Source organism: Nostoc sp. (genome assembly GCF_036916735.1).
Lineage (GTDB): Bacteria > Cyanobacteriota > Cyanobacteriia > Cyanobacteriales > Nostocaceae > Nostoc.
The window spans coordinates 1-57,671 of record NZ_JBALFV010000070.1 but is presented as its reverse complement, the minus strand read 5'-3'; the positions used below and the strand labels follow the sequence as shown (position 1 = coordinate 57,671).

Annotated in this window: 49 protein-coding genes and 3 pseudogenes (1 of these 52 running past the window's edge); 26 read left to right on the top strand and 26 right to left on the bottom strand. The window is 41.4% G+C overall.

The window, feature by feature from the left end:
• Positions 1-1,460, bottom strand: the 5' portion of a protein-coding gene (locus V7L20_RS17180) for a DUF6930 domain-containing protein (protein ID WP_334745246.1). It extends 181 nt beyond the left edge of the window; only the first 1,460 of its 1,641 coding nucleotides appear in the window; its start codon is at positions 1,458-1,460; its stop codon lies beyond the left edge, outside the window.
• Between the two features lie 328 nt (positions 1,461-1,788).
• Between V7L20_RS17180 and V7L20_RS17175 the strand changes: the two genes are divergently transcribed.
• The 4 genes from V7L20_RS17175 to V7L20_RS17160 all read left to right on the top strand — a co-directional run bounded on the left by V7L20_RS17175 (position 1,789) and on the right by V7L20_RS17160 (position 3,502).
• Positions 1,789-2,145 carry an iron-sulfur cluster assembly accessory protein gene (locus tag V7L20_RS17175; RefSeq protein WP_334745245.1) on the top strand — a complete coding sequence of 119 codons (357 nt, stop codon included), beginning with the start codon at positions 1,789-1,791 and terminating at the stop codon, positions 2,143-2,145.
• A 110-nt stretch (positions 2,146-2,255) separates the two neighbouring features.
• Positions 2,256-2,678 (top strand): tetratricopeptide repeat protein, encoded by a 423-nt coding sequence (locus tag V7L20_RS17170; RefSeq protein WP_334745244.1) that lies wholly within the window; start codon positions 2,256-2,258, stop codon positions 2,676-2,678.
• Positions 2,679-2,785: 107 nt separating this feature from the next.
• The gene (locus tag V7L20_RS17165) at positions 2,786-3,031 is read left to right on the top strand and encodes a hypothetical protein (RefSeq protein WP_334745243.1); all 246 of its coding nucleotides are present in this window, start codon (positions 2,786-2,788) and stop codon (positions 3,029-3,031) included.
• Between the two features lie 327 nt (positions 3,032-3,358).
• Positions 3,359-3,502: a hypothetical protein gene (locus V7L20_RS17160; protein ID WP_334745242.1), complete on the top strand. Its 144-nt coding sequence runs from the start codon at positions 3,359-3,361 to the stop codon at positions 3,500-3,502.
• Between the two features lie 239 nt (positions 3,503-3,741).
• Here the strand turns inward: V7L20_RS17160 and thyD are convergent, their stop codons facing one another.
• Positions 3,742-4,662, bottom strand: a complete 921-nt coding sequence (gene thyD / locus V7L20_RS17155; protein ID WP_334745241.1) for a thylakoid membrane protein ThyD — start codon at positions 4,660-4,662, stop codon at positions 3,742-3,744.
• A gap of 177 nt (positions 4,663-4,839) precedes the next feature.
• Here thyD and V7L20_RS17150 point away from each other — a divergent pair, with 177 nt between their 5' ends.
• Positions 4,840-5,187, top strand: a complete 348-nt coding sequence (locus V7L20_RS17150) for a hypothetical protein (protein ID WP_334745240.1) — start codon at positions 4,840-4,842, stop codon at positions 5,185-5,187.
• 72 nt (positions 5,188-5,259) lie between these two features.
• On the opposite strand, the gene V7L20_RS17145 is transcribed toward V7L20_RS17150, so the two are convergent.
• From V7L20_RS17145 to V7L20_RS17125, 5 genes are all read right to left on the bottom strand, one after another.
• Entirely contained in the window at positions 5,260-5,760 is a 501-nt protein-coding gene (locus V7L20_RS17145; RefSeq protein ID WP_334745239.1) for an FHA domain-containing protein, read from the bottom strand.
• Between the two features lie 186 nt (positions 5,761-5,946).
• Positions 5,947-8,523: a heavy metal translocating P-type ATPase gene (locus V7L20_RS17140; RefSeq protein ID WP_334745238.1), complete on the bottom strand. Its 2,577-nt coding sequence runs from the start codon at positions 8,521-8,523 to the stop codon at positions 5,947-5,949.
• A gap of 135 nt (positions 8,524-8,658) precedes the next feature.
• On the bottom strand, positions 8,659-8,838 hold the full coding sequence (locus V7L20_RS17135) for a hypothetical protein (protein WP_334745237.1): 180 nt from the start codon (positions 8,836-8,838) through the stop codon (positions 8,659-8,661).
• 795 nt (positions 8,839-9,633) lie between these two features.
• Positions 9,634-9,909: a TM2 domain-containing protein gene (locus V7L20_RS17130; protein WP_334745236.1), complete on the bottom strand. Its 276-nt coding sequence runs from the start codon at positions 9,907-9,909 to the stop codon at positions 9,634-9,636.
• Between the two features lie 581 nt (positions 9,910-10,490).
• On the bottom strand, positions 10,491-12,065 hold the full coding sequence (locus tag V7L20_RS17125) for a CPBP family intramembrane glutamic endopeptidase (RefSeq protein ID WP_334745235.1): 1,575 nt from the start codon (positions 12,063-12,065) through the stop codon (positions 10,491-10,493).
• Positions 12,066-12,207: 142 nt separating this feature from the next.
• Between V7L20_RS17125 and V7L20_RS17120 the strand changes: the two genes are divergently transcribed.
• A complete protein-coding gene (locus tag V7L20_RS17120; protein ID WP_334745300.1) occupies positions 12,208-12,906 on the top strand; it encodes a Uma2 family endonuclease in 699 nt (232 codons plus the stop codon).
• A gap of 154 nt (positions 12,907-13,060) precedes the next feature.
• On the top strand, positions 13,061-13,336 hold the full coding sequence (locus V7L20_RS17115; protein WP_334745234.1) for a hypothetical protein: 276 nt from the start codon (positions 13,061-13,063) through the stop codon (positions 13,334-13,336).
• Positions 13,337-13,520: 184 nt separating this feature from the next.
• Here V7L20_RS17115 and V7L20_RS17110 read toward each other — a convergent pair.
• From V7L20_RS17110 to sufB, 5 genes and pseudogenes are all read right to left on the bottom strand, one after another.
• Positions 13,521-14,153 (bottom strand): annotated as a pseudogene (locus tag V7L20_RS17110) (Uma2 family endonuclease).
• Between the two features lie 267 nt (positions 14,154-14,420).
• Positions 14,421-15,683, bottom strand: a complete 1,263-nt coding sequence (locus V7L20_RS17105) for a cysteine desulfurase (RefSeq protein WP_334745233.1) — start codon at positions 15,681-15,683, stop codon at positions 14,421-14,423.
• 57 nt (positions 15,684-15,740) lie between these two features.
• Positions 15,741-17,108 carry a Fe-S cluster assembly protein SufD gene (gene sufD / locus V7L20_RS17100; RefSeq protein WP_334745232.1) on the bottom strand — a complete coding sequence of 456 codons (1,368 nt, stop codon included), beginning with the start codon at positions 17,106-17,108 and terminating at the stop codon, positions 15,741-15,743.
• Positions 17,108-17,899 carry a Fe-S cluster assembly ATPase SufC gene (sufC, locus tag V7L20_RS17095; RefSeq protein ID WP_334745231.1) on the bottom strand — a complete coding sequence of 264 codons (792 nt, stop codon included), beginning with the start codon at positions 17,897-17,899 and terminating at the stop codon, positions 17,108-17,110. Before sufC ends, sufD begins: the two co-directional genes overlap by 1 nt.
• 135 nt (positions 17,900-18,034) lie before the next feature.
• Positions 18,035-19,474: a Fe-S cluster assembly protein SufB gene (gene sufB, locus V7L20_RS17090; RefSeq protein WP_334745230.1), complete on the bottom strand. Its 1,440-nt coding sequence runs from the start codon at positions 19,472-19,474 to the stop codon at positions 18,035-18,037.
• Between the two features lie 250 nt (positions 19,475-19,724).
• Between sufB and sufR the strand changes: the two genes are divergently transcribed.
• Together sufR and V7L20_RS17080 are read left to right on the top strand one after the other, a co-directional pair.
• Positions 19,725-20,411 (top strand): iron-sulfur cluster biosynthesis transcriptional regulator SufR, encoded by a 687-nt coding sequence (gene sufR / locus V7L20_RS17085; protein WP_334745229.1) that lies wholly within the window; start codon positions 19,725-19,727, stop codon positions 20,409-20,411.
• Positions 20,412-20,497: 86 nt separating this feature from the next.
• Complete coding sequence (locus V7L20_RS17080; protein WP_334745228.1) at positions 20,498-20,758, top strand: hypothetical protein; 261 nt, start codon at positions 20,498-20,500, stop codon at positions 20,756-20,758.
• Positions 20,759-21,052: 294 nt separating this feature from the next.
• On the opposite strand, the gene V7L20_RS17075 is transcribed toward V7L20_RS17080, so the two are convergent.
• Together V7L20_RS17075 and V7L20_RS17070 are read right to left on the bottom strand one after the other, a co-directional pair.
• Positions 21,053-21,685, bottom strand: coding sequence for a hypothetical protein (locus V7L20_RS17075; protein ID WP_334745227.1), 633 nt, complete (start codon positions 21,683-21,685; stop codon positions 21,053-21,055).
• 347 nt (positions 21,686-22,032) lie between these two features.
• The gene (locus tag V7L20_RS17070) at positions 22,033-22,359 is read right to left on the bottom strand and encodes a YbjQ family protein (protein WP_109009512.1); all 327 of its coding nucleotides are present in this window, start codon (positions 22,357-22,359) and stop codon (positions 22,033-22,035) included.
• Positions 22,360-22,964: 605 nt separating this feature from the next.
• Here V7L20_RS17070 and V7L20_RS17065 point away from each other — a divergent pair.
• On the top strand, positions 22,965-23,645 hold the full coding sequence (locus tag V7L20_RS17065; RefSeq protein ID WP_334745226.1) for a tetratricopeptide repeat protein: 681 nt from the start codon (positions 22,965-22,967) through the stop codon (positions 23,643-23,645).
• Positions 23,646-23,647: 2 nt separating this feature from the next.
• Here the strand turns inward: V7L20_RS17065 and V7L20_RS17060 are convergent, their stop codons facing one another.
• The 6 genes from V7L20_RS17060 to V7L20_RS17035 all read right to left on the bottom strand — a co-directional run bounded on the left by V7L20_RS17060 (position 23,648) and on the right by V7L20_RS17035 (position 31,929).
• Positions 23,648-24,547, bottom strand: coding sequence for an ABC transporter ATP-binding protein (locus V7L20_RS17060; RefSeq protein ID WP_334745225.1), 900 nt, complete (start codon positions 24,545-24,547; stop codon positions 23,648-23,650).
• Positions 24,548-24,650: 103 nt separating this feature from the next.
• Positions 24,651-27,698, bottom strand: coding sequence for an ATP-binding protein (locus tag V7L20_RS17055; RefSeq protein ID WP_334745224.1), 3,048 nt, complete (start codon positions 27,696-27,698; stop codon positions 24,651-24,653).
• Between the two features lie 517 nt (positions 27,699-28,215).
• Positions 28,216-28,467, bottom strand: coding sequence for a hypothetical protein (locus V7L20_RS17050; protein ID WP_334745299.1), 252 nt, complete (start codon positions 28,465-28,467; stop codon positions 28,216-28,218).
• Positions 28,468-28,469: 2 nt separating this feature from the next.
• Entirely contained in the window at positions 28,470-29,378 is a 909-nt protein-coding gene (locus V7L20_RS17045) for a hypothetical protein (RefSeq protein ID WP_334745223.1), read from the bottom strand.
• A 166-nt stretch (positions 29,379-29,544) separates the two neighbouring features.
• Positions 29,545-30,321 carry an RNA polymerase sigma factor SigF gene (locus V7L20_RS17040; RefSeq protein WP_334745222.1) on the bottom strand — a complete coding sequence of 259 codons (777 nt, stop codon included), beginning with the start codon at positions 30,319-30,321 and terminating at the stop codon, positions 29,545-29,547.
• A 771-nt stretch (positions 30,322-31,092) separates the two neighbouring features.
• Positions 31,093-31,929 carry a photosystem II manganese-stabilizing polypeptide gene (locus V7L20_RS17035; RefSeq protein ID WP_334745221.1) on the bottom strand — a complete coding sequence of 279 codons (837 nt, stop codon included), beginning with the start codon at positions 31,927-31,929 and terminating at the stop codon, positions 31,093-31,095.
• Between the two features lie 656 nt (positions 31,930-32,585).
• Here V7L20_RS17035 and V7L20_RS17030 point away from each other — a divergent pair.
• The gene (locus V7L20_RS17030; protein ID WP_334745220.1) at positions 32,586-32,933 is read left to right on the top strand and encodes a hypothetical protein; all 348 of its coding nucleotides are present in this window, start codon (positions 32,586-32,588) and stop codon (positions 32,931-32,933) included.
• Between the two features lie 315 nt (positions 32,934-33,248).
• Here the strand turns inward: V7L20_RS17030 and V7L20_RS17025 are convergent, their stop codons facing one another.
• Both V7L20_RS17025 and V7L20_RS17020 read right to left on the bottom strand, forming a co-directional pair.
• The gene (locus V7L20_RS17025) at positions 33,249-38,300 is read right to left on the bottom strand and encodes an nSTAND1 domain-containing NTPase (protein WP_334745219.1); all 5,052 of its coding nucleotides are present in this window, start codon (positions 38,298-38,300) and stop codon (positions 33,249-33,251) included.
• A 94-nt stretch (positions 38,301-38,394) separates the two neighbouring features.
• Positions 38,395-39,726 carry a P-loop NTPase fold protein gene (locus V7L20_RS17020; RefSeq protein WP_334745218.1) on the bottom strand — a complete coding sequence of 444 codons (1,332 nt, stop codon included), beginning with the start codon at positions 39,724-39,726 and terminating at the stop codon, positions 38,395-38,397.
• Between the two features lie 685 nt (positions 39,727-40,411).
• On the opposite strand from V7L20_RS17020, the gene V7L20_RS17015 reads away from it, so the two are divergent.
• The 4 genes from V7L20_RS17015 (at position 40,412) to ftsZ (ending at position 43,599) form a co-directional block, all read left to right on the top strand.
• Complete coding sequence (locus tag V7L20_RS17015) at positions 40,412-41,266, top strand: cell division protein FtsQ/DivIB (RefSeq protein WP_334745217.1); 855 nt, start codon at positions 40,412-40,414, stop codon at positions 41,264-41,266.
• 300 nt (positions 41,267-41,566) lie between these two features.
• On the top strand, positions 41,567-41,701 hold the full coding sequence (locus tag V7L20_RS17010) for a hypothetical protein (RefSeq protein ID WP_334745216.1): 135 nt from the start codon (positions 41,567-41,569) through the stop codon (positions 41,699-41,701).
• Between the two features lie 237 nt (positions 41,702-41,938).
• Positions 41,939-42,133: a hypothetical protein gene (locus V7L20_RS17005; RefSeq protein WP_334745215.1), complete on the top strand. Its 195-nt coding sequence runs from the start codon at positions 41,939-41,941 to the stop codon at positions 42,131-42,133.
• 149 nt (positions 42,134-42,282) lie between these two features.
• Positions 42,283-43,599 (top strand): cell division protein FtsZ, encoded by a 1,317-nt coding sequence (gene ftsZ, locus V7L20_RS17000; protein ID WP_334745214.1) that lies wholly within the window; start codon positions 42,283-42,285, stop codon positions 43,597-43,599.
• Between the two features lie 735 nt (positions 43,600-44,334).
• On the opposite strand, the gene gshB is transcribed toward ftsZ, so the two are convergent.
• The 3 genes from gshB to V7L20_RS16985 all read right to left on the bottom strand — a co-directional run bounded on the left by gshB (position 44,335) and on the right by V7L20_RS16985 (position 46,697).
• On the bottom strand, positions 44,335-45,309 hold the full coding sequence (gene gshB / locus V7L20_RS16995; protein ID WP_334745213.1) for a glutathione synthase: 975 nt from the start codon (positions 45,307-45,309) through the stop codon (positions 44,335-44,337).
• Positions 45,310-45,545: 236 nt separating this feature from the next.
• On the bottom strand, positions 45,546-45,818 hold the full coding sequence (gene grxC / locus V7L20_RS16990) for a glutaredoxin 3 (protein WP_334745212.1): 273 nt from the start codon (positions 45,816-45,818) through the stop codon (positions 45,546-45,548).
• A 384-nt stretch (positions 45,819-46,202) separates the two neighbouring features.
• A complete protein-coding gene (locus V7L20_RS16985; protein ID WP_334745211.1) occupies positions 46,203-46,697 on the bottom strand; it encodes a hypothetical protein in 495 nt (164 codons plus the stop codon).
• Positions 46,698-47,307: 610 nt separating this feature from the next.
• On the opposite strand from V7L20_RS16985, the gene V7L20_RS32695 reads away from it, so the two are divergent.
• Together V7L20_RS32695 and V7L20_RS16980 are read left to right on the top strand one after the other, a co-directional pair.
• Positions 47,308-47,547, top strand: coding sequence for a winged helix-turn-helix domain-containing protein (locus V7L20_RS32695; RefSeq protein WP_442943567.1), 240 nt, complete (start codon positions 47,308-47,310; stop codon positions 47,545-47,547).
• A 17-nt stretch (positions 47,548-47,564) separates the two neighbouring features.
• A complete protein-coding gene (locus V7L20_RS16980) occupies positions 47,565-48,107 on the top strand; it encodes an IS630 family transposase (protein WP_334745210.1) in 543 nt (180 codons plus the stop codon).
• A 235-nt stretch (positions 48,108-48,342) separates the two neighbouring features.
• On the opposite strand, the gene hflX is transcribed toward V7L20_RS16980, so the two are convergent.
• Positions 48,343-50,088 (bottom strand): GTPase HflX, encoded by a 1,746-nt coding sequence (gene hflX, locus V7L20_RS16975; protein WP_334745298.1) that lies wholly within the window; start codon positions 50,086-50,088, stop codon positions 48,343-48,345.
• A gap of 181 nt (positions 50,089-50,269) precedes the next feature.
• Here hflX and V7L20_RS16970 point away from each other — a divergent pair.
• From V7L20_RS16970 to V7L20_RS16930, 9 genes and pseudogenes are all read left to right on the top strand, one after another.
• Positions 50,270-50,515: pseudogene (locus V7L20_RS16970) on the top strand (polyketide synthase dehydratase domain-containing protein); the annotation flags it as partial.
• Between the two features lie 48 nt (positions 50,516-50,563).
• Positions 50,564-50,764, top strand: a pseudogene (locus V7L20_RS16965) (KR prefix domain-containing protein); the annotation flags it as partial.
• A gap of 283 nt (positions 50,765-51,047) precedes the next feature.
• Positions 51,048-51,542, top strand: coding sequence for a DUF2231 domain-containing protein (locus V7L20_RS16960; RefSeq protein WP_334745297.1), 495 nt, complete (start codon positions 51,048-51,050; stop codon positions 51,540-51,542).
• Positions 51,539-52,144, top strand: coding sequence for a DUF2231 domain-containing protein (locus V7L20_RS16955; protein ID WP_334745208.1), 606 nt, complete (start codon positions 51,539-51,541; stop codon positions 52,142-52,144). The genes V7L20_RS16960 and V7L20_RS16955 overlap by 4 nt, the downstream gene beginning before the upstream one ends.
• A gap of 32 nt (positions 52,145-52,176) precedes the next feature.
• A complete protein-coding gene (locus V7L20_RS16950; RefSeq protein ID WP_334745207.1) occupies positions 52,177-53,103 on the top strand; it encodes a cytochrome c oxidase subunit II in 927 nt (308 codons plus the stop codon).
• Entirely contained in the window at positions 53,093-54,757 is a 1,665-nt protein-coding gene (locus V7L20_RS16945; protein WP_334745206.1) for a cytochrome c oxidase subunit I, read from the top strand. Before V7L20_RS16950 ends, V7L20_RS16945 begins: the two co-directional genes overlap by 11 nt.
• Positions 54,758-54,859: 102 nt before the next feature.
• Positions 54,860-55,525: a cytochrome c oxidase subunit 3 gene (locus V7L20_RS16940; protein WP_334745296.1), complete on the top strand. Its 666-nt coding sequence runs from the start codon at positions 54,860-54,862 to the stop codon at positions 55,523-55,525.
• Between the two features lie 39 nt (positions 55,526-55,564).
• Complete coding sequence (locus V7L20_RS16935) at positions 55,565-55,810, top strand: hypothetical protein (protein WP_334745205.1); 246 nt, start codon at positions 55,565-55,567, stop codon at positions 55,808-55,810.
• A 321-nt stretch (positions 55,811-56,131) separates the two neighbouring features.
• The gene (locus V7L20_RS16930; RefSeq protein WP_334745204.1) at positions 56,132-57,499 is read left to right on the top strand and encodes an NAD(P)/FAD-dependent oxidoreductase; all 1,368 of its coding nucleotides are present in this window, start codon (positions 56,132-56,134) and stop codon (positions 57,497-57,499) included.
• The last annotated feature ends 172 nt before the right edge of the window (positions 57,500-57,671 follow it).

Genomic DNA, 57,671 nt, shown 5'->3' with positions numbered 1-57,671 from the left:
TTCCATTTTTTCCGGGCTTCTACATGAATAGGGTCTTCATCTAAGAATTCACCGAATAGGAACAATTCGCCATTTTGAGTTTGTAATAAACCCAGGTCGTAGCGATCGCGATCAAAGGGGTCGGCACCTGGATTAAAGCAAATTGCTCTTAGTCCCCCTGTTGCTTCAATTCTTTCAATTACAATCTTAGCCTTGGGTCGGGAAGTTTGAATTAAAATCACCGGCAAACCGTCACCCACTTGTTTGATTTCACCAGCTGGATGATAGCTAACTCCCTTTCGCAAGTACTCCAACATTTCCCAGGACACCACACCTAAGCTGAGGAAGGAATCTTCTGGTATCAAGTCATCTTGCAATGATTGGAAATTTGGGGAGTCAAGGTTTTTACTCTCCTGGTCATCGACATCAAAGCCTGCCATTTCCTCTAATTCTGCTGCTAACTGAGGCATAGTAGAGACTGTAACAGGCAGAGATTTAGTTGTTTCTTCCGACTGCGGCAGAGAAATGCGATAGCGACGGCTGAGGGGAGGGAAGATGTCCTCATGAAGGTGGCGACGGTGATCGCGAATAAAGCGGATCAGGCTTTCGATCGCAACGAAGATTACTAGTGCTTCTTCGTCATACAAAACAGAACGTAGTCCTTCTAAGGGGTGGATATTACCGAAAGTGGGATCAATTTGTGATAATGGCAGATCCGCCAAATCACTTTCTTCATCCTCATCTTCATCGGTTTCATCAGCACTTTCAAAGGTGAGAAATAAACAATCTTGCTTAAGGAACGCTTCTTCTAGATGCTCCGTTGATTCTTCATCTGTTAAAACTGCAGCACGAAACTGTTTTAAAGACTCTTCTGAGCGATAAAACAAAATCCCATACTCCATTCCCAGCATTCCCATAACTGAGGCGTAGAGTTTGCCAACATCCCACTTATTAATCTCGATTGACAAAATTTGCTGTTCTTCCAAAAATTCCCAAGGTGCTGCTTGCCAAATTGCAAATGCTTTCTCTCGCAAGATTTGTGCATACTGTGGGGGTAAGTCGGGGGTTTGACTATCGAGGATATCAGCGAACCCGCGAAACAGTTCGTCAATTAAAGGCAGTTCTGGTGCGTAGTCAATGGCAATATCCAAATCTTGCAGCACCCCCCGCAGGTAAAATTGGATCTCGCGGTCTTTGACTACAATTCTTTGAGGTCTGGCAGGTCTTGCCGGACTATGGGGATGCTCCATTGCTTGCATTAAAGTCCGAACTATTGCTTCTGGGCCGATATCTGAAGCTACCATGTCCATTCCTCGAACTACACCTTGGGAGTAATCTACCCAAAGGATGCATTCTCCCTTTTCTTCAGAGTCTGAATGCTGGTTTGGTGATGACAACGGACGGCGATCGCCCTCCCATACAGAAGGAATTTGAGTTAATTTCTTCAATCGACGACTGGTAGAGCGATTAAAACTTGTCATAGAGTAAGTTAATCAAAAGAAGCAATTTAGAAGTAGACTTTGGGGGATAGCTAGCCTCGGATTAAGTTTTTATGGCTGCACCTGAAAGATAGTTGCTTGTGGTGACTGCCGCCAGGCTTGAACTCCAAAAATACCGAATCTCTAAACACACTGAGTCTCTCAATTCTAGAATAAAAATGTTTGACCACTTTTGACGCAGTGTTTACAATTTGGCATCTAACGACATCTAAGCCGCTAGAATGAATACAAAAACACCAATAGCAACTCAGAGGCATTAACCAGCCGATATAGGGTAAAGCTTAAAATAATTAAGGAGTTTAAAAAGCAGATGACACAAGCAATTGAGCCTCAACAACGCGGAATTCTGTTGAGCGAAGCCGCATTGCACCAGGTAAAATCCCTCCGGGATAAGCAAGGCACAGACTTGTGCTTACGGGTAGGAGTCCGTCAGGGTGGCTGTTCAGGGATGTCTTACATGATGGACTTTGAAGACACTAGCAAGATCACCCCGCAGGATGAAGTTTTTGACTATGATGGCTTCAAAATTGTCAGCGATCGCAAGAGTCTATTATATCTCTACGGTTTAATGCTCGATTACAGCGATGCTATGATTGGCGGTGGTTTTCAATTCACTAACCCCAATGCCAACCAAACTTGTGGTTGCGGCAAGTCATTTGGGGTGTAATATTGTCATTTGTCATTTGTCCTTTGTCCAAAGTCCAATTGCAAACGACCAATACTTCGACTACGCTCAGTACAAGTGACTAATGACTAATGACTAATGACTAATGATCAATGACTAATACAGTTGAATCCCTATTTGATACAGGTTTGGAACGCTATAAAGCAGGAGAGGCAGTAGATTCTTTAATCCCTGTGTTTAAAGAAGTGTGTGATCGCGCTCCTAAAACTAGTGCTGCTTGGATTTGTTTAGCGTGGTTATATCTACTCGATAATAAACCTAACTTGGCTTACAAAGCTGCACAGAAGGCAGTCAAGTTAAACCCACAAGATCCACAGGCTAGGGTGAATCTCGCCTTAGCAATGCTGGAAACAGGTCAAAAAGGTTTACGAGAACATATTGATATAGCACAGCAGCTAATTTTTGTCAACGAAGAATGGCGCGATGAAATAAAAACCAGCATTGAAGATGGTTTGAGTAGAAAACCAGATTGGCAGAGTTTAACAAAAGTCAAAAAGTGGCTGTTGGAGGAGTGAAGGGTTAAAAGTGAGGAGTTAGCAGTTAAATTCCAGTAGGCAATCCTCACTTTTAACTTACTTAATTAGCAGTCGTAAAATTTTAGGCAATTTAGATCAAACGATAGATGAAAGATAAATTGTTAAATTGGCTAAATACAATTTTAGTCGCCGATGTTTTTTTGGTTTTGTTTGGCTTTGTCTGGTTAGCGATCGCTGCGATCGGTGATTCTGTAGGAGTAAACTTGGGTTTGGATTTGTGGCATAAACTGTGGCAACCCGTGTTTAACCCAGCGATCAGCATCCTTATGGGCGGTGCCATTCTCAGTGGTATTATCAGTTGGGTTTCCAAAAAATTTCTATCTAGTCAATAGCGCAGCAGAAGAGCAATAATTTGTACCGCTCTTTCTAGAGCAGAAAGTGATTGCTCATGTTGAGATTCTACACGTAACAAAGCATACACAAAAACCATCGTCAATCACCATCAAAGTCCTCCTTGTTCGTTCCATTCTTGCATTTGACTGCTCGGCTGAATGGTCAATATCTCCCAACGTTTAGGGATTCGAGCGATCTCTGCTTTTCTTGTTGACTCATTTAGCTTCTGGTTCAACTCACTTTTTGGGTAGTTTAACGATTATAATCAAGCAATTAATCTCTATCCAGATTATGCAAAGGCTTATAAATTCCGAGGGCTGATGTGTATGGAAACGGGAAACAAATTAGGTGCTATAGAAGATTTGCATAAAGCTGCTGGGCTTTTCTTCAATCAAGGGCAACTTGTAGAACATAAAGAAATACTAGCTTTAATTCAACAAAATCCTACTGAAATAAACAACCCCAGATAACGAAGTGATAAGCTAATCGGCATTTAAGTTACATAAAGGTAGGACTGAAGCCCTTACTACAAGCGAATCATTTTGGAAAAATAAATGACGATTAGCTTAGTGGTTTTAACAATGTGCTGTGGAGTTTTTCGATTTGTGGGGAGGCGGTGCGATCGCAGTTGCAGATAAAATTTAAAGAGAGTAACAAACTACTCTTGTTATTTTGTGCTGGAATCATTTCCCCCATTCCCCACTCCCTTTTAATTAAGAATTTGCGTTAAAGCTGATTGCAAATTAGAGTATTTGTACTCAAAACCTGTTTCCAGGGTGCGCTTCGGGATGACTTGTTGACCTTCTAAAACTACTATAGCCCCGTCTCCTAAAAGAGCTTCTATCGCAAAACCAGGAACAGGCAACCAAGAAGGGCGATTCATCACTTGTCCCAAAGTTTGGCTTAAATCTGCCATTCTGACTGGGTTAGGGGCCGTAGCATTATATACACCTTCTATTTCCGGTTTAGTTAAAGCTTCCAGAATTAGGCTAACTAAATCTTCTACGTGAATCCATGAGAACCACTGCCTACCACTGCCAATGGGGCCACCAGCGAACAGTTTGAAAGGCGGAATCATTTTACCTAAAGCACCACCATTACCTAGAACAATCCCAAAACGCAGAATTACCAGCCGCACACCAGCATCTTTTACCTTTGTCGCTTCTGCTTCCCAAGCTTGACAGACTTGGGCGAGAAAATCATTACCAGATAGGCTTGTTTCATCAAAGGTTGCCGTTTCACTGGTGCCGTAGTAGCCAATAGCCGAAGCATTAATTAACACTGTTGGTTTAGGGTTAGCATTGGTTATTGCTTCAACTATTTTTTGTGTACCTAGCTTCCGGCTATTGAGGATTGCTTGTTTGCGTTCTAGTGTCCAGCGTCCTTCACTAATGGGTTCTCCTGCTAAATTAACTACGCCATCACAATTAGCAATGACATTTTGCCAAGAACCGGATGTATTTGGTGTATAAGCAACAATTTCTACATTTGGGAAAGCCTCAGATGGAAAAACCTTTTGAGCAAAGGTGGTATTCCGAGTTAATACTACTATTTGATCGCCTTTTGCGTGGAGTCGTTGTACCAAAAGACTACCAACAAATCCTGTTGCTCCACTAATTGCTACTTTCATGTTCTACCTTAGCCAAACCTTTATTGTAAAGTTTTTGATCAAACTTTCAGCTTACGGCACTTTCGTTGTGGGTAATGCCCCATCTCAAAACTTAAAAACTTTGATTTTTTAATCACTGTTCGTTTAGATGCTTCGGTATTATAGGATGGACAGAGTGTTGCAAGGCGTGGGGCTATTATGGCTCGCTATACCTGTTCATTTACTGTTTCTGTTCCTATTGACCATCTGTTGCCGTTACTTGTAGAACTTCTACAGGACTGTCAGTTGGATATTCAATACTACACTGGCGATTATATTATCGCTCGTGAGGTTCCCGGACATGTTCCTTTTCCTAAATTAATTACGGCAGAAGTATTGATTGATAAATCAAAATCTACTGAAACAGAAACCCGGATGAGCATTGTGATTAAAAATGAAGAACTACCACTCCAACTAGATAATTACTGCCGACAAATGTTTGAAGTCATCAAGCAGGCTATTGAAAGTAGCCGCCATTGGCATTTAATTGAAAGTCTTGCAGGATAGCTTTGGTAATTGAATTGACATTCCCACGACTTGAAGACGTGGGATGATCAAGCTGTTATTGGTAGTTATAATCTACTCTCCTACATCCTCTAATTCCTCGGCCATACCGGGATTTATTAGTGTAATATCGTACTCACTCGAATCTGTTTGTCCCAAACGCTGAGTATTTCTTAAAAGGTAATAAATAGCACGTACTTGAGGGCCAAAAACAATCTCGTCTTCATTTCTGAGATCGTGAGCTGGTATCTTACGTCCATTAATCATCAAACCGTTGGAACTAGGCTTGCCTTTGGCATCGCCATCTACAATCCGGTAATAGTAGCTATGACTATTTTGATCTCGTGGCAATCTCACTAATGTAGCATGGCGGCGGGAGACAAACTGCGACATCAAACGGATATTACATTCACGATCTCTACCGATAGAGTAGACGGGGTGCTCCAGAGAAAATTCTTTGCGACCTTGATCGTCTTCAATAATCAGTAGATGGTTTTCATTGGTTTCTGCTGCCATTGACAAATTGGTGGAACTGTAATTATTAATCAAGATTTGTTTAGTATCGTATCTTGCCATTTTCGCGCATCATAAGTCTGTGGTGCCGATATAAATAAGCTTTAAAGTTGCATAATACCTTGAAAGAGTAGAACATATTCGTTCTACTCCAGTAGCTATGATATTTGGTAAGTGTCCCAAGAGGCTGTATCGGCTGCGTGCGTAGAAGCTCAAAGGGCGACTCAGTTTAACTTGAGAAGGGAAATTTTACGGATGATGAGCTAATCGCCGTAATAATATTGAGTTTGTGACGACGCTAACAGAGCTAAAAGCCATTAATGCAGCAGCACCAGATGGGTTAAGGACAAAACCCAGACTAGGGAACAAAACACCTGCTGCTAAAGGAATCCCAACTGTATTATATGCAAAAGCCCAGAATAAATTTTGACGGATTTTGTTGAAAGTGGCGCGACTAAGCTGAATAGATTCGACGACATCGTTTAAGCGATCGCGCATTAGGACAATTTCAGCAGTTTCCATCGCTACATCTGTCCCGGAGTGTAAAGCAATTCCTACATCTGCCTGAGATAAAGCTGGAGCATCGTTGATTCCATCTCCTACCATTGCCACAACGGATTGGGGATTGGGAAGAATTTTTCCTAGTCCCCAGCGATGTACTGAGCTGGTCGTTGTATCCCTAGTCCCCAGCGATGCACTGAGCCGGTCGTTGGCGCAGCCTCTCGTAGAGAAGTGTGCCTCGTTCTGGAGTGCTTGTATTGCAGCCGCTTTTTTGGCTGGGGGAACACCCGCTATGACATCAGCACTATCTAATCCTAGTTGTTTGGCTATGGCGCTAGCTGCTTCTTGGCGATCGCCACTGAGCAACATTACTCGTAAACCCATCTGACGTAACTTGTCTACGGTGGATTGAGCATCTGGTCTGAGGGTATCAGAAACAGCAATTAACCCGGCTAAAGTTCCCCCAACAGCTACGCAAACGACTGTTTTACCATCTGTTGCCAAATCCTCTGCTACCTGTTGTGCAGTTTTGTTAATGGCAATGCCGTGCCAACTCAACCAGTCCCAGTTACCCAATAGTACAATTTTGCCCTCTACCACAGCAGATACCCCTAATCCTGGTTCTGTGTGAAAGTCCACAGCCTCTGGAATAGATAACTGTTGCCCCTGTGCTTCTTGCTGAATCGCTTTTGCTAGGGGGTGGTGAGTACCGCTTTCTACAGCGGCTGCTAGTTGGATTAGGGAGTAGGGAGAGACGCGATTAATCGCCTCTGTACTAGGGAGTGAGGAGTGGCGTTCTTTACTCCTTACTCCCCATGCCCCTAATCCCCCACTTTCCATTTCCTCAATTAACAGACAATCTGTGACAACGGGATTAGCCGTGGTCAAAGTGCCGGTTTTATCAAAGACTACAGTGTTTAAATTGTGTACTTTTTCCAAAACATCACCGCCTTTGATTAACAGACCTCGTTCTGCGCCCATAGCAGTCCCGACAAGAATGGCTGTTGGTGTGGCAAGTCCCAAAGCACAGGGACAGGCAACTACCATAACTGCGATCGCTAGCTTTAAGCTGATTAATAAAGGGGAGTGGGGAACTTCATGTGTAGGGTGGCTCATCATTTCCATGCCACTAGACATGCTGATATCAGTCCAGATGTGAGTACCAAAAAAGTACCAAAAGACAAATGTTAATACAGATGCTGTCAGCACCCCGTAGGTAAAGTAACCGGCTACTGTATCTGCTAATTTCTGTACTGGGGCTTTCCGAGTTTGGGCGGCTTCTACTAGGGCGACAATTCGAGCTAAAGTTGTATCACTTCCAGTACGGGTTGTCTGAATAGCGATCGCTCCTGACTGGTTTAGCGTTCCTCCTGTCACCATATCGCCTGGTTGCTTGATTACTGGCACGGCTTCCCCAGTCAACATGGATTCATCCACCGTTGTTTTACCAACCACCACTTCACCATCGACAGGGATTTTATCACCTGGCAATACTTGTACCCATTCACCAACACGCACCTGTTCAGCAGGAATCTCTACGCTAGAAGATCCCATTCCTTCTTTCTCTGGGTTGGCAATCAATCGTGCTACCTGTGGCTGGAGTGCTAACAATTTCCTAAATGCGGCAGCAGCACGGCCTCTAGCTTGTTGCTCTAATGTCCTTCCCAAAAGAATAAAGCCCAGCATCATTACTGGTTCGTCAAAGAAGCACTCCCAACCCATTTTGGGAAAGAGCAGCGCTACTAAACTAGCAATGTAGGCTGTCAGCGTTCCTAAGCCCACCAGGGTATTCATGTTAGGCGCATTTCGCCGCCAGCCCAGCCAGCCATCTATCAAAATCGGGCGACCGGGAATTAATAGCGCTACTGTCGCCAGTCCACAGTGAAACCAGATGTTATTTAATACTGGTAGCACTGAGCTACCAAGATTACCAAAATGTCCACTTCCCGACAATAACAGCAAGATTGCAGCGATCGCTAACTGCCTTACAGAAGATCGCATTTCTCGGCGTTGTCGTTCTGCTGGGTCTGGTGTAGATATCTCGCCTGCTACTGTGCCACTAGTTTTTCGCGGTTGAGTCGGGAATCCAACGGCTGTTAATCTCTGTGCTAGTGCATCTGCATCTACCGCACCAGTTTCTGACTCTACAACTGCTACCTCTGTGGCCAGGTTCACACAGGCACTCTTGACTCCTGGATGTTGGGTTAGCTGTCGCTCTACTGCATTCACACACCCAGCACACTTCATACCCCCAACATCGAGAATAATTTTCTCTAGGATTGGGTCAAATTCTGGGGCTAGCTTCGTTTTTGGGACAAGTTGCATGGCAAGTGTTTAGATTCGCTACAGAAATTCAACGCCTGACTAAAAGCGTCTCTAATTTGAGCGTAGGCGAAATATGGAACTACGACTGTATGTCAACCCTATTAAATTTCTTAATTTATCGTATCTCGCTAAAGGTCAATGACGGCTCCAACGTAGATAAGTCACATAAATGATAGCTCCAACCTGCATTGGCATGAGGACAATCAGGCTTTTCCAAAAATTGTGAATTTCCAAATTAGACATGGCGCTGAAATAACCAAAGCCCAACAACAAGAAGAGTATCCAGATCATCTGTTTACGTTTAATGGTTAGCATAGCAATAGAATTCAGAATTTTTTAGCAAAAATATCCAGTTATACCTATAAATCTGTACAGAATACGCAATAGCTTCAATTAATAGTTATTCAAAACAGAAGTTTATCCAAGGGGGAGTTAATAAAATAACAATATATTTATTTTTTGTAATAATTTATACATGTTCAAAAGGCAATAGGTTAAAACTTTTAGCTCATACAGAATATAAATAGTACTCTCGTATTACAGTAGACAAATTTATAAATTTAAGAAATGGCAAATTTGTTTCAAATAGGACTTACGCAAAAACTCTCTCAAACTCTTATTACTTCGTGTCCTAGCCTTCTCTTTCGGAGACGCACTCGCGTTCGGGAAGCCACTTCGTGTCTATGCGTCCTTTGCGGTTCGTTTTTTCATAATTTTGCGTAAGTTCTATCAAAGATACATAGAAAAGATAAGTAGGTCGGCGGAAATAATTATTGTTGGGCTAAGGCAGGGAGAGAAAGAGTTTGAGCCTTATTTATTTTTCTTCACACAGTTTGGTTTTATTGCACCGACTTACTTATAACTTCACAGAGAAACCCAAGTGTGAAATAAGTAGGTAAGCATAATTACAATAGTAAAGAGTAAACAGTTATCAGTTAACGCCGATATGGTGGAGAAGTTAAACCCAATTATCAAAACTTTTAACTATTTACAGATAACTGTTAAATATAAGATCAAACCTCACTTTCAATCCCTCTCCTTACTAAGAAGAGGGAAGCTGAAGGCATGGTGAGATTTTATATTTAATTTGATTCACTTACTTATAAATTTTTAGAACCAGCCCTGCTTATTCACAAAGTAAGTATTTACAAATTCTTCAGGGGGCTTATTCAAGTAAATCATGCCTTCAATTAAACCTACAAGTAGCATAATTAACAAGGTAACTCCGTAGGTGAAAGAACCTCCCACTACAGAAATCATTAACATGATAAAGCCTTCTGGAGCGTATCCTAGAATAAATTTATGAATCCCAAATCCTCCAAGGATAATGGCACAGTAACCAGCTAGAAGTTGTTTGGTAGGGTGACTGGGGTTGAGGTTTGACATAACGTTGCTCCTTGATAAATGAAGTATAAAAATAAAGTCTTTATTGTTGTAATCAAAGCAAATACATTTATTTGCTTAATACATATATTTTTCATTTTTTCAGTATAAGTAAGCTCCAAGACAAAAAACTAAAATCAGCGTGCTTCTATTTCAGAGAAACGCTAAAATGTCTTCCGGCATAGCCGGAAAATCTGGTACTCCTTAATAACTTTATGGTAATTTGACGATCACAAACTCTGGTGCGGCAATTTTACTTTATCTTGAGAAGAATGAACCTCAATAATCAGCAAAAACTGCTACACCACTTTTTACAAGTCCATCAGTATTATTTCCGGATTTTTTTGCGTAGGCGTAGCTTCTCGTAGACATCACTTCCATTCAGCGTGAAATGCCATCGGATCAATAACGAGATCAGTTATGGACTAAGGACTCTGCATTGCGGTTTAATTTGCTTTTGCCATTATCGAATTGGCTTTTGGGCTAGTATTTATGCTTGTAAGCAATTGTAACTAGTAAATTTTTTCTTACTTATGCAGATAAAATCAGATATTTATCTTTCTGACAACAGTATAAATTTTGTGCTAATTACTACCTAAAACAAATAAACTTAATAATGTACCACTATTCCATAGGCTGTGGAGGAGCATAGGAGCAAGGAGGTTGCGCGATCGCGTGTAAACGACCCCTAAGACAATCCCCAATGCAGTGAGGGGAAGAATTTCCGACAAGCTAAGGTGAGCGATCGCAAACAATAAACTACTGGTTAGAATCGCTCCCCACACGGGTAAGTAGCGAGTCAGAGAGGGTAACAAAAAGCCGCGAAATAGAATTTCTTCAAAAAATGGAGCAGCGATCGCTGCTGTGGAGAAAAATATGCCAAGTGCTACACCATCTTGGCTTTCCAGCGCTAATTGCAACAGGGGGTTACTACCACCCTGTCCTTGCCATAGCTGTTGATTGATCAAAGATACCACCACAACTATAGGTAAAGCCGCGCAATAGCCTCCCAGTCCCCACAAAAACCAGTTATCTTGAAAACGGAAGCGAAACCAAAATTCTGGTAATGGAAAAAAGCGCTTGAGAGAAAAATACAGCACTAACAGCGCACCTGATGCTACCAGTAAGTAACTAACTAAAACATAAAAAGCCTGAAGTCGCACATCACCCACAGGACGAGGGATGGGGAGCAGCGATAGTAATAAAGGCACAAAAATTTGCCCCATGAAGAAAAAGCCGACGATAAAAACCTGCAAAATCGTTTCACCATCCCAAGGTGTTGACCAAGGGACATCAGCATTTTGAGCTAGTAACGAGGCTTTTCCTTTCAACAAGCGTTGAGCAAATAAGAAAATCAGCAGTATTAGACCATTTAAAGCTGCCAAGGTGGGGATAGTGCCAATAACTGCTAATTTGATCACTGCTTGAGTAGCAGATTCTTGTTGTGCAGCTTTAACTACTGATAAAGCATCTTGTCGTTGCTGGAGTTGGTATAGCTGAACCAAAGCAGTAGAGCGGAACCAACCTTCTAAATTCTTTTGAATCTGTTCTTGAGAATTTTGGAGCAGACGAGGAGGATTGCTCCACAGTCCACTCAATACAGCTGCGGTTTCTCCAAATTCTGGATTGATATCTGAGCGTTGTTGTAATTCGCTCCAAGTTTTGAGAGCTGTATCGGTCTGTCCTTGCTGTGCTTGTAAAATTCCCAGGCGTAAGTCTAATTCAGCCAGTAATTTTTGTAATTGCTTAAGGGACTGCTGTAACTGTTGCTGTCCCTGTTTAGAAGTTTTAGTAGTGGGAGGAACCTCAGGTAGAGGTTTCGGAGGTATGGGAGTTATTTCAGGTTGAGAGCGTAATTGTCCAAGTTTATTGTTAACTTTGTCTAAATTAGCTTCAACTGATTGACGCGCCTCTTCATATTGCTTTGTGGCGCCCTCCAGGGGTTGGTCACCAAGTATTGCTTCCTGAATTGCTTGGAGATTGCGATTGCTGCTATCTTCTGATTGCCAAGCTTGGGCTTGTAGAGCAATATTGGTTTGGTATAGTTCCAAGCGACTTTGAAACTGAGGTTCTTGCCAACTACCGAATAAAGCCGAAACTGCCAACAGAACTGCTATCGGCGTCAGTACAAAAATTAAAACCAACCGCTTGAGTGTCATTTATCCCCCTTTAACTGACCAGTAGGGAGCGCGTCCCCCTTGGGAATTATCGCAAGAAAAAGTCAGAGGTGGATAGATATCATCATTATAAGTTTGCTATGAATCTGCGATGTCTATGACGGGCTACGCCTACGCACCCACCATGTTAAATTACAACCCATTGCACTGCTTACCCTCCGCCGAGGATCTGCCCGATTCTGACGATGAACCTGTGGATAATCAATTACAACATTTGATTCCGGGCTTGCTAGAAGCCATCTTAGCTTGGCTGTGGACAAGCCGGATGGATTGGTTTTTTGGTGTTGATATGGGGATATATTACAATCCCGAATTACCGCCGATTGTGCCTGATGGATTTTTAAGTTTAGGAGTCGAGCGAGTTTTTGATGAGAACTTGCGTTTAAGTTATGTGTTGTGGGAAGAAAAGGTGATGCCAATTATGGCATTAGAAGTTGTTTTTCACAGACGGCGTGGGGAATACACTAGCAAAAAGAAACTTTATGCTGAGATGGAGATTTTGTATTATGTTGTCTACAATCCCCAACGCCGGAGAAAACCACCTTTAGAAGTTTATCGCTTTGTAAATGGTGAATATGTATTGCAGCCAGGAAATCTAGTTTGGTTATCAGAGATAGGTTTAGCAATTGGTTATGAACGGGGAACCTATCAGGGAATTACGCGAGATTGGTTGTATTGGTATGACAAACAAGGAGTCAGATATCTAACACCAGAAGAACGGGCGATCGCTGCCGAACAACGCGCTACCACTGCTGAACAACGCGCTCAAAGGCTAGCAGAAGAATTGCGAAAGTTGGGGATAGATCCAGATTCTTTGAGTTGATTTTGTGATTATATCAAACACCCTAGAAGAGTGCGGCTATAAGAATGAAGTCTACTTTGTCGGTTATAGATATATCCAACAGTTTTTCACTTAGATTTTATGTAAATTAAATTACGATAAAATACTAATATCTTTAAGTCAAGCGAAGAACAATATGAATAGCAATGCTAAGGAGGATGTCGGAGGTCAAAGAAATGTTAATACGTTTATGTATCTTAAACAGGCAAGCCGTGTTCTTCTGAATCAAGCAAAAGCAAATCAAGAAGGCTCTTTTTACAACTATATGACCAGTATGCTGACATCAGTTTTTTATTTGGAAGCTTATCTGAATCATTCAGGATTTAAATTTTATGGAATTAGAGAAAATAATAGCTACTGGAAAGATTTTGAGAAACTTAACCCCGATAAAAAACTAGAAAAATGGAGTTAGATGATATGTTTCAAAATAGACTATGGACGCAGACCATTTCAAACATTTAAAGAGATTTTTAAATTCCGAAACAAACTTGTTCATGGTAAGTATGTAGCACTGTTCTTTGTTCAGCAGGCGTTGACTTGACTAGCATATCTTAGAAAAAATCAACCAATAATTATATTTATCAATGAGATACGCTTTAACCTATCTTCCCCCGCACCCAAGCACGGAAGGATTCCACCAAATCAATTTCATCCATAGTTTTACTTTGCTGGATAAATCTATTCATATCACTAACAGAAATTAAATGAAAAACTATACTAAAGTTAATCTCAATATATTGGCTTTCTACTAATTGATAAAATTTTAAAACTTCACCGTTGTATCTCCATAATTCTCCGACACCTAGAGCCGCATAGATATTAAATTTATTAACATAACTGCTAGTAATATCAATTTCAACTGCTAAATCCGGTGCTGGATCTGTTGTTAAATCTAATTCTTGTTTACCTCTAATTAGTGGCTCATTTTGAATATAATAGCAACTATTGGGTTCTATTCCCTTTGCTATTGGTTTACGTTTTAATGTTGTAGAACCAGCACTTCTAATTTTAGTTTTTAATTCCACTGCTAAAGCAAATATAAATCGGTCAAACTGAATTTTAGGATTTTTATGCTCAAAAAGAGGAGTCATGATTTCTATAACACCGCAATCATAAGCAAACCGAGAACCTCTATCCTCACCTGTATCTCTCAGTAAGGCTTCAAAAGTTTCCTAGTTAACGTTGTCTAAGACTGTTCTTTGTTCTGCAAGGGTTAACTTAACAAGCATATTACAATCCTTTTTACATCAGTATCTTAGATAAAATCTCGATGATTTTACCTATCTCATTAATATAATACTCGCCCAAGTCAATTTCAAGCACTTGCCAATGAGCTTGAGAAACTTCCAGTTAGTTCTAGTGATGACAATACCATAAATTGTCTGAATGTTATTGCCCTCACGTGTCATTAAACTTCAGATAATTAAATTGTGCCAAATATTAGCAAGATAGATTGCTGATATTTGGCACAATTAGAATCTGAATATTTCGTAACTTTAATCAAGGAAACCTGCAAAAAAGTCCAGAGTTTCCTTCAGTGCTTTGATGAAAATATCAATTTCTTCACGGGTATTGTAGAAAGATAGACTTGCTCGCGCAGTTGCAGCAAGACCTAAATAACGGTGTAATGGTTGAGTACAGTGGTGTCCAGAACGGATAGCAACGCCTTCTTGATCTAATAATGTAGATAAGTCATTGGCGTGGACTTCCCCGGTGGTGAATGACGCAAGAGCTGCTCTACCTTCACCTTTAGCATTCGGTTTGGGGCCATAAATTCTAATTTGGGGAATTTGCTCTAATTGTTGGAATAAATAAACTGTTAATTCTGCTTCGTAGGCGTGGATGTTATCCATGCCAATACTGCTAAGATAATCTATTGCAGCACCAAGTGCGATCGCTTCTCCAATTGCAGGTGTACCAGCTTCAAATTTATGTGGTAATTCTGCATAAGTGGAATGGTCTAAATACACCTCTGCTATCATTTCACCACCACCAAAAAATGGTGGCATTGATTCTAACATTTCTAACTTGCCATACAGAAATCCTATTCCAGTTGGAGCGCACATTTTGTGACCGGAAGCTACCAACCAATCACAATTCATTTGCTGCACATCGACAGGGTAGTGGGGAACACTTTGGCAAGCATCAACTAAGAATTTAGCACCGTATTTGTGAGCGATCGCACCAATTTCTTTCACGGGATTAAGACAACCCAAAGTATTAGAAATATGCACCACTGACACCAACTTTGTTTTGTCAGAAATCAGCTTTTTAAACTGTTCCAAGTTAAAAGTTTCTTCTGGTGTCAGTTCCACAAATTTCAGTACTGCACCTGTTTTTTGCGCCACTAATTGCCAAGGCACAATATTACTATGGTGTTCCATCACCGAAAGAATAATCTCATCTCCCGGCTGCAAATTATTCATTCCCCAGCTATAAGCTACTAAGTTAATCGCCTCACTTGCATTGCGCGTATAGACGATTTCCTGACGCGATGCAGCATTGATGAATTTGGCAACTTTATCTCGCGCACCTTCATAAGCATCGGTAGCTTTAGCACTCAGGATATGAGCGCCTCGATGCACGTTAGCATTATAGTGTTCGTAATAATCCCGTAGGGTATTTAACACCAACAAAGGCTTTTGTGATGTCGCAGCATTATCGAGATAAACCAGGGGTTTCTCATTGACTTCCTGATGCAATATCGGGAAGTCAGCACGAACTTTATCAGCAAGGGTTTTGGTAGAGGTAAAAGTCATTGGTAGATTAGTTATTAATTAGTAGAGACACGATTAATCGCATCTGTACAATGGTCATTAGTCAGTAGTCAGAGACTTAAGATTATTGACTGTGTTTAACAGGATTTCTCGCAGAGAAGGAACTGGTATTTGGTTGATGATTTCGGCAGCGAAGGCGTTAATTAATAACTTCCGAGCATCGTTTTCATCAATTCCCCGACTTTGTAGATAGAATATTTCATCATCTTCCAATTGGCTAACGGTAGCACCGTGGGCGCATTTGACATTATCGGCAGTAATTTCCAATTGGGGTTTAGTATCAACTCTGGCTTTTGATGATAATAGCAAATTGCGATTCAACTGGGCTGCATTTGTCAATTGGGCTGGTTTGGGTACAAAAACTTTACCATTGAATACCGCATGAGCGCGATCGCCGACAATACATTTATGCAATTGCTCACTTGTACCGTGAGGATAATTAAGTGCGATCGCACTGTGAGTATCCGCCAACTGCTTCCCAGTAATCACCGTCAAACCATTGAGAGTAGTTTGTGTCTGCTCACCAGTTTGCAAAATCTCCAAATTGTGCCGTGACAACTTCGCACCTAAAGTTATGGCATGACAAGTATATCGACTATCACGAGCTTGGGCGATCGCAGTTTTCCCAATATGAAAAGCCTCTGCACCTTCTTGCTCAACCCTAGTGTGACTCACCTCAGCATTGTCAGCAACCCAAATTTCTGTAACCGCGTTAGTAAAATATACTCCCTCTTTCTCTGCGCCTCTGCGGTTCGTATACTCCTCAACCAACGTCACCTGCGAACCACTTTCCGCCACCACCAAACAACGCGGCTGCGAAATCGTTGCATTCTCACCCGCAACCGAAATAAACACCAAATGAATTGGCGTTTCAACTACCACATTCTTCTTCACCCACACCACAGCAGCATCAGTTATTCCAGCCGTATTGAGAGCAGTAATAACTTCCTGCGCTCCCTCAGCTTGAGCTAAATACTGCCGTACACCCTCCTGCTCAAGCGCAGACAAAGCAGCCAAATTACTCACCACAATTCCAGATGGTAAATCTGTAACTGCGGATAACTCCGGTGCAAAAACACCATTAACAAATACCAAACGACTATTAGCCGCTTCTGGCAAGATATCAAATTCTAGAGATGGAAAATTTCCCGTCTCTAGATTAAATTGCACCTTTCGCAAAGACGACAAATCAGTAAATCGCCATTCTTCCTCGCGGGTAGTAGGGATAATCGAGTGACGTACCCAATTAACAGCACTTTGGCGTAATTCCTGCAACCAACCTTCTGTTTTCGTTGCTGTTACTTGATTTAACAACCCAGTCAGATAATCATCTCTATCTAACAGAGTCGATGTCAAACTAACTGCATTTGAATTAGGAATAGGACTAGGAGATACTTTAATACTCATTACACACCCACCTCAGCAGATGCAAATTCTGCCAGCACCCAGTCATAACCGCGAGACTCTAATTCTAATGCCAGTTCCTTACCACCACTGGTAATAATCCGTCCCTGTGCCATTACATGCACAAAATCAGGCACTATATAATCAAGTAACCTTTGATAGTGAGTAATCAAAATTGTAGAATTTTCTGGACTTGCCAGTTGATTTACCCCATTCGCTACAATTCTAAGCGCGTCAATATCCAAACCCGAATCAGTCTCATCCAAAATTCCCAACTTTGGTTCTAGCAGAGCCATTTGCAGAATTTCATTCCGCTTCTTCTCACCACCAGAAAACCCTTCATTCAAACTCCGACTGAGAAAGCTGGAATTCATCTTCACTACATCCAGCTTTTCCTCAATCAAATCGTCAAAATCAAAAGCGTCTATTTCCTCTAAACCTTGCGCCTTGCGACGGGAATTGTACGCCACCCGCAAGAAATCTAAATTGCTTACACCGGGAATTTCTAACGGATACTGAAACGCCAAAAATACACCACTTCTGGCGCGTTCCTCCGGTTCCAATTCCAACAAATTTTGCCCCTGAAAAATTATCTCACCACCAGTCACCTCATACGCCGGATGCCCAGCCAACACCTTAGAAAAAGTACTCTTACCAGAACCATTCGGCCCCATAATCGCATGAATTTCACCCGATCGCACCTCCAGATTCACACCCTTAAGAATCGGTGTCCCATCAACATTAGCCGTCAGATTCCTTACTGACAGCACAACTTCACTATTTTCAATAATCATCTTCTCTCCCTTCCCATTCTCTGCGCTCTCTGCGCCTCTGCGGTAGCCTGCGGCAAGCCGCTGCGCGTCTACGTTATTCTTCCAAAAATAAACACAGAACACGGATGTCGTCTCTGTGTTTATCCTTGCCTCCATTTATCCAACACTGCCTTCCAACTTCAAACTCAACAACTTATCAGCTTCCACCGCAAATTCCATTGGTAACTGATTGAAAACATCCTTACAGAAGCCGCTAACCATCATTGAGATGGCATCTTCTGCTGAAATACCCCGTTGAGCGAAGTAGAACAGTTGATCTTCCCCAATCTTGGAAGTAGAAGCTTCATGCTCCACCTTTCCACCGTTATTTTGCACCTGGATGTAGGGGAAAGTGTTGGCATGGGCGTTATCTCCAATCAGCATTGAGTCGCACTGGGAATAATTTCTTGCCCCTTTCGCTGTCGGGTTAACTTTCACCAAACCCCGGTAGCTATTACTAGAATTACCTGCGGAGATTCCTTTAGAAATAATTGTACTGCGGGTATTCTTACCTACGTGAATCATCTTTGTACCCGTATCGGCTTGCTGCATATTATTTGTCAGCGCCACCGAATAAAACTCACCCACAGAGTTATCCCCTACCAAGACGCAGCTAGGATATTTCCAAGTAATTGCCGAACCTGTTTCTACTTGAGTCCAGGAAATTTTGGAATTTACGCCCTGACACAAACCGCGCTTGGTAACAAAGTTGTAAATACCGCCTTTACCGTTAGCATCGCCAGCGTACCAGTTTTGGACAGTAGAGTATTTAATTTCGGCGTTGTCAAGGGCGACGAGTTCCACAACGGCGGCGTGCAGCTGGTTGCTATCGTACATCGGTGCGGTGCAACCTTCCAGGTAAGAAACATAACTACCTTCTTCAGCGACAATCAAAGTCCGCTCAAATTGTCCCGTATCACCAGAGTTGATGCGGAAGTAGGTAGACAGTTCCATTGGGCATTTCACGCCTTTAGGAATGTAGACAAAGGAACCATCGCTAAATACGGCGGCGTTTAAGGCGGCAAAATAGTTGTCACCTACAGGAACAACGCTACCCAGATATTTTTTGATTAGTTCTGGATATTCTTGCAACGCTTCTGAAATTGGGCAGAAAATAACGCCGTCTTCCGCTAGCTTTTCTTTAAATGTAGTGGCGACAGAGACGCTATCGAAAATCGCATCGACGGCGACGTTTGCCAGTCGCTTTTGTTCAGAGAGGGAAATGCCTAATTTCTCGAAGGTTTCTAAAAGGGTTGGATCGACTTCATCCAAGCTGTTTAGTTTTTCCTTCTTGCGTTTTGGCGCTGAGTAATAAATGATATCCTGATAATTGATTGGCGGATACTTGACATTGGGCCAAGTTGGTTCCGTCATTTTTTGCCACTGGCGATAAGCCTTGAGGCGAAAGTCCAGCATGAACTGCGGCTCGTTCTTTTTGGAGGAGATCAAGCGGATAACGTCCTCGTTTAGTCCACGCTCAATTGTGTCGGCCTCAATGTCTGTGACAAAGCCGTACTTGTAGGGTTGGTTGACTAAGGATTTGACAGTGGCACTCATCGGTAATAATCTCTAGTGTTCGGAACTTGAATCTTTATAAGGATGGGAGTTGGGCTTTTGTTTAGCCGATTCCCATCTCGGATTACGGAATGGTTACACGGCTGCTAGAATAGTGGTGGAGAATAAAACAACAGATTTGTTGTTTAAGTTATCTTCATTTTACGCTAAATTAACAACAACAATGTTGTCAAAGTCAAATTTTCAAAGAAATTTTTGGGACGTTCGCTGAACGTCTTGCAGCAACTATAAGATGGCGACTACCCACCAGTCCTCAACCAAGCAAGATATCCTAGAGTATCTGCACAAACACGAAAAAGCAACGGCTTTAGAGCTAGCTGAACTTTTAGACGTTACCCCGCAAGCGATTCGTCGCCATCTCAAGGATTTGGAGACGGAAGGGCTAGTTTTGTATTCGACATCAGCGCAGGCGGCGGGGATGGGGCGTCCGCAGCACCTTTATCAACTGAGTCGCCAAGGACGCGATCGCTTGCAACGCACAATGAGCGATCGCTTTGGTGATGGCCACGGAAATTTTGCGGTTTCGCTGCTAGACACCTTAGCCGAAACGGTAGGACACGATCAATTTAAATCGATTTTACAAAAGCAGTGGGAGCGCAAAGCATTAGAATATCGCGATCGCGTGGGTAATGGTTCACTGCAAGAACGTGTAGCTAACTTAGTCGAGTTGAGAAAAGCAGAAGGCTTCATGGCAGAGTATCATCCTGTTGATGTGAATGATTCTTTTGAGAGCGATCGCTTTATCTTAATGGAGCATAACTGCGCTATTTCCAACGTTGCCGAGTCTTTCCCCAGCATTTGTGGTCACGAATTAGAAATGTTTGCTGCTGTCTTACCTGATTGTACCGTAAAACGCACCCACTGGATTATTGATGGTCAACATCGTTGTGGGTATTCAGTACAAGTTCGCCATCATTAGTCATTACTCATTTGTCATTAGTCCTTTTTTAATAACTAATGCTCAATACCCAACTAACTTTGAGATAATATTTTATTTTTTCATTTATGGACGTACCACCACAGCAACCATCAGCACAATTTTTAACTCTAGAAGAGTCAGCAAAAGTAGATGCTGCCTTGTTGTCTTCCCCAGAAAAGTTTTTAACAAGATTGACAATTTCATCACTGAAGCTTTTGAAGCATATTGCTCAAGAGTACGGTATTGATATTGAAGATTTAACAGCACAACAAGTAATTGCCTGGTTTGAAAAAGATGGCAAAATTCGACGTGAGCAGGGAATTGAAGGTTCATACCTGAAATGGTGAACTGTGGTACTAAAGTTTGCATTTTCGGTATAGCCTAAAAATAGCTCTACGTAACGCAATACCGTTCAGTAGAGACGCGAAATTTCGCGTCTCTACAGGTCAAAAATCAGTACCAAAAATCCTTAACTGAACTGTATTGCTACGTAACGCCAACAGTAATCACCTTTTGTTCTATGTTTATCTGTGGTTAATTATTTTTTCTGTACCTTACCTATATGGGAACCACTATAAACAAAAAGCACCTGGAAAAAGGTGCTTTTAAAGTTGATAACATTTTGTTTATCAAACAATTATTTAAGCATTATAATTGTTAGTCCGAGGACTACGAGTTCCAGTTGCAGCTCCAATCATAGAAGCTATTAAACCCAACAATGAACCGAATACAAACCACCACAATCCTGAACGTAAATTAGCTGCTGCATCACGAGCTTGTTGGGCACTGATGTTTGCTTGTGGTACATTAATACCACCTTGCTGTTGTACCTGATTTATGACTTCCCCAGCGTTAGAAGCAGCTACACCAAAAGCACCAGAGACTCCGCTTGCTAACAGCCATGAGCTAACTGCCAAAGTCGTTGCCCAAAGAATTGCGCCGTTAAGAAGAGCTGTATTGCGGTTCATCGGCCCACAAGCACGGGCTGTAACCCAACCACCAGTAAATAGGGAAATTAGTAAAGCGATAGTCGACCAAAGCCCTGCATTACCCGCAGCGTTAGGGGCAATTGATCTGGGTGCACCTGAACCTTCAACTGTGCCTGCCGCAACCGCACCAATTATAGCGCTCAAAATTAATTGAGTAGCTAAAGCAACCAATAAACCGGAAATAATCGGCCCCCAGCGAACAAGATCATGATATTCACTGACTCGGGTTGCTATTACAGACTCAGTAGGAATACCTTCATTACCTGTGCGATTTACGTATGACATAGCTTATGTTCTCCAGTGCTGTTTCAGCAAAGCTGCTGCTCAGGTATACTTATGTTTCTACTAATTATTAAATAGCTAAATCATCTGTTTTTCTATCTATCAATAGAAATATTTAATTAATCTATCTTTAGTGAGAAAAAACCAAAAACTTTAACAATTTTTAATACAACTCTATATTTATTATTTAATGATTGTTTAGAGCTTTTATAGATAGACTATTAAATTAAAATACAGTTATTAACTTCCTACAAGAATTGCTCTGAGATTTTGAAAAATTAGACTTAATACAAAACTTTGGAACTCTTATTAAAAAATCCTAACAAAGTAATTAGACAACCAATAAAAGATTAACGCATCTTTACAGCAGTGCCTGTGGCGGTAATCAGCAAAAGAACTCCTGACTGGTCAATATTGATTGTGCCAGTATCAATCTCAATCCCAATCACAGCATTTGCTCCTAAACGTTGTGCTCGTTGTTCTAATTCTTCTAATGCCTTGCGTTGACCTTGCTCAAATAGACGCTCATAGCTACCAGTGCGTCCACCAATAATATCTCGAATACCTGCCAAAAAATCTCGCAAGAAATTGCTGCCGTAGACTACTTCTGCTGTCACAATACCTAAATATGACTCAATAACAGCTCCTTGAATTACATCAGTGGTAGTTATAATCATAAATTAGCCTCCTAGATGGCATATATGTTAATATTTATTATTAAAACACACATACAAAACTAGTTTGTATCGACACAAGCTTAATAAACATTCTCTCACGCAATTTTAGATTAAAAACACATTTGCGCTCTTACTTAGGGATAAAAAACTAGTATTTAAGGAACATTTAGCTTGTTAAATTGATCTTATCGTGTGATCTCCAGGAAAGGATATAAGCGCCTCGATAGCAGCTTCTTAAAGGGTAGTAGAAAAGTGTGAGCAATTGAATACACACTCAGCAAATTATTCAAGAAAACAACTGAAATTGGCGGCTAGCTTTCTAAAATTCAGCTAAATGCCTGTTGGATTTTTCTAATTAATACGTATAAATACTGATAAAAATGTAATTTTGCCAGCATACGGATTTACATGTAAGTAAATTAATCCAAACTTGATATCTTACACTTCATAATTCAGTAAAAACTCTGTAATGTGTGCTGATGTAAAAGAAAGAGTCAATGAATTATTAACATCTTAATTAATACGAAGAAATACAGTTTTCAAAAGTCCATATTTTTGTTTTAATGTACAAGAAAAAAGTCCTCTAAAATTTCAGGAAATTTACTGTGTACAAGCCAACATCATTTGTGCTGAGTGTGGTGTTATTAGGATGTTTTTCCTTGACTATACCTTCAGTGGCTCAGGCTCAGGTCTTAGTGGCGCAAGGCAAAAACCCAGAGTTGAAACAACTACTAGAAGAAGGACGGAGGTTAGTGGATACGGGCGATTATGGTGGTGCGATCGCAGTTTATCAGCAAGCAGCTAGGCTAGATGCCAAAAATGCTAAAATTCATTCAGGTATTGGGTATTTATACGCACAACAGGGAAATTACCAGGCGGCATTAACATCTTATCGTCGTGCGATCGCTATTAACCCTAACAATAGTGATTTTTACTACGCCGTGGCTTACATCAAAGCGAATTTGGGTGACACGCGTGGGGCAAAAGAAGGCTACCGTCGGGCTATACAGCTAAACCGTAACAACGTTAACGCCTATTTAGGATTGGCTGTAACACAATCTCGGATGGGAGACTATAATGCTGCTAGCTGGGCATACCAACAAGCAATCGAATTGGATAAGAATAACGCCCAGACTTATGAGTTAATGGGTTCGATGTATAAACAGCGCCGACAAACCAAACAAGCAAACAGCTTGCTTCAAAAAGCCCGTGACTTGTACAAGCGGCGCAATGACTCAGATGGCGTCAACAGGGTAGAAGCCATGCTGCGACAGTTAGGAGGATGAAATTAATCTAACTGGCGTCCCGTTAATTCCACAAAAATATCTTCCAGATTAGAGGGACGCACCATCATTCCGGTTTTATCGAGCTGTTCATTAAAATAGATATTTGCTGCTTCCAAAGATGGGAAAAACAGATATTCCCAACTACGAGCACCATCACTTCCCACATTAGATAGACCTAATTGTTTCATCACCAAACCTTCACCGTGAGCTGAACGCAGCTGTTGTAAAGTTCCTAAAGAAATCAGCTTACCGCTATCCATAATACCGATGCGTCCTGGCTTGGTAGAACCAAAAGCATTGCACAAGAATTCGACCTCATCCATATAATGGGTCGTCAGTAGCATCGTCATTCCCTGCTTATTCAAATCTCGAATAATTTCCCAAAGCCGTCGCCTAGTTTGGGGGTCTAGTCCTACCGTTGGTTCATCCAAAAACAGAATTTGCGGTTGATGTAATAAAGCTCTGGCAATCTGCAATCGTCGTTTCATACCCCCAGACAGAGTTTTTACCAAATCATTACGTTTTTCTGCTAACTCAACATACTCTAGCCATTGATTAATCAATTTTTGTCGCTGTGGGTTGCTAATGTGATGTAGTCTCCCATGAAATTCCATATTTTCCCAAACGCTTAAATCATTATCCACACTGGTTTGCTGCAAGACTACGCCAATACTCTGTTTTGCCAGCATTGCTTGGCTCATCACATCATATCCACCTACTTCTATCCGTCCTTGGGAGGGTTTTGTTAGTGTAGTTAGCATCCGAATTGTGGTTGATTTACCCGCACCGTTCGGACCTAGTAAAGCAAATATTTCCCCCGCTTCAATTTGGAATGACAGGTCATTGACTACAGGTACATTGTTGTAAAACTTGTAGACATTTTCTAGAAAGACAGCAGTCATAGTTATTTTGCTCCAATTAAAAATTTAAAATCACTAATTGATGGTCGCAAGCCGACCCTCCCTGCGGGAAGCCGCAGAAGCTTTTACACACTTATCTTGAAATTTAATTTCTCTTGGCGATTATATCTAGAATGACTGTAACTAATGTGTCTGGGTCTATTGGTTTTGCGACGTGCTGCTGAAATCCGGCGGCTAGAGCTTGTTGGCGATTAACTTCTCCAGCATAAGCCGAGAGGGCTAAAGCCAAAATTTGCCCTCCTTGTTCGGGTGGCATGGCTCGAATTTGTCGAATCAGCATATAGCCATCTATCTCTGGCATTCCAATGTCACTCAACAAAATATCTGGTGGTGATTGCTCTATTGCTTGCAGTGCTTCTATTGCCGATGTTACAATACTAACCTCTGCTCCCGCCTGCTCAAGGACAAAGCCTAAAAAATCACGGATATCTTCATCATCATCAACGATTAGTAACCGTATTCCTGTCAGAGGTGAGGTATTAAAAGTAAAAAAAGAGCAGTCCTTTTGCAATTTCTGGCTAAAACCTTGTGCTTTCATCAAGGGAAGCTTGACATTAAAGATGGCTCCCTGTCCTTCTCCAGGACTTTCTACTTGAATAGTACCCCCATGCAGTTCAACTAGATGACGCACGATCGCCAGCCCTAACCCTAGTCCGCCAAACTTCCTAGTTGTTGTTGCATCCGCCTGACGAAAGGATTCAAAGACGTAGGGCAGAAAGTCAGGATTAATACCTTTACCCTTATCGCTAACAGTAATTTGAGCCTGCGAGTCTTGGCACTCTAACCGAATTTCGACCCGTCCACCAGCGAAACTAAATTTTACAGCGTTATTAAGCAAATTCCAAAATATTTGCTGTAAACGAGCAGAGTCTCCCAAAATCTGCCCAATATTTGGGTCAAATAGTCTCTGAATTTGAATTGACTTCGCTTCTGCTGCTAAACGCACGGTTTCAATAGCCGCTTCAATCGTCGATGCCAAGTTAACAGGAGCCATTTCTAAATTAAGTTTGCCAGATAAAATCCGAGAGACATCTAACAAATCTTCAATTAATTGTGCCTGGAGTTTGGCATTGCGCTCGATTGTTTCCAAAGCAATAGCTGTTTTTGCGGCATTTAATGTTCCATTGCGAAGCAACCTAGACCAACCCAGGATAGGATTAAGGGGCGATCGCAATTCATGTGATAGCACTGCCAAAAACTCATCTTTAATCCGATTCGCTGTCTGAGCTTGTTCACGCGCAGCTTGCTCACGCAATAAAAGTTGTTCGCGTTCAGCTTCTGCTTGCTTTTGCTTGGTAATATCGCGTGAAACGACTAAGAGTTGTGCAATAATTCCTGATGCATTTCGGACGGAAGTAATAATTACATCCCACCACTTCGGCTTGCCCTTTGCTGTGGAACAATAGCCCTGAAATTGACCGACATTACCTATTTTGGCCGCAGCGATCGCCGAAGCGGCATTTTCTCGGTCTTCGCCTTCCCATAAATTAATCCACTCAGCGTCAAGAAAGGACGCAGGATCATCAATATCTAGAAGATGCAACCCGCCTTGATTCAAGTAGAGTACCCGCCCATCTAACGTTAAAACTTTGATGCAATCATGACTGCTGTCCAAAATTCGTTGCTTTAACTCTTCACTTTCTCGCAGAGCGGCTTCGGCAAGTTGGCGTTGCGTAGCTTGCTGATAGGCATCACTGATATCCTTGAAAAGGATGGCGACTTGTCGCTGCTGTGGCTGCCCAATGCGGAATGCATAAACGTCGAACCAACGTTGTAGGGCAACAGCGCGATTCTCAAAGCGAACGGGTTCCCCCGTCATAGCGACTTTGCCGTAAATTTCAAACCAATGCTTTTCCAGATTCGGAGCCAGATCGCGCATCCTTTTGCCTTGTACGTCTTTGAGTCCCGTTTGTTTTTCAAAGGACGGATTGATTTCTAAAAAGCGATAATCGTTCGGCGTGTCGTTTTCATCAAATAGCATTTCGATCACGCAAAATCCTTCGTCAATAGACTCAAACAATGTTCGATAGCGTTCCTCAGATCGGCGTAAGAATGATTCTGCAAATTTTTGCTCACTGATATCTGTGTAAGTGCCATACCAGCGAATAATTTGACTGTTTTCATCGAGCATTGGTAAAGCACGGGCATTAGCGATCGCAATCGTCATGTTACCTACCAGCAAATCGAAGAACTTTTGGTAATCCTCCTCAAAAGCCCGGTGGGGATTGATACCCAATACCAAAAATCCAAAAATTTGTTTTTGTCCAGCTGGGATGAGTGGCACGACCCAAGCAGCAGAGGGGGACTTGTCCCAAGCTCCTGTGGGTAAAGCCCCAAACCAAGTTGTTAAATCATCGACGATTGCTGCTTCCCTGGTATGATAAACTTGTGTAAATTTCCATGCATCGCTCTGTTGAGTTAAGTTGACTTTCGATAGAGTTGCTCCTGTTTCCTCAATTGGAGTAGTTGCAACCAACTTTGCACTGCTGCCATCTGCCTCTACCTGATACAGCATCGCAAATGGGATGTCATAAGAATTGGTTGCTAAGGCTTGAATTGCAGACAGACAAGCCATTTGTACAGTCTTTGCTTGAGCCGTTTCTCTACTTAATAAGCTCAAGGTTTGTAAACGGCGATCGCCCAGCACTCGTTTTGTTGTTTCACTAACAATGCAAAAGACTCCGCCAACTTTCCCGCTTTCATCTCGCACGGGGTCGTAGGAAACATCGAAGTAAGTTTCCTCAATGTAACCGTGTCGATTCAAAAAAAATAAATGATCTTGCGCCCAGAATGCAACTCCTGTCGCCCCAACTCCCTTGAGTAAAGGTTCTACAACATTCCAGACTTCGCTCCACACTTCATAAGCAGGGCGACCGAGGGCCCAAGGATGTTTTGAGCCAAGGGCAAGGCGATAGGCATCGTTATAAATCGTGATTAATTCCGAACCCCAGAACAGGCAAATCTGAGCTTTAGAAGCCAGCAAGATGCTAATGGCACTCCGTAAGCTCCAGGGCCAATCAGCCACATCACCCAAAGCAGTCTGTGACCAATCGAGCGATCGCATCAGGCTGACAATTTCGCCACCTTCAGTAAAAACACTGTTAACAGCTATACCTTCTTTTTCAGGTGCCATCGCTGCTAGTCCTGATTGCTAGTTTTTGAGTACACAAGTTTTCAGATCAGTATGTGGGTGCTAAAAAACATACTTAAATTAAGAAATGTAAATTACTTAAAAGCTTCTATTCAAAGCGTTTCTAGCCCTTTACATAAGTTTACACCGTTCGGTTTAATTGTACCTACTTATTTAAATTCAATAATTTGATATTAACTAAAACCAATTACTTGTGAGATTGCTCCCGAATAATTTGCTCAGAGCAAGTTGTCTTACTAAGGAACGTGGATTAAATAAAATGCAAAACTTCATCCTGTATCTAGCTTCCCTCTCCAATATATCGGAGAGGGATTGAGGGTGAAGTAAGCCAGGGACATAAATTGTATGTTATTTAATTCTTATTCCTAAGCTTTTGTGCAGTTTCACAAAGAATTAGTCTGAAGTCGTCATACACTATAGCTCTACTTAGTCATTCATGAACAACAAAATTCCCGATTTATTTGGTAAGTCGGGAATCTAAAATTTCAATTTTCACAAATTAAATAGGATTCATATAGCGATTTTGATAGTAAGCCAAAATTTGGTTAACTCGTTGCCGACTTTCTGAACCAGAGTTTGCTGTCCACGAGATACACAAGCCACCAATTTGACTTTGATTGTAATCAAACTGTTGGGATGACTGGGGAATTAAATCCACTTCTACCCCTTCGACTTGATGTAAATGAGCAGCTATCTCTCTATAGACAGCTAAAGGCAAACCAGCGAATTCAATTTTTTCCTTAGTCTCCATCATTATGAAGCTCCAACATTAAAAGGATTTGAGGGGGGCGTTGTCACTGAAACCGGATTGCCGCTAGTAGATGCGGCTGACGGCGTTGAATTGACAGCCCCTTCCCCTACCATTTTGGCAACTTCAATACCATATTGTTCCAAAATCACGATGGGGTTGTAGCCCTGATTCATTTCAATCCGTTTAATCAGTACGCCATTTGCTAATCGCTGTCCCGCCTGCACATAGCGACTCGTCGGCTCATCCGGTACTTTGATAATTGCCTGTGGTTCCTTACTAATTAGAACTACACCAGTCACAACAACTGCCTTTGCTAACTCAGGTTGTGCTGGCGGTGGCAATACAGATACTAAAGATGGGTTGGGGACAATTTGAGGCAAAACTTTAGGTAAGACTGAAATCAAAGTAGGATTAACTTTTTTTGGTACAGAAGCAACGTTATTTTTTTTCTGATTTACAGAAGCAATCTTATTTTTTTTCTGATTTAAAGCTATGGTGCGTGTTGGAAGTTTTCGGACTATGGTGGGTGTTGGAAGTTTTCGGACTGTTATGGATGGAGTAGGTAGCTTAGGCAAGACGGGAACAGGTCTTCCAGATGTTTTAGGCATTGCGAGAACCGTCTGCCCGAAAAGTTGTGCAAATGGGTCAGCCCGGTCTTTTGATACCTGAACAAACCGTGCCCGCTCTGTAGCATTTGTAGATTGAATCAAGGTAGCAGATGCAGAAGTAATTTGTGAAACCTCTTTAGCTGGTATCACTGGATTTTTAAAGGATTGAGCCGTTGGTGGCGACTTTGCTGCTATTTTGGGAATCGGCGCAGGATTAATCGCTTGTGGTGTATCTTCAGAAGCACATCCAGCGATCGCTAAAGTTAAAATAGCTGCAATTGTAATTTTTAAATTTCTGCCCATGAGTTGTTCTCAAAAGCCATTGAGAAATTGGAAAGTGGAAATCAACATGCCTAAAATTTGGATCAAAGGCTAAGTATGTTCCCTTTATAACCTAACTTTTTACATTTTGAGGGTTATTTTTAGCACTGCCTCCTGGGCATAACTGCGGCTTGAGCTTTATTTGGAATCAATCTTCTGCCACACCCATAAGCTGTTTCATCAAATCCAGACCTTTTTTAACTCTTCGGGAAACTGTTACTACACTGATTCCTAGATGTTGTGCAACTTGTTTTTGTGTTAAATCCTGTAAAAACACACATTCCAACACATCGCGGGTACGTTGTTCTAGCTGAACCAATGCTTGTTGCAAACGAAGTTGGTCTTCTTGTACTAGTTGAAAGCTGCGATAGTTAGGATCTGGAACTAATTCTCCCAAACAGGTAGAGTCTTCTTCTCCATCTTGGATTGGCACATCAAGACTTAAGGGAGCGCGATTTATCCATGCTAATTTAACTTCTTGCCATTCGTTTGGAGAAATCTTTAATGCTGTTGCTAATTCCGAGTCTGTTGGTTGGCGATTATGCTTTTCACGCCAAGAACGTGACACTCCTATTGCTTGCTGTTGCAGTGCTAACCACTTGCGAGGAATTCGCACCGTAACACCTTTATCTCGGAGATAGTGTTGAATTTCACCCCGAATATAGGGAAGCGCATAGGAACTAAAGGCATGTCCCTTGGAAAGTTCAAATTTTTCAATCGCTCTGATTAAACCCAAAGATCCAACCTGGAGCAAATCATCGTAGGTTTCATGACATTGATTCGTCCAGTAGTGAGCTTCTTTTCTCACAAGTCCAAAATTGAGTTTTACCAGCTTATTGCGAACATTTTCTGACGGAGATTGCTGATATTCTCGCAACAACTGCCAAATTTCATGTTTCAGTTCATTGGTGGTTGTGGTAGGCATAGACCTTTGTTTATTAAGTAAATCAACAATTAATTTTTCTCTTTTAAACTCAGCTGCGATCGCACGATCTCAAAGATAATCTTGTGCTATATGCCTTAGCAAATTCTCTAGTAAATAACAACGTTTTTCTAAAGAAAATTCCATAGACTTGCTTGACAATCGAGCAAAGTTTAAATAAGCAAAATTGGTATTTAGTTGGTTATTGCTCTTCAGTATGATCTGTAGTTATTTTTAAAACTACATAGAAATAAAATATAAAATTAGTTACCAAATATCAAACCGAGATTGTACTTAACTTTAATTAATTAATACTCAAGCTAACTTTTATAAACAAAATAACAGTAGCCGGAATTTTATTGCATAAGCAAAAATTTGATTTACAGTAAAATTACGTGTTTATTAAACCAAAATCTATCTAATAATTAAAAATGACTAATATTTTCATAAAATAGTAAGTAAATTTACGCAAAAAATTCCACAAAAGGGGAGATGCCCTTTGTTGGATTTAACCTTCCCCCTCTTTGTAAAAAACACCTAAAAAAGGTAGGGCTGTTTCATTCTTTAAAAGCCTTTTGAAAAGCTGGGAACAAGGTAAGGAAGAATTTTTCTCTTGTCTTTCCTTGAACCTTTGTCTCTTTTCGTCGCTGTAGTGCTTTTATAGGAATGAAACAGCCCTGAAAATGGAGGCAAAAAAGTTAACTTTTGTTATGAAACCTGATGCTTAGAGAAGTATAGTTCTGAATGCCAGTCAGTTACCTAGCTCCAGAGAGTTTAAGCACGAGTCGGTTCAACCCGTGCAAAAAATAGACCGCGAATCTTAACTTCTTTAGGTTCGCCAGCACCTAAATCAGTATCAGATGGCTGTTCACTCAGGAAAGTACCAGCAATTTCACCACTAGAGCTATCGACTTTAGCGATTTGCAAAGAAATCTTGCCATTAAGATTTTCAGCACGCTTGACGTTAGTACGAGTAAGTTCTTCATCATCCGCTTGGGCGGGGAGAGCCACAGCATTATCGTAGCCACTAACGACACCACGACCCTTTGGATCTAGGAAGGCAGCACCACGATAGGAAGGAACTTTGAAAGTGCCTTCAAAGTCCGTAGAGGTGTTAATACTGCTCAAACTGGGTTGGGTTTGAGCAACCAAGTTTTTGATAGTGAAGAGGAAGGGTACTCGCTCACCACCAGGAAGTTGCACAGTGATGGCTTGGAAGTCAAGACCATCAGTTTCCACAAAGGTGAGGCTATTATCTTGGTTGATTTTTAGATCGCCTTGCACCTGGTCAATGGTGGAAGTGTATCTAGTCAACAATTTGCCAGCAACAAATTCTGCTTGTTGGCGTTTATTAGCAGGTTCTTCTTTGATAAAGAAGCTAGTTGGTTCTAAGCAAAGTTCTTTGATGGCATAAGACTGGCTAGAATCAATGGGAATAGAGCCACGGCTTGTTTCTGTTAGTTGGGGGCATTTGTTAGCCAAGCCAGTGCCGCGAATTTGATCGTAAGTGAGTACATCTCTACCACTACTAACAGCAGGAGCATCACTACAAGCAGTTATTAGTCCCAGGCACAAAGCCAAGAATGCAACAATTAAAGCGCGATACCTCATGGTCAACCTCAATCTCAAAAATTAATATCTAAGTTGTAAAACTGCATCGAAGCTTTGATCTTTGACGAGAAGCCATCCTTTATCGGACATTGCATTGCTCTGATTCTTGAGTTGAAACAAGTGTCCAGGCGTATAGGTTGGCAGTCGCCACTCAAACTTTTCTCTGCTAAACGTACTTAAACGTGTCGCTGCTTCGCACTTTGCTCTTGCATATAGCAAAAGCGGCGTCGCCCAAGTCTTGTTGTATCATGTATGTGACGCCACTACATACAGCCCATTGTTTGATGGGTAAATCAGCCAGATCATACGATTTTTTTTAACTCAAAATCAAAGTACTCAAAATTCAACAAAGTTTCATTCTGATCGCATCTAGCTGCTGTGGAGGCTATGATAAAGGTTACTACGCTCTTTTACGAGCGATCGCAATTACTTTTGATAAAGATACAAATCTCAGTAGACCGAAAACTTCTGTGATGCCAACTCTTGGAAAGGCTTGTCTGCGACACGCTACTCGCGTTCGCCAACGGCAAGCGTAGCCATCGCTTTGTGTAGGAGCCTATAGAAGGTTGATTTTCTAGAGGAAATATTGGCAAACTAGGGAAAATTAAAAATCTCCGGTAAATTTGAGTTGACCTCATTTATACGGAAAGGATGGCATGAACAATAATAAAAATCTTGAATCAGGGGAGTTGTCCTGTAAATTGCAAGCGATTGCAACTGTAGTGTATGATGCAGTTCAAGATTACCAAGGCGACAGTATAGCTCTTTTAGCAATGCTTAGGCAATTGGAGCATTTACACCGATATATCCGAGATGGGGTTTTTCAAGAGAGTTTGCCTGTTAACCGTCGGCAACTCTACTCACTACTGAAAGATATTGAGTCTGAGGGAGGCTGGCCTTATATTGAGCGCATGAAACTACAAGCCTTTTTAGCGAATTTGCCACAAGAGGTTCCCGCAGAAAATAATCATGAAGTTTTGGAGAGTGATCGCTCATGCGGGTGATCATCTTGAAATAAATTTCTAGCTGTAAATTAATAACTCTGATCGCCTCATCAACCGCTAAACCAAGAGCAGTTACTCATTGAGGCTTGAATTTAATTCGTAATCAGGCTTCTACTGACGCTAGTTCCGACGACGCTCATTCCTTGCTCTAAGCGTACCCCTGCTCTTAAGCAAGCTACGCGTAGCGTCTCGTCTGGTAGAGAAGTCATGCCGTACCACTTCGCAAAAGTAAGCTACGTGCAGCGTCTCGTTCGCATAGCGTCTTTGATAGGAGAAGAGAAAGCTTTACGTTGGGCTATTTAACGTAATTCGTAATTAAAAAAGGTTTTTACTGGTTATACCATCACAAAGAAGGCGATCGCGCTCTTCAAGATTATGGTTGTGTTTGAGGTAATCGCCCACCCAGTCACAACCACGAACAAGGAGGTCGTCAAGATGTAAATTCCACAGAATTATCGTGTTGTCATCACTGGCTGATGCTAGTGTTTGACCATCTGGGCTAAAACTGACACTTAATACCGGAGCGTGATGCCCATTAAGACTTTTAATTAATTTGCCATCACGGCTCCAGAGTTTCACTGTACTGTCCCAACTGGCGGCGGCAAGCAATTCACCATCGGGACTGAAAGTAACGGCATTAACGCTATCACTGTACCCCTTTAATAAGGTTTTTAATAATGTCCCATCCCGTCGCCACAGTTTCACAGTGTTATCCCAGCTGGCAGAAGCCAGTAACTCGTCAGTGGGACTAAAGCTAACACCTAACACCCAACTGTCATGGGGCGAAAAGGTTTTTAATAACATCCCATCCCGTCGCCACAGTTTCACAGTTTGATCGTCACTGGCAGAAGCTAAAATCTGACTATCAGGACTAAAATTCACGCTATTTACCCAACCCTGATGCCCTACTAAGGTTTTGAGCAACTTGCCATCACGGTTCCAAAGTTTGACTGTTTTATCTTTGCTAGCTGATGCCAAAAATTGACCATCGGGGCTGAAACTTACGCTCATCACACTATCAGTATGCCCGTGGAGAGTCATGATTAAAGTACCGTCAAGCCGCCAAAGTTTCACAGTTTTGTCATAACTTCCTGACGCCAACATTTCACCCTTTGGGTCAAAACTGACACTAGGAATTTGATTTGTATGGCCCACTAAAGTCTTGTAAAGTCGAGTTTTGACCTTACCTCTACTGATGTATCGTTGCCAAAGTTTGACAGTGTGATCGCTACTACCAGAAGCTAGCATCTGACCGTCGGGACTCCAAGCTACACTCAAAACTCGCCTCTGATGCCCTTGAAGAATAGACGGTGTTGGAGCATCTAAACTCCATAGTTTTATGCTTTTGTCATAACTTCCTGAAACTAGAAATTTATTATTTGGACTGAAAGCGATGCTGACAACAGCATCGCTGTGTCCTTTGAAGGTTTTGAGTAAAGTACCATTATTACTCCAGAGGTTTATGGTATTGTCTTCACCTGCGGAAGCTAACTTTTGACTATCGGGACTAAAACTCAAACTCCACACTCTCCTAGTATGCTGCCGTAAAGTTTTGTAAAAACGAAAGTCAAAACCGTCTTTAGTACTGTTAATTTCCCGCCGCCAAAGCTTTACTGTTTTATCTCGACCTGTTGACGCCAACATTTTACCATCTGGGCTGAAAACAGCCATCATCACATTCTGCTGATGTCCCTGCAAAGTTGTAACAAGGCTACCGTCCCGACGCCAAATTTTTACAGTTTTGTCGTCACTGGCCGAGGCAATGAATTGACCATCGGGACTGAAGTTTACCCAGTTAACCCACCCTTGATGTCCTTTGAGGATTTTTACTAAACTACCGTCTTTGCGCCAGATTTTGACGGTTGTATCCTGACTAGCAGTAGCTAATAACTCGCCATCAGGACTGAAACTAACGCTGTCAACAGAATCACCGTGTCCTTTGAGAGTTTTATATGGCTTGCGGTCAAATTTACCTGTAACTCGGTTTTTGCGCCAGATTTGCACTGTTTTGTCGAGGCTGGCGGAGGCGAGAAATTGACCATCATGGCTAAAAGTTACACAAGTGACAGCATCAGTGTGACCCTTAAGGGTTTGGAGTAAAGTACCGTCAGGACGCCAAATTTTCACCGTCCGATCTCGGCTACCTGATGCTAGCAACTGACCATCTGGGCTGAAAGCTACTCCCCAGACAATATCAGCGTGCCCTTCCAAGCGATTAGCCTCTGTTACCCCATAAACTGCCTGTTGCAGAGCTGTCACCACCCGCATTCGAGTATCTGGTTGCACTCCATCAGTCTGTTTAAGTTCTCTCCAAGCCCGCAAACTTTCTAATAGGGCATCAAATTCTTTATTAGAGGCAAATAAAGCTTCACTAGCAGCAGCGATCGCACTAATGTTCAAGTTGCTTTCACTGCGTTGAGCTCGTAGAGTTTGGTGGATTGCTGCTCTTTTTTGCAAGTCGGCTTGCCACCATAATGCTGCTATTGTTCCCCCCATGATTGCCAGCACTGCGCCTGCTATCCGTGCTTCTCGCAGTCGCCGTTGCAATACCAAATTGAGTTGCTTTTGACTAAATTGTTGAGCGACTTCAGCTTGAGTTTTTTCAAGTTTGATTTTTTCTAATTCCGCGAGCATACCATAATTGTTCTTTTGGCGAATTGGTTCAACTAAATAATCGTGAACTAGCTGGTAGCGATCGCCTAACTCTTCTCTAACTCGCAACACCAAACCTGAACCCACCAATATTTCTAAAATCAGTTCCCCAACTGTGTCAAAGCTTGATATTGTATCTATATCATGATTATTAACTAATGCTGCCGCCAAATCAGCTTTAGTTTTTAACGGTCGCGTGCCCTTTTCATCAGTTAACTCAAATAAGAGTTTCCAAGTTAACTCTTCATTCTCTTGACCACAATCTTTAATAACCTCCCCAAGCCAGCGTTCTACTAATTTTGCCGAGCCGCCGCAAAGCTTATATTGTCCGAGTGTGGTGATGTTTTCTATTTGTAGTTGAGCGCCAACTATTTGTAATTCAATTGGATGTACTTCGTCTAGTTCTCCTGTTAAATCCTGGACTAATCGGTTAATTAATTCATCACTCAGTTCAGAATGGGAACGCTGAGTAAGACTATGAATTATGGCTTTAGCATCCTGGCTAGAGAATTTTCCTAGATAATAACGAATATCCTTATCGAGAATATTTTTATTAATTATACCTAAATCATATAGTCCAATACTCTTTTTTTGACTCAATCTTTCAAATTCGAGTAAATAATGTAAATAATCTTCTCTTAAAGACAGAATAATTTTGACATAAGAAATATTTAAACATTCACTAAAAAATTGGTAAAACTCAATTCTTTCTGTTGGAAGATTACTAATAAAGAAAAACTCTTCAAACTGGTCTAATATAATAATTATTGTATAATTGCGCTCGGTTGCTAAACGAATTTTTTCTAGCAGTACAGTGGGTGTAGAGTCAAGATTAACCGATATTCCTGTGGATGCCAGTACTTGATTTAGACTGCTGATCAAAACTGAGAGCCAATCAGTGTAAATAGACAAAACAATAGGTATAGGAATGCGTTCACCGATAACTTTACCTTTGAGCGCTGGGACTAAACCAGCTTTGAGAGTTGAACTTTTACCTACACCTGATGGGCCATAAATTACTGTGAGCTTGTAGTCTGCACGAGTAATTCTTTCAATCAAACGATTGACATCTTGCTGCCGTCCAGAAGCAGATATTTCTTGGGCAACTCCCTCAGAAATAAACGGTATTTTTTGAGATTCCAATGCTGGGTTAATTCTAGAGTGTTGTGGCTGCAATTGACTTGCCCCAATGAAGGCACGAAAGCCATACTGATGTTCTATTTGAATTTTTTCTTGCTTGAGCTTAAAGGCTTCTGTATAGTCATGACGCTCAAAAAAGTAAAGCGATCGCAGTTCCTCTAAAATCTCTAAATAAAGAGATGGCTCATGTTGTAGCTCACAAACTACCCTTGCCCATTCCAGATTATTGATAGCCTCCTCTGGCTCACCTAGATGCCTCTGTGTCCGTGCTATTAAGAGAAGATACCAACTTTCTTGTCGTCGCCTTCGCAAAGCGTCTCGCAGAGAAGCTTGTGTTACTTCTTCGGAAATAGAAAGTGCTGTATTCGCTAATTCATGAGCCAGTATCCAATTTGAATTAGAAGCTGCCACATTTGCCAAAAATCCATAATCTTGAGCAACTTGTGCAGGACTTCCATAAGTTTTATGTAGATGTAATGACTTTTGAGCTAATTCTTTTAAGTCATCCCAGGCTTGTAAACGTTGCAGCATTTCACAAGCAGGCAAAATAAATTTAGCAACCAAGTCTTCTCTTTGCACTTCCTCTAATATTTCTAGGCATTGTTTAAACCACAACAGAGCATGTTCGCAATAGCTACTATTACTATTTTGGTGTAAGTCTGCCATTCGGTGATAACACAGCCCTAGATGGAATAGTACTATTGCTTGCTTGAGTAAAGAAGAGGGAAGGGTAGGGTTAGGAGATGAGAGGGATAAAGAAGAATTACTTTCGCACCCTGCTACTCTCTTCGTTTCCTGCTGCCACAAAGCTAGGCTTCTTTGATAATTGGCTAAAGCACCATTAATTTGATCGTTGGCGTATTTATCCCGCCCTAAAACAAATTCTAAACTAGCTTCTAATCCTGGTGTTAATTGAAAGCCGTAAAGGCGCAGCAAATCATTACGAGCTGATTCTATTTCGTGGCGGTGTTGAGACTTAGGATCTAAATCTAGGGAGGCATTAGATAAAAATGTTTCGGCACCTGCTTCTAAAACTTTGGCAAATAAAGATTCTGCCTCTTGGTGGATCAAAGCAGTTAAATCTGCCTTTGCCATTTCAAATTTAATCGTGGTTGCAGCCCAGCTTTTAAAATCAGGCGCTAATCTTGAAAGCAATGATGCCACATCATCTTGTAGCCACAATACCACTGGAAATGGAAAAGTCACGGCATATATGTCTCGTGCTTGGTTAATGCCTGTAAGTAAGTTTTCCAGGTTGATAGTTGACTCAATACCGAAAATCATCACAGATGATGGCAAACAGTCTGTAAGGACAGCAGGATTATCTAAAGATAGTTCTGAGACTATTGTGTTGTGTAAGGAAGTAGTTGATGGATGCAGAATGATTTCTCTGATATAAATGTCTTTGGTGATGGAGCGAATATTTTCTAACATTTGCTCACGTAATTGCCTATAATTACATCGAACTAAAATTAGGGCAAATTGACCTTTGGAAAGTGCGATCGCTCTAATCAGTCTTTGTAAAGTATGTTGATTTTCTTTTGTGTAGACTAGTAGCTGCTTGTTAGTAGTCATTGGTTATTGGGCATTGGGAATGGGGAATGGCAAATGAGGTATTAGTTATTAGTCCAATGGCAAAGGACAAAGGACTAATGACTTACCGTAATTGTTACTTTTTTTGCTGCCAAGCTAAAACTTTTTCTGTTTCTGCTAAGGCTGGACTTATGCCAAACCATCGCCCCAAAGGATCGCGATATTCAAACAGATACATGCTTCTTAGTAAGCTTTGGTAATCAGACTCACCTTTAACTCTCTGCTGCTGCACTACTTCAAACAATAATTCCCACTGAGATTCATCAATAGCTAATAGCAAATCGTCGCGGTAATCCTTAATTACGGCTTCTAAGCAGTCTCTAGAAAAAGGTGGATCTTCTCGTTGTAGGCAGCTATAAAGTAAACCTAATAAATTACGAATATGACCACCACTAACGCGACATATCCGATCCAAAGTTTGGGAGTGATCGAATAATTCTGTAATTAATAAAAGCCTTTCATTCAAAGGAACTTCTGGAAAAGCTCTTGCTAGAACTAATTGGCGCACTAGTGACATCCCTGGTTCGTAGTCGCTACCATCTCTTTGGCGCACTAATACCATCGGTAGTACTTTTGGCGCAATCCCTCCCCCCAAACGATTTTTTAGTGTCTCATACTCATTGGAGAAAATTAAGGTTAGGGGAATGGTATAAACTAGGTGGCATTTGAGTCGGCGTAGCTGTTCGCCTCGGTCAATAAAAAGATATTCTGGTTGCGATCGCCCCGATGCTAAAGGACGCATATCTACTCGATCCAAATTATCTACAATGACTACCAATCCTTTTTGACCCCGCAGCTTTAGCTGTTCAACAGCCTTTTCTAAAATTTCTTCGTTAATTGCTTGCAAAATACTATTGGTACGTGGTTCCAGATATTGCCTTAGTTGATTACGCATCTGGGTACTATCTTTGGTTTTAGCGGTAATTTTGGCAATACCTAACGACAACTCTGCTTGTCCAGAAAGCTCTATGGGGCTTTGCAAAAAATCGCCTACTTCTTTAAACAAATTAGTAAAGTAACCAGGTTTGAGTTTAATGCTAATGCCTTCTAAACTGGCACTGACTTGACGCGCTACACTCAGTAAAATATCGCTGACATCAATATCCGCCATATCTAAGTCTTGACTGGACTCAAAGTAAACTACATGAAATCCCGCCACTTCTAGTTCTGTCTTGAGGCGCTGCAATTCCGTTGACTTCCCGCAGCCAATGTGACCTGTAAATAACTGGCAGGTTGGCTCATCAGGAGAAATCCGAATGATAGTCCGCTGCAATTCTTCGACAATCTTGCAACCACGGACATCAGCAAAATCTATGTAATACTGACGATCTAACACGTTACTTATATTAAGCGTGTAGCTTGGATTACATGCTTTATAAAAACGTGATAAATTTAATGTCGTTTTCATGTATCTAGAGGTGTATGTTGATGTGTGTGTAGATGCAGTTAAATTGTATTTTTTATACCAAAAATCTCTAGCGTGGATGTAGGCACACGATTACTTCGCAAGTTGTTAGTATCTTGCAAAAGACAGCACTTATTACAGATCGCTGTCAATAGTGTGGTAGAGATTCAGTTGATCCTAGTAACCTTAAACGTATCTGTCCTTTTTACACCTGCTATTGAGTTTTTGACAATCTGTAGCTTTTGTTTGACCTAACCCAAACCTTTATGGCTAAGTTAATCAGTAAAAAAACTACTACATCATATAGTTCCCAATTTGGATAACTAATGATAAGAGCTGGTATGAATTATAGCAATCTATACAGAGATTAAGATTATCATTTATCATTTAAAATTAAATTTGTCAAGATAACAAAATTATAGATATATAAATTAATATTTTGTAATCTTTAGAGACTAGATATCTGATGATCGCTTGTCAAAGAGACAACAGTAAGTTAAGAATGGACACCGGAAATTTTAATTGGAAGGATGATTAGCGCCACGTTCGTTGTGTAGTTACTGTAAAGTGTTACTAAAAATAAAAAAGTCTTGAGGAGAACGGCTAACAGGTGCCAACAGTGTTTACTGAGATTAATTATGATACAAGCGCGTCAAGGAATTTGGATTGTAACCAGAAAGGGGTTTGAATGGCTGGCATAATATCAGTTTCCCGCACCGATCTAGCCCAGCGTCGTAAGAAATTACGTCGGCAAAGGCAGATGAAAATTATTCAAGCTATTTGGCGAACTTTTGCCATTACCAGTTTTGCGGGGGGATTGCTGTGGATGGCAGTTCAACCAGTGTGGGTGCTAAAAAGTCCTAAACAAGTAGTGATCAAATCAGGCAATCAGTCCCTATCGGATGAGACAACTCAATCACTGTTAGTCCTATCTTACCCCCAATCTTTGTGGCGGATTGAACCAACAGCGATCGCTAATTCTTTGAAGAAACAACCAACTATTGCCCAAGCCATCGTTAGACGTCGCTTGTTTCCTCCTGGATTAAACATCGAAATCCAAGAACGAGTCCCTGTAGCCATGACTCAAACACCAACTGGGCAAAATCAAGGCGCTGGCAACAAAAAAGTCACAATCGGCTTACTAGATGCAAGCGGGGCCTGGATGCCTTTAGAAAAATATACATCATTGAATCCTACTAAGAAATTACCCAATCTCAGAGTAATTGGATTGCCCAAACAATACTGTCTCTACTGGACTCAACTTCATCAAGCTGTAAGCCAAAGCCCCATAAAGGTGATGGAAATTGATTGCCAAAATCCAGCGAATTTAATTTTGAAAACAGAACTAGGAAATGTGCATCTCGGTGTTCCAGGTCCCCAACTGTCTGAACAAATTAAAGTACTCGCCCAAATGCGCCCTTTAGCAGCAAAACTAAATTCCGGCCAAATAGAGTATATTGATCTGAAAAATCCCGAATTTCCATTAGTACAGATGAACCAAAAAGAACAAAAATTAACTTCCAAAACTCTTAAAAACATCTAGTACAGCACCGTGCAAATAAACATACCATTTTAAATGGCGCAAAAGCCTGGAATCCAATTCTTTTGAATGCGTGATTTTTGACTTCTGCCTTGTGGTACTAGAGTGTTTAATGTATTGATAGCTCTTAGTAAATTCAGAAACTTTATGCTGATAAATAAATTTATTATTTTTAGTTTTTGAGCAAACCGCACGAAAATCGGCATTAACTTCTAATTAAAATGAGAAGATAAATCTTAAAATCTCTATTACGAGTAAAACACTTTCAATTATGACCCCTAACATCTAATAGTAGGGTGCAAGATGTCCAACAATCTAATGATGGGCTATGGCGTGCAAAACGCCTTCCATTCCAAAGACAGTTTACCAAAGTTTCAATCTGTAAAGGAAAATGCCGCCCAAAGTTGCGTGAGCATTGCTTCTGGGCAATCAGTTTAGACTATTCTGTGTCGTAATTCCTATTGGGTTACAAAACCTATGGAAAAATCTTGATTTGTTGACCACAGTGGTGGGGGTTCTCGTAAGATAGACTATTGCTGGAACAAAGTGTCCATTAAGACCTCCCAAACAACAAATTAATCAGGTATAGTCTGACAAGTAAATTTTTGCTTACTTCAACCTTAGGGATAAGTAAGTATAAGGTAAATTTTGTGTCTAAAGTTGCAGCTATTTCCAATGGTGAAATCTATTAATAATATTATTGAGGTAGATAAGATGCGCTGTAGTGTGTCTTTACAAGTTCTGCCCTCTGTTGAGAATAATGAAGCGATTAATGTCTCTTTGATGTTATACAGATCACTTTTAGATAAATGTAGGTATACTTCTCTAGAATTGGCTGTGCGATCAGTTGCCCTGAAAGCTCATCCATAGCAAATTTTCGCACTGCCAATTCTGTTAGGCTTGGCAGTAGTGAAAACAATAAAGAACAGTGCCCTAGTATTGTGGCACTGTCAAACTAAAGTTGACTCTTAGGTGAATAACACCTGAAAAAGTCGTTTATCTACCCTTTGACAAATCCAATGACACTTGATAATAACCAAGGACTTAACTATAAAAATTCCCAGTCTACGGGACAGCCGGGGTTCTCTCTGGCAGTTAACTCGACCAATCCCTTTAATAACTCTGGGTTGAACTTCGGACAAAATCACGAGAATAAGAAGATTTCTACGGAAAATAGTCGAATTGGCGAGATTGTTCCTGGCCGGGTTGCCAACATTAAAGTGATTGGTGTCGGTGGTGGCGGTGGGAATGCCGTTAATCGCATGATCGAATCTGATGTCTCTGGGGTAGAGTTTTGGTCAATTAACACTGATGCCCAAGCTCTTACCTTAGCTGGCGCTCCCAGTAGATTACAAATCGGACAGAAGCTAACGCGGGGTTTAGGAGCAGGTGGTAATCCTGCGATTGGTCAAAAGGCAGCAGAGGAATCACGAGACGAAATTGCTACAGCTTTAGAGGGTGCAGACCTAGTATTTATCACTGCTGGTATGGGCGGTGGTACTGGAACAGGTGCAGCCCCAATTGTGGCAGAAGTAGCAAAGGAAATGGGCGCTCTTACTGTTGGTGTAGTCACACGTCCATTTGTTTTTGAGGGACGCCGCCGTACCAGCCAAGCGGAACAAGGTATTGAAGGACTAAAAAGTAGGGTAGATACACTGATTATTATCCCCAACAACAAACTGCTGGAAGTGATCCCCGAACAAACACCTGTGCAAGAAGCTTTTCGTTATGCAGATGATGTACTGCGTCAAGGGGTACAAGGTATTTCTGATATCATTACAATCCCCGGTTTAGTAAACGTTGACTTTGCTGATGTTCGAGCTGTAATGGCAGATGCGGGATCAGCATTAATGGGAATTGGCGTTAGCTCTGGAAAATCTAGAGCCAGAGAAGCTGCGATCGCAGCTATTTCTTCACCATTACTAGAATGTTCTATTGAAGGTGCCAGAGGGGTTGTCTTTAATATTACTGGTGGTACTGACCTGACTTTGCATGAAGTGAATGCAGCCGCAGAAGCAATTTATGAAGTAGTTGATCCCAACGCCAATATTATTTTTGGGGCTGTAATTGATGACAGACTCCAAGGTGAGGTAAGAATTACTGTAATTGCCACCGGATTTACAGGTGAAGTGCAAGCTGCGGTACAACAAAGTGTAGCAAACGTTCGAGTAGCATCTAATACTTCTAAGCGACCAACAACACAGCAAACAGCTGTTAGTCCTCCAACCTCAACTCCAACTCCAACTCCAACTCCAACTCCAATTCCAGAACCACAAGAAAAATCTGGATTAGATATACCTGATTTTCTGAAAAAACGACGTACACCACGGAATTAAAAGATTTTGGATTTGAGGTTTTAGATTAAATTAGCAGTCTCAGGTTATGCTGAGGTTCCAGGGTTTTACTAAGGGCAGGGGTAAGCAATCTATTGCCATCCCCAATCTTGCTAATGGGTAAAACTCCTTAACGCTACTTTATAGAAATAGAATCAATTTGGGCAGGAGTCTGCTGGCTCACATGTCTAGCTATGCTTTTGGAACATATAAAGAAGAATAGCTGCCCAGCTACAGATACAACGCCGATAGCGAGTTATCGTACCCTTACAGGGAAGCAAGCTACGTGCAGCGTCTCGTAGAGAGCGTCATAGCCCGTCATAGTTATCGCTACATCTACCCCCACAATTCATTAAACTCATATACGGTATAAGGAAGTATATTTACCTAAATAAAGTTGCGTGGGTCACTCGCCCACACAAGCGTCCGAAGAAAGTCTGTTTCCTGGAAAATAGTAGTGCGTCAAGTTTAAATTGATGGATTGATGTATAAACAAGTTCCTAGTAAGTTAGCGCGGTCTTCTCCCATTCGTGAGAGGATAGCGCCTGCCGTAGGATGCCCAAAGGGCTGTAGGGGGTTTCCACGCCAGGTGCTACAACGGGGGGAACCCCCGCAACGCACTGGCTCCCCATGAGTGACTAACTTTCCCGTTGGGTAAGAACTTTAGTCCTAATCTTCTAAACACACTTTGTGCTTACTCCAAACCCTCAAAACTCGAAGCAAAAAAATAAATGTAAATTATTTTTTGCTTTTTATTGTCTGTTCAATCCATTGAATAACCTGATGACCAAGGTAAGTTTTATCTAGGCGATCAATCTCACGAATTCCAGTAGGACTAGTGACGTTAACTTCAGTTAAGTAGCCACCAATAACATCAATACCGACAAAAATTAAGCCGTCTTGGCGTAACCGTTCGGCTACTTGAGTACAAATTTCATACTCTCTTGGAGTAATTTCGGTTTGAGCGACTGTGCCACCAGTTGCCATATTATTGCGAAAATCAGTTCCGCTAGAAAGGCGATTGAGCGCACCAATTGGTTCGCCATTGAGTAGGATAATTCGCTTATCTCCTGCTTTTGCCTCCGGTAAATAGATTTGTACCATTACAGGCACTCGACCTTGGAGGGTACTGAGTTCGACAATAGAGTTAAAATTGCGATCGCCTGGTTGCAAAAATAAAATTCCTTCTCCAGCTTTGTTACCCAGTGGTTTGAGAACCGCAGCTCCCTTGGCTTCGACAAATTGCCGGATAAACTGTTTATCAGCACTGACAATCGTTTCTGGAATTGCTTTAGTAAACTGGAGGGCGTACATTTTTTCATTTGCCCCTCGGATGCCGCTAGGATTGTTAATTATCAAGGTTTTATTTTGGTCAATGTAATCCAAAATGTAGGTGGCATAGAGGTAAGAATCATTTACAGGTGGATCTGTCCGCATAAATACGGCGTCCATTGTCTCTAAAGAAGTTAAGGAGGAAGCGCTCAACTTATACCAAGGATTCGCCGCTATCCAGCGTCCTTTCACCAACTGCACTGGCACAACTTCAACTCGCTGTAGAACAGCCCAAGCTTTGCTCTCCACCACACTTAGGAGATTTGCTTGAGTCACCCAAACTTCGTGTCCCAGGATTTGCGCTGCTTCAATTAGGGCAACACTGGTATCATGACACGGGTCAAGCAGATGGATGGGATCAATGATAAAAGCCAGTTTCACCCTTTATACCTCAATCACCAAGAAATTAAATGGTTATTCAATTATTATCTCTTGATGCTCTCACTAATTGACGTATATATGTACTGCTGAGTAGAACCTAGTAGGTAAAGTCTTGTGGACAGATATCGCTTTTGTGAGAAAAAAGTCTGTAAACAAGGCAGGGCGTAGCTCTCCAGAGTTGTAGCGACTGCCGTGTGTAGCGGCTTGTCGCTAGCTTCTAGCAATATCTTCTCAACCTACACGCTCTTGCTAGAAGTTAGTAGCTCATCTAGCTTGCCTTGAGTGTCTAAAGCGTGGATATCATCGCAACCACCTATGTGATCATCATTTATGAAAATTTGCGGTAAAGAACGCCGTCCATTTGCTCTTTGAGCCATTTTATTTCTGGCTGCCTCATCTCCATCAATGCTGTATTCAATAAATTCAACTCCTTTGTTCTTGAGCAAACTTTTGGCACGAATGCAAAACGGGCAAGTTCTCCAAGTGTAAATTTCTACTTTTGCGGCCATGATGTCCTCAACTTGATTTCATGCTTCTTAATTTTAGAACGTTGGTACTAACTCTAGCTTCATTATCATATTTTTGCTCAAACCATATACAAATTTTTTATATATTAACTAATTTTATAAATGTAGTTAATAATCCAAGGGAGTTACCTGTATCAGATGAATGTCTAAAAGGCTTCCAAAAAATAAATTATCCCAAATTATTTTGTAAGTTTCTAGGGTAGCACAGATGTACTACCCAATGATGGAATGTTTTTTTCCTGAAAGTCCCTAAAGTTTACTTTCTCTTAGAATAGTATTTATGTACAAGGCTTACTTAAGCAAATAATTACCACTATATAAATAACAGGTGATGAAGTACCTCTGTGCTTCACCACCTTAGTTAAATTAGCAGTGTTGTTGACTCTTATGCAGACTGTTTGTTTTTTTGAGAAGTCCCAAAGCACCCAAAGCAAATAAAGCTAGAGCAACTGTTATCCTTGACTCAGGCACATATTTAGGTTTAGGTGGAGCCTGATAATAAGAACTCGCTCCTACCCAGATTAAATCACAACCAGAAACTCCTGGGTTATCACCGTAATTTCCTATCTGAACTGCTGCGTATATTTGATTAAGAGTATCTTTAAAATCAAAGTTTGCTGCATTGAGATCAAAATTCTTAAGTGAAATTGTGGCAGTGAAGCCATCATTGGTTGCGCCAGTCGATGATGGGTTAATATTTAAATCTAGCTTACCTTTATAGCCACTTGCTTTTTGGTTGTTTTCGTCTACTGTAATGGGCTTAATGCCCATAGCATAAGGTGAAGCTGCCGATATTTGAAACAAAGTATTGTTATTAAATTTGGTGTCGTCGTAATTCAAAATCAAATGTTTGAATTTCATTCTTATTTGTTCCTGCTAGGTCGATGACAACATCTACTTTTTTTGCATCGGTGGCATTGTCCTTAATGGTAAGTGTCCCGAAAGAGGTGTCTACTTTAGCACAGGTACTTCCACCATAATAAGTTTTTGTACCTACAGTTCCAGAGATAACGCAATCCAGGTTATATGTAAAAAAAGCGGCATTAGCAGGGGAAAAAACAGAGGATGATAATATAACGGCAGTTGCACCTAAAAAAGATGGTACTGCTGAAGTTGAAAAGAGATTTTTAATGTTAATTGATAAGTTATATCAATTTTATATGAAGCTGCATATAATATAAAAAACAAGCCCGATAAACTAAAATACCCATGAGCCGCCCTTTGAAATTGAAATAGCAGAAAGCGAAGAAGAACTAAAAAAGTGTCTACAAATAGCTAACTTGGGAAACCAGAAAGAAAAATTACAGATGCTGTGGTGGATTAAAAGTGGACAAGTCAAGGAGCAGCAAGAAATCGGAAAACGCTTGGCAAAAGATACCTCAACAGTGACAAGGTGGTTGCAAAAGTATAGAACGGGTGGGCTATCTGAATTATTAAAAATTAAAAAAGCTCTTTTTGTGCAAAACGGAAAATTCCTGAGGTAGCGATCGCAGCACTCAAAGAAGAGTTAAAAACAGAAAAAGGGTTTAGTAGCTATGGTGCGATAGTCGAGTGGTTGAAAAAAGAGCTTCAGCTTGATGTCGAGTATGCAACTGTTTATGCCTTAGTTCGATATCAATTAGGAGCGAAGCTAAAAGTACCACGTCCTAAAAGCTACAAGCAAGACGATAAGTTGGTATCAGAGTTTAAAAAAAACTCGGTATCATTCTGAGCAGTCTTGAAAAGCTTTTGGCACAGGGTTCGTGTGTCCACTATCTGTGCCAAGATGAAACTAGAGTTGGACTCAAGACTTTAACAGGAAAAGTCATTACTGCTGCTGGAATTAAACCGACTGTTGAGGTGAAATGGCAACGAGACAATTTTTGGATTTATGGCGCAATTGAGCCAATGACTGGAAAACATTTTCAACAAGAATATTCCAAACTCAATGGAGAGTCTTTTCAACAGTTCTTGGACTGGTTATCTGTGCAATTAGGTCGCGACTATACAATTTTACAGATCGACCAAGCTCCCGCTCATACCAGTTCTGCCATTCGCTGGCCAGAAAATATTATTCCTTTACTTCAACCCCCTCATTCTCCCGAACTTAATCCGATTGAGAGGCTTTGGCAGTTCCTCAAAAAATCGCTCAAAAATGAACTATTTTCTTCTCTACAAAATTTACGCGTTCGCATACAGCAATTGTTCGAGCAACTTACATTTGAGCAGGTAATATCTGTTTCTTCTTATAACTTTATTTTAGAAGCTCTTTTCTATGCAGCTTCATATTAAATTAGTATTAAATAGAATGGCAATACTTAGTTGCTAAGATGGGAATTGGCTGCTTGCTAGCCATCAAAGTCAAAAATCCTTAAAAGAAGCCTTACACCACTCTAAATACTGAACAACAGGTTGTCTATAATACAGGTTATATCTTCAAAAATACTTCATTTTCAGCTTATATAAATAAAAAGCCCAGGATTATTACTGGGCTTTTTATAATTTAAAATGTATTAGATTTAAACATTTATCTACTGTCAACGGCGTATTCAATTAGCTTGGCAAGACGCTGGCGTAAGGTTTCTAATCCCAAGCGCTGACTCGCAGAAATAAACACCGCTAGAGGGAATTCTTCTCTAGCTAAAGCTAGTGTCTCACTATTGGCTTGATCAATCTTGTTAAAAATAACCAGCGCGGGGCCAGGAGTTATTGGCATTTGCGCCAAGATTTCTCTAACTGAGCGAATATGACGCAACCAAGCGGGGTGAGACAAATCCACCAAATGTAGTAGAGCATCGGCTTCTGTGACTTCCTCCAAGGTGGCGCGGAAGGCATCCATTAATGATGCAGGTAGTTCGTGTATGAACCCTACTGTATCTGTAATCAGAATTTCTTGAGGTTTATCAGCTTCGCCATGAGGAATTACCAGACGGCGGGTAGTAGGATCGAGAGTGGCAAATAGCTGGTCGGCTGTATAAACTTCTGCATTCGTGAGAGCATTCAGCAAAGTGGACTTGCCAGCGTTAGTATATCCAACTAAAGCCACTGAGGGAACTTCTCGATGCTGTCGTCGCTGCCGTAACCGCGAACGATGGGCCTGCAATTGGTTCACTTCTTTTTGCAGCCGGGATATGCGCTGCCCAATAGCACGGCGTTCAGTTTCCAGTTTTGTTTCACCAGGACCACGAGTTCCAATACCACCACCCAATCGGGACATAGTGCGACCTCTACCAGCAAGTCGCGGCTGCATGTATTCTAACTGTGCTAGTTCTACTTGTAATTTACCAGCACGCGACTGAGCGCGTTGAGCAAAGATATCCAAAATTACTTCGGTGCGGTCAACCACCCGGATACCAATTTGCATTTCTAAGTTGCGGACTTGAGAGGGTGAGAGGTCGCGGTCAAAAACGACGAGATTGACTCCTAATGTTTGGGCTGTTAGGGCAATTTCTTGCACCTTACCTTCGCCAACTACTGTCTGGGGATGAACGCGCGATCGCTTTTGTTGTATTGTCTGTAATACATCTCCCCCAGCTGTATCAACTAAACGCGCCAATTCTACTAGGGTGTCTTGGAATTGTAGAGGAGTTATCTCACTGGTCATCAGCCCTACAATTAGCACGCGATCATGGTCAGAATCTACTTCCTGGGCGACAAATTCGCGCTGGAATTCTGCTTCTAGATTTTCTACTAGGTCTACTAAATCCTGCTCTGCCAGATCATCCAAGTCCAGAGGTGGCGATATATTCCAACTTGGGGATTGAATTTGGCTCTCTTCTACTTTTAAAGCAGCAGGACTAGTAATCAAAGTGCGAGACTCTTGGGGTGTCAAATGAGCTAGATAAGCTTCTTTGACATATCCAGTCGCACCGCCTCCCCGTCGTGTAAATCCCGTTCCAGTAATGTTTAGTACAACTAGGGCATCTAAGCGTTGCAGTGCCATCGCCGTGAGTGCCGCCTCATTTGGCGGTTCTGCCTTGAGATGGGTAGCGATGCAACGAATACCACTGAGTCGTTCTGCACCATAACGGGGCAATTCTAAGAGTGGTATTTGCGTTTGACGTGGTGTACCTACCCCGACGCGAATCACTTGTCCACGACGGTTGATGTAGGCACACACAGGCTGATTGACTTCTGTGCTAATTGCTGCCAGACGCTGGGAAAACTCGGACGTAGTGATGCGATCGCCCGGTATACGCTGGTGATACAGCCGCTGTAGTTGCTTCAGCTGGCTGGACTTCAGACCTTGGAGATTTCCAAAAATAGTTTCTATAGGCGTTTATGACCAGTTAAATGGCCCCCCGAATCCTTATATGTCTATTTTATAACAGGGTTTAGGCTCTTATCTCTCTCTTTTGAGGGATGCATGTGAATTAGTTGGCGGCGGGTATTGATTTGAGGCTATGGTGGTTCTCAGTTTTTAATTTCACCTTTATCCTGAAAGTACAGAAACTTTTCTTCCCTTAAGTATCGACAAGTTCCGGTTTTTCCAGCCACCGAACAGCTATGATTTGTGGTGTTATGCATCTGTTCAAGCCACAGAAGAACCAAACGATCTCACCGCAGATATCCAATTATTTCATGGAGATGGACAGGTAATTGCAGAAGTTACTGGTTTTGTTGGTAAGCAAGTAAATCCAGAGAAGCTTGTAGAAAGCTCATCGTCAGAGGATTTACTACTTTTGTGCCAAACTATTTAACAACCCCTAGCCCGCGATCGCACTCTTAAACAATCACCCAAAGCCTTACCTAGCAGTTGGTTGATTTTTGCTGACGAAAGTCGATTTGGTACAAATTTAGCCAGAATGTTGGAAGCTCAAGGTAATAACCGTATCTTAATTTTTCCTGGTTCCACGTCTCGGCAATTGACAGCGCAAAGTTACCAAATCAATCCAGCAGAATTATTATATTGCCTGTGGTTAGTACAAGAGTTAAAAACTATTAAATAATTATTTTTTTTGCTCTCAACTTATTTATAGAGATATTTTTTTATTAAAAAAGTTTTATAAAGCTAATCAAATAAAATTTTTTGTAAGTATACTTTTTATGTTATCATAGAAAAATTCAAAATTAATCTTATCAAAAAATTAATATGTATTTTGGTTATATAAATCATCCCTAAGATAGTATGTTTTTCTTGGTTTTTATAGAATACTTAAAAAATTTCAAACTGAATTTTATTTTTACTAAAAAAAGTCATCATAGGCTTATGGATACCTTAAGGAAAAAATGATGCCTGGTCTGGCTCTCAATAACCAAAATCTCCCATACCCCGACCCCATACACCCCATCATCGTCCACTTTGTAATTGCGATGGTGTTTTTTTCGTTTTTCTGCGATGTGGTAGGCTATTTCTCCCACAACGTGCGTTTGTTTGAAGTCAGCTTGTGGAATATGTTTGTTGCTTCGGGAGCTATTTTCTTAGCGGTTATCTTTGGTCAATTTGAAGCAGGTTTAGCAAATAATTATGGATCTGTTCAGCCAACCCTGAATTTTCACACAGTCATGGGTTGGTCGCTGGCGGTGCTTGTTGTTGCGATCACAGCTTGGCGTTTTGTAATTCGTAACCGCACACCACGGAAAATTCCACCTGCTTACCTTGGTGTCGCAGCGTTTTTGATTTGTCTGGTATTCTTGCAAGTGTATCTAGGAAGCAAGCTGTTCTGGGTATACGGTTTGCACGTCGAGCCTGTCGTTGAAGCAATGAAGCAGGGAGTTTCACAATGAATTCGCAACTGATTGACTCTTTGAGGTTGCGATTTGGTGCAAATGGACTGCCTTACGAAATTCCCATACATCCACAGTTGGTGCATCTGACATTGGGTTTGCTCATTATTGCTATTTTGTTTGACATAGCAGGAGCTATTTTTCCCATAGAACGACCAATTTTCAAATTTCTCGGTCTTAGTGCCATACGTTCTAGTTTCTTTGATGTGGGCTGGTACAACCTCATAGGAGCAGCTTTTATCACTTTTTTCACGGTTGCAGCTGGTTTTTTCGAGCTACTGCTAGCAAATCCACCAATCGATCAAAAGAGTGTTTGGGGGTTAAATGCTGGGTGGACAATGCTTTTGCATGGTTTGGGTGGCCTTTTGTTGTTGGGGGCGATCGCAGCCATGACTGTATGGAGAGGATTGCAACGCTATCGCTGGCGTAAGGATGCTTCTAGGCAAGTGCAGTGGAGTTACTTGTTAGCAGGTATTGTAATAATGGGCATCTTGTTTGTCCACGGAACTTTAGGGGCGCAATTGGGAGAAGAGTTTGGAATTCATGTCACTGCTGCGAAGTTACTCCAAGAAGGTAAAAGCCCAAATTTACTACCCAAATAATCAAGCGGGAAGTACTCTTACATGAAATTATTATGTTTAGTTTTTTTGAATATGTACTAATAGCGTTTTATGTAGCAGTGCTGCTTGTTGTCAGTCGGTGGATTGGCCAGCAAGCGTTTTCTTGGATGCCTCTCCAGGCTACAGCAGAAGCACAACGAGTAGATAATTTATTTAGCTTTTTAGTCTCAATTGGAGCATTCATTTTGCTTGGGCTTATTGGTGTTATTGTCTATGCGATCGTCTTCCACCGCGCCAGCCCGGCAGACTACAGCGAGGGACACCCTTCTAGAGGTGATGCTAGGTTAGAAATATTGTGGACAGCCACTCCGACTCTGCTAGTAGTATGGATTGCCTTCCAAAGTTTCAATATTTATCAGCAATTAAATATTCTCGGTCTAAACCAAATTGTGCATTTGCACACACCTCTAGAATCTGCACCCGCCTACGCCGCAAACGTCAGTGATGTCCCCAAACCTGCCTCTGAAACAATTGATGTTTTTGTTAAGCAATGGGATTGGTCTTTCCATTATCCAAATAATGTTACTAGTAAAGAATTACACTTGCCTGTTGATCGCAGCACTCGCTTAAATATGCAAGCACAAGATGTAATCCACGGTTTCTACGTTCCTGAGTTTCGCTTAAAGCAGGATATTGTTCCAGGGCGTAAGATTGACATTGTGCTAACACCCATTCGCCCAGGTAAATATCGACTAAAAGATTCTCAATTCAGTGGTGCTTATTTTGCCTTACTAGAAGCAGATGTATACGTTGAATCCCTTGAGAAGTATAATCAATGGCTCACGCAAACGGTTTCTAGCGGCGAAAGTGCTACCACTAAAAATCAAGCAGTTGCCGAAAATATCCAACCACCAAAGACATTATTTCAAAGCGGCTGGCACACCGTCACACCTGCACAACCTGCTGTAGCGAATCAAAGGAAGATAAATAATGACACATGATTTGAGTGAAGCTATAGCCAAGGATAGAGAACCTAACAATGGCTGGCGGGAATATTTCAGCTTCAGCACTGACCATAAGGTGATCGGTGTTCAGTACATGGTGATGACCTTTATTTTCTTTCTCCTTGGTGGGCTGTTAGCGATGATTATCCGGGCTGAGTTGCTCACCCCGGAATCAAATTTAGTTGACCGCCCCCTCTACAATGGTTTGTTCACCATGCACGGGACAATCATGATTTTCCTGTGGATTATCCCCTTTAATGCAGGTCTTGCTAACTACCTAGTACCATTGATGATTGGAGCGCGGGATATGTCTTTTCCCCTGCTCAACGCTATCTCTTTTTGGATTCTGCCACCAGCTGGTCTTCTACTAATATCTAGCTTCTTGCTACCTAATGGGACTGCACAAGCTGGCTGGTGGTCTTATCCACCAGTTAGTCTGCAAGTTCCAGGGGATCAGTTGATTAACGGTCAATTCTTATGGATAGTTAGCCTAGTACTAATAGGCATCTCTTCGATTATGGGGGCTGTCAACTTTGTTACCACCATCTTTTGGATGCGGGCACCAGGGATGACATTTTTCAGAATGCCCGTCTTTGTATGGTCAGTTTTTAGCGCCCAGTTGTTGCAGCTGATTAATTTGCCTTCCTTGACGGCTGCATTGATACTGCTGTTGTTTGACCTCTCCTTCGGTACACAATTTTTTAAACCTGAAGGAAATGGCGATCCCATCCTTTACCAGCACCTATTCTGGTTCTACTCCCACCCAGCAGTTTATATCATGGCGCTACCAGCCTTCGGTATTATTGCGGAAGTTCTACCTGCCTTTTCTCGCAATCCCCTATTTGGTTATCGATCAGTTGCTCTTGCTTCTTTAGGTATTGCTGTAGTCAGCATCTTCGTTTGGGTGCATCACATGTTTACCAGTGCTACCCCCGGCTGGATGCGAATGACCTTCATGGCCACCTCAATGTTAGTTGCCATACCCACTGGTGTTAAAGCATTCGCTTGGACTGCCACCATCTGGAGAAGTAAGTTGCATCTAGAGACACCAATGCTATTTGCGATGGGAGGTGCAGCGATGTTTATTTTTGGCGGTGTTACTGGTGTAATGCTTGCTGCCACGCCATTTGATATCCACGTCAATAATACTTACTTTGTAGTGGGTCACTTTCACTACATTGTTTTTAATACCATCACGATGGCAATCTTTGCCGGAATTTACTTCTGGTTTCCCAAGATAACTGGAAGGATGTACGCCGAAGGTTGGGGTAAACTGCATTTCTGGTTGACCTTTATTCCTGCCAATATCACCTTCTTCTCCATGCACCCATTAGGTTTACAAGGGATGCTACGCCGAATTTCATCCTACGATCCCCAGTATCAGGGATGGAACGTCATCGCTAGCCTGGGATCGTTCTTACTGGGAGCATCCACGTTGCCCTTTATTGCTAACATTGTCGGTTCCTGGCTATATGGAGTGAGGGCAGTTGATAATCCTTGGCACGCTACAGGACTGGAATGGACAACTTCCTCACCACCTTTGCGAGATAATTTTGAAGAGATTCCTGTTGTCAACAGACCTCCTTACGATTATGGCGATCCAAAATATTCATTCGTGGAAAATTCTAATGATAGTGAGTCAAGTCACTAGAAACTGGGGACTAGGGACTGTGTACTAGGAAAAAGATATAACTATAAATTCTTCAATGCCCAATCCCCAATGCCCAATTCTCAATTCTCAATGCCCAAAATCATGCAAGGTCGCAGCATCCATATAGATGAAAGTCCGATCCCTTTTGAGCGGTGGCGACGACGCTTACCGAATTGGTTACAGCGCTTTGTGCCAAGTGGTGGCGGAAGTCATCAAGATCATCATGGCAAAGGAATGTTCGGATTTACTGTGTTCCTGTTGTCGGAAAGTATCATTTTTTTGAGTTTTATCTTTACTTATGTTGCTCTACGACTGAATACTACTAATTGGCTACCACCCGGTATTTCTGGGCCAGAATTGTCTAAACTCGTGATTATTAATACAGTAGTTTTACTTTCTAGCAGCTTTGTGATTCAACCAGCAGAAAATGCCCTCAAGCGTAATCAACTTAGTAAATTTCGCTGGCTATGGCTGATAACGATCGCAATGGGAACCTACTTTTTGATTGGTCTATTAATTGAGTGGAAAAATCTTGATTTCAAGCTCAATACAGGATTAGTTGGTTCCACATTCTACTTGCTCACAGGTTTTCACGGCTTACATGTTTTGGCTGGTGTTGTGCTTCAGATAATTATGCTGATTCGCTCATTCATTCCAGGCAATTATAATAAAACTCACTTCGGGACAAGTGCTACCACTCTATTTTGGCACTTTGTTGATGTAGTTTGGGTGTTTCTTTTCTCGCTTCTCTATCTTTGGCGAGCATAAAAATGTTCAGAAATTCTAAGTATTTTTAGGAGTAATTTGATGAATTTATTCTTGCAAGATATACCAGCCTCAGAACTCACCCCCAAAACAATTCAAGAAACTCCAGCACCAGTTAAAGACCCACTAATTGCACAAGGTTTGCAAAAAGAGCAATATATTGGCATTGTTGGGCTAGCGATCGCTCTAATTGCTGCTGTAGGATTTTTTAGTCGCAGAGTCGAATATGCTATTGCCTTCGCTTTATTCCTCAGCGTGATTTTAATTGGTTTATTTTTCTTTATATAGCGGATTTATCATTATTGATTAGTCATTACTTAAGTAAGTGGTCAAGAATAAATCAAACTATGTTACACAGTAGAAAAATAATTAAATTGATTGATGTTTTGTAAGGGCTTTAGCCCTATTTTAAAAGCTAAATTCCTTACAACAAACCTTTAATTATTTACGCCTACTTAGTTATTCTGATTTACCAATGACTAATAAAGTTATTAGAAAGGTCTTAATTTTAGACTTTTTCTTTGCGCCTCTGCATGAGACAAAAAATATGATTTAAATGTGTAAAATCCTAATAAATTCCTAATTTAACCACACTTTGGAGAAGATTTTATGAACAGCCCAGTTTATCAAACTGTTATTGTCGGTGGTGGCTTCACTGGCTTATTTACAGCCTTACACCTGGCTCACGAACATTATCCTCGCTCTGTAATTTTGATTGACAAAAATGAACGCTTTTGCTTTAAGCCGCTACTCTACGAATATTTCAGTAGTGAAATGGATGCTTTTCAAGTAGTACCACGTTTTTCAGAATTACTTAAAGATAGTGGTGTCATCTTTGTTCAAGATACAGTGCAATCGATAGACTTGCATCAACAACAAGTCAAATTAGCTTCGGGAAACTCCTACAACTACAGTAACTTAGTATTAGCCTTGGGTAGTGTTACTGCTTATCATCATCTTGAAGGTGCCCAAGAATACGCTTTGCCTTTTTGGACACAAGAAGATGCGATCGCTATTGACCGACATTTACACGACTGTTTGCAACGAGCTGTACAAACTGAAGACCCAGAACAACGTCGTCAACTGCTAACAATTGTTGTGGTTGGTGGTGGTGCAAGTGGTGTAGAAATGGCAGCTACTTTAGCTGATTTACTCCCACATTGGTATAGCGCTTTAGGAGGAAATTCTAGTGAAATTCGTGTAGTATTGCTCAATCACGGTAAAGAAATTCTCAACGGTGATATTAACTATCCCCTGCGCTCAACTGCTGAGAGAGAATTACAAAAACGCACGATACCAATTGAAATTCTTACTGGAGCAGAAGCCACTACTATTCATGCCAATGCCATTGAATATAAACGCAATGAGCAAATTGAGAGATTACTAACATATACCACAATATGGACAGCTGGTACTTCTATTAATCCACTAATTAAAGATTTACCAATTTCTCAAGAACATCGGGATCATCGCGACCGCCTTTTAGTTACTCCTACAATGCAACTACTCGACTTTCCAGAAGTCTTTGCAGGCGGGGATTGTGCAGCAGTTCAGGATAAATCACTACCGCCAACAGCCCAAGTTGCTTATCAACAAGGAGCCAATATCGCCCGAAATTTGAAAGCGATCGCTTTAGGCCAAGACCTTAAACCAGCAAAGGTAAATATACGCGGAACTCTCTTAAAATTGGGATTAAATGACGCTGCTGCTAACCTTTTCAATATTTTAGAAGTTGCAGGCGAATCTGGGCATTTAATCCGTCAAGGCACTTATTTAACCCTATTACCAACTCCAATTCATGATTTCAAAGCTGCTAGTGAATGGTTGGATGAAGAGATTTTTCACCACCACCTTGACCCTAATGATGTAGGTAAAAAAGTTGTACAAGCAGTAGAAGTAGTTGGCGCAGGAGTTGTAGGCGTTTTAGTTGCAAGAAAATTGTTGAAAATGTTAGGCAATGAAGATAAAAGGGACTAGTACAGCTTGGCGTAAATAAGCCAAGTATGAGATAGCCAATACGCCAATATGGTTCAGTTAAGACCCCCCCAGCTACAGCGACCCCCTTAAAAAGCAGGGCTAATTCATTGTGATGAGAGAAAATTAGGGTAACCAGAAGTTAGCATACACAAAATTTTTTAGCGACTGATTT

Coding starts and splice junctions, on each gene's coding strand:
- V7L20_RS16985 (WP_334745211.1), bottom strand. CDS start 46,697: ATGAAATTCAAACATTTGATTTTGAATTACGACGACACCAAATTTAAT.
- V7L20_RS17145 (WP_334745239.1), bottom strand. CDS start 5,760: ATGGCAAGATACGATACTAAACAAATCTTGATTAATAATTACAGTTCC.
- V7L20_RS17105 (WP_334745233.1), bottom strand. CDS start 15,683: ATGACTTTTACCTCTACCAAAACCCTTGCTGATAAAGTTCGTGCTGAC.
- V7L20_RS16955 (WP_334745208.1), top strand. CDS start 51,539: ATGAATTCGCAACTGATTGACTCTTTGAGGTTGCGATTTGGTGCAAAT.
- sufC (WP_334745231.1), bottom strand. CDS start 17,899: ATGATTATTGAAAATAGTGAAGTTGTGCTGTCAGTAAGGAATCTGACG.
- V7L20_RS17120 (WP_334745300.1), top strand. CDS start 12,208: ATGTTAAATTACAACCCATTGCACTGCTTACCCTCCGCCGAGGATCTG.
- V7L20_RS17030 (WP_334745220.1), top strand. CDS start 32,586: ATGAACAATAATAAAAATCTTGAATCAGGGGAGTTGTCCTGTAAATTG.
- V7L20_RS17015 (WP_334745217.1), top strand. CDS start 40,412: ATGGCTGGCATAATATCAGTTTCCCGCACCGATCTAGCCCAGCGTCGT.
- V7L20_RS17130 (WP_334745236.1), bottom strand. CDS start 9,909: ATGTCAAACCTCAACCCCAGTCACCCTACCAAACAACTTCTAGCTGGT.
- V7L20_RS17010 (WP_334745216.1), top strand. CDS start 41,567: ATGTCCAACAATCTAATGATGGGCTATGGCGTGCAAAACGCCTTCCAT.
- V7L20_RS16935 (WP_334745205.1), top strand. CDS start 55,565: ATGAATTTATTCTTGCAAGATATACCAGCCTCAGAACTCACCCCCAAA.
- V7L20_RS17045 (WP_334745223.1), bottom strand. CDS start 29,378: ATGGGCAGAAATTTAAAAATTACAATTGCAGCTATTTTAACTTTAGCG.
- V7L20_RS17150 (WP_334745240.1), top strand. CDS start 4,840: ATGGCTCGCTATACCTGTTCATTTACTGTTTCTGTTCCTATTGACCAT.
- sufD (WP_334745232.1), bottom strand. CDS start 17,108: ATGAGTATTAAAGTATCTCCTAGTCCTATTCCTAATTCAAATGCAGTT.
- V7L20_RS17070 (WP_109009512.1), bottom strand. CDS start 22,359: ATGATTATAACTACCACTGATGTAATTCAAGGAGCTGTTATTGAGTCA.
- V7L20_RS17115 (WP_334745234.1), top strand. CDS start 13,061: ATGAATAGCAATGCTAAGGAGGATGTCGGAGGTCAAAGAAATGTTAAT.
- V7L20_RS17140 (WP_334745238.1), bottom strand. CDS start 8,523: ATGCAACTTGTCCCAAAAACGAAGCTAGCCCCAGAATTTGACCCAATC.
- V7L20_RS17165 (WP_334745243.1), top strand. CDS start 2,786: ATGAAAGATAAATTGTTAAATTGGCTAAATACAATTTTAGTCGCCGAT.
- V7L20_RS16930 (WP_334745204.1), top strand. CDS start 56,132: ATGAACAGCCCAGTTTATCAAACTGTTATTGTCGGTGGTGGCTTCACT.
- V7L20_RS17040 (WP_334745222.1), bottom strand. CDS start 30,321: ATGCCTACCACAACCACCAATGAACTGAAACATGAAATTTGGCAGTTG.
- V7L20_RS17170 (WP_334745244.1), top strand. CDS start 2,256: ATGACTAATACAGTTGAATCCCTATTTGATACAGGTTTGGAACGCTAT.
- V7L20_RS17175 (WP_334745245.1), top strand. CDS start 1,789: ATGACACAAGCAATTGAGCCTCAACAACGCGGAATTCTGTTGAGCGAA.
- V7L20_RS17160 (WP_334745242.1), top strand. CDS start 3,359: ATGGAAACGGGAAACAAATTAGGTGCTATAGAAGATTTGCATAAAGCT.
- V7L20_RS16940 (WP_334745296.1), top strand. CDS start 54,860: ATGCAAGGTCGCAGCATCCATATAGATGAAAGTCCGATCCCTTTTGAG.
- sufB (WP_334745230.1), bottom strand. CDS start 19,474: ATGAGTGCCACTGTCAAATCCTTAGTCAACCAACCCTACAAGTACGGC.
- thyD (WP_334745241.1), bottom strand. CDS start 4,662: ATGAAAGTAGCAATTAGTGGAGCAACAGGATTTGTTGGTAGTCTTTTG.
- ftsZ (WP_334745214.1), top strand. CDS start 42,283: ATGACACTTGATAATAACCAAGGACTTAACTATAAAAATTCCCAGTCT.
- V7L20_RS17075 (WP_334745227.1), bottom strand. CDS start 21,685: ATGTCATACGTAAATCGCACAGGTAATGAAGGTATTCCTACTGAGTCT.
- V7L20_RS16950 (WP_334745207.1), top strand. CDS start 52,177: ATGTTTAGTTTTTTTGAATATGTACTAATAGCGTTTTATGTAGCAGTG.
- V7L20_RS17060 (WP_334745225.1), bottom strand. CDS start 24,547: ATGACTGCTGTCTTTCTAGAAAATGTCTACAAGTTTTACAACAATGTA.
- V7L20_RS17055 (WP_334745224.1), bottom strand. CDS start 27,698: ATGGCACCTGAAAAAGAAGGTATAGCTGTTAACAGTGTTTTTACTGAA.
- sufR (WP_334745229.1), top strand. CDS start 19,725: ATGGCGACTACCCACCAGTCCTCAACCAAGCAAGATATCCTAGAGTAT.
- V7L20_RS17025 (WP_334745219.1), bottom strand. CDS start 38,300: ATGACTACTAACAAGCAGCTACTAGTCTACACAAAAGAAAATCAACAT.
- V7L20_RS17050 (WP_334745299.1), bottom strand. CDS start 28,467: ATGGAGACTAAGGAAAAAATTGAATTCGCTGGTTTGCCTTTAGCTGTC.
- V7L20_RS16960 (WP_334745297.1), top strand. CDS start 51,048: ATGCCTGGTCTGGCTCTCAATAACCAAAATCTCCCATACCCCGACCCC.
- V7L20_RS17080 (WP_334745228.1), top strand. CDS start 20,498: ATGGACGTACCACCACAGCAACCATCAGCACAATTTTTAACTCTAGAA.
- V7L20_RS17125 (WP_334745235.1), bottom strand. CDS start 12,065: ATGACACTCAAGCGGTTGGTTTTAATTTTTGTACTGACGCCGATAGCA.
- grxC (WP_334745212.1), bottom strand. CDS start 45,818: ATGGCCGCAAAAGTAGAAATTTACACTTGGAGAACTTGCCCGTTTTGC.
- V7L20_RS17005 (WP_334745215.1), top strand. CDS start 41,939: ATGGTGAAATCTATTAATAATATTATTGAGGTAGATAAGATGCGCTGT.
- V7L20_RS17035 (WP_334745221.1), bottom strand. CDS start 31,929: ATGAGGTATCGCGCTTTAATTGTTGCATTCTTGGCTTTGTGCCTGGGA.
- V7L20_RS16945 (WP_334745206.1), top strand. CDS start 53,093: ATGACACATGATTTGAGTGAAGCTATAGCCAAGGATAGAGAACCTAAC.
- V7L20_RS17020 (WP_334745218.1), bottom strand. CDS start 39,726: ATGAAAACGACATTAAATTTATCACGTTTTTATAAAGCATGTAATCCA.
- V7L20_RS17135 (WP_334745237.1), bottom strand. CDS start 8,838: ATGCTAACCATTAAACGTAAACAGATGATCTGGATACTCTTCTTGTTG.